This window comes from Saccharopolyspora rectivirgula DSM 43747, from assembly GCF_000497205.1.
Taxonomy (GTDB): Bacteria; Actinomycetota; Actinomycetes; order Mycobacteriales; family Pseudonocardiaceae; genus Saccharopolyspora; species Saccharopolyspora rectivirgula.
On record NZ_AYJW01000018.1, the window covers coordinates 1 to 57,671 of the forward strand.

At 68.9% G+C, this 57,671-nt stretch carries 48 protein-coding genes, 2 tRNA genes and 2 pseudogenes (1 of these 52 running past the window's edge); 30 read left to right on the top strand and 22 right to left on the bottom strand.

Annotation, left to right across the window (positions count from 1 at the left end):
* Positions 1-125: 125 nt before the first annotated feature.
* Complete coding sequence (locus SREC43747_RS0107150) at positions 126-2,045, bottom strand: acyl-CoA dehydrogenase family protein (protein WP_029720473.1); 1,920 nt, start codon at positions 2,043-2,045, stop codon at positions 126-128.
* Positions 2,046-2,202: 157 nt separating this feature from the next.
* Between SREC43747_RS0107150 and SREC43747_RS22215 the strand changes: the two are divergent.
* Together SREC43747_RS22215 and SREC43747_RS19650 are read left to right on the top strand one after the other, a co-directional pair.
* Positions 2,203-2,259, top strand: a pseudogene (locus tag SREC43747_RS22215) (hypothetical protein); the annotation flags it as partial.
* A 41-nt stretch (positions 2,260-2,300) separates the two neighbouring features.
* Positions 2,301-3,263, top strand: coding sequence for a MerR family transcriptional regulator (locus SREC43747_RS19650; protein WP_306413770.1), 963 nt, complete (start codon positions 2,301-2,303; stop codon positions 3,261-3,263).
* Between the two features lie 54 nt (positions 3,264-3,317).
* On the opposite strand, the gene leuS is transcribed toward SREC43747_RS19650, so the two are convergent.
* Both leuS and SREC43747_RS0107165 read right to left on the bottom strand, forming a co-directional pair.
* On the bottom strand, positions 3,318-6,206 hold the full coding sequence (gene leuS, locus SREC43747_RS0107160) for a leucine--tRNA ligase (protein WP_029720474.1): 2,889 nt from the start codon (positions 6,204-6,206) through the stop codon (positions 3,318-3,320).
* A 196-nt stretch (positions 6,207-6,402) separates the two neighbouring features.
* Positions 6,403-7,479 (bottom strand): esterase-like activity of phytase family protein, encoded by a 1,077-nt coding sequence (locus tag SREC43747_RS0107165; protein WP_029720475.1) that lies wholly within the window; start codon positions 7,477-7,479, stop codon positions 6,403-6,405.
* A 67-nt stretch (positions 7,480-7,546) separates the two neighbouring features.
* Here SREC43747_RS0107165 and SREC43747_RS0107170 point away from each other — a divergent pair, with 67 nt between their 5' ends.
* A complete protein-coding gene (locus SREC43747_RS0107170) occupies positions 7,547-7,963 on the top strand; it encodes an SdpI family protein (protein ID WP_029720476.1) in 417 nt (138 codons plus the stop codon).
* 66 nt (positions 7,964-8,029) lie between these two features.
* Here the strand turns inward: SREC43747_RS0107170 and SREC43747_RS0107175 are convergent, their stop codons facing one another.
* Together SREC43747_RS0107175 and SREC43747_RS0107180 are read right to left on the bottom strand one after the other, a co-directional pair.
* Positions 8,030-8,605, bottom strand: a complete 576-nt coding sequence (locus tag SREC43747_RS0107175) for a YqgE/AlgH family protein (protein ID WP_029720477.1) — start codon at positions 8,603-8,605, stop codon at positions 8,030-8,032.
* Positions 8,606-8,785: 180 nt separating this feature from the next.
* Positions 8,786-10,288 (bottom strand): CCA tRNA nucleotidyltransferase, encoded by a 1,503-nt coding sequence (locus tag SREC43747_RS0107180; protein WP_029720479.1) that lies wholly within the window; start codon positions 10,286-10,288, stop codon positions 8,786-8,788.
* Positions 10,289-10,389: 101 nt separating this feature from the next.
* Between SREC43747_RS0107180 and SREC43747_RS0107185 the strand changes: the two genes are divergently transcribed.
* The 9 genes from SREC43747_RS0107185 (at position 10,390) to SREC43747_RS0107225 (ending at position 21,064) form a co-directional block, all read left to right on the top strand.
* On the top strand, positions 10,390-10,941 hold the full coding sequence (locus SREC43747_RS0107185; protein WP_029720481.1) for an NUDIX hydrolase: 552 nt from the start codon (positions 10,390-10,392) through the stop codon (positions 10,939-10,941).
* Positions 10,938-13,154, top strand: a complete 2,217-nt coding sequence (locus SREC43747_RS0107190; RefSeq protein ID WP_152528344.1) for a DUF6049 family protein — start codon at positions 10,938-10,940, stop codon at positions 13,152-13,154. The genes SREC43747_RS0107185 and SREC43747_RS0107190 overlap by 4 nt, the downstream gene beginning before the upstream one ends.
* Positions 13,155-13,223: 69 nt before the next feature.
* Complete coding sequence (gene murJ, locus SREC43747_RS0107195; protein ID WP_236623070.1) at positions 13,224-15,047, top strand: murein biosynthesis integral membrane protein MurJ; 1,824 nt, start codon at positions 13,224-13,226, stop codon at positions 15,045-15,047.
* A 98-nt stretch (positions 15,048-15,145) separates the two neighbouring features.
* Positions 15,146-16,693 carry a protein kinase family protein gene (locus SREC43747_RS0107200; RefSeq protein WP_029720484.1) on the top strand — a complete coding sequence of 516 codons (1,548 nt, stop codon included), beginning with the start codon at positions 15,146-15,148 and terminating at the stop codon, positions 16,691-16,693.
* 74 nt (positions 16,694-16,767) lie between these two features.
* The gene (sigM, locus tag SREC43747_RS0107205) at positions 16,768-17,376 is read left to right on the top strand and encodes an RNA polymerase sigma factor SigM (RefSeq protein ID WP_029720485.1); all 609 of its coding nucleotides are present in this window, start codon (positions 16,768-16,770) and stop codon (positions 17,374-17,376) included.
* Positions 17,373-18,134, top strand: coding sequence for an RsmA family anti-sigma factor (locus SREC43747_RS0107210; RefSeq protein WP_029720486.1), 762 nt, complete (start codon positions 17,373-17,375; stop codon positions 18,132-18,134). The genes sigM and SREC43747_RS0107210 overlap by 4 nt, the downstream gene beginning before the upstream one ends.
* Positions 18,135-18,279: 145 nt before the next feature.
* A complete protein-coding gene (gene trxB / locus SREC43747_RS0107215; RefSeq protein ID WP_029720487.1) occupies positions 18,280-19,272 on the top strand; it encodes a thioredoxin-disulfide reductase in 993 nt (330 codons plus the stop codon).
* A gap of 23 nt (positions 19,273-19,295) precedes the next feature.
* Positions 19,296-19,628: a thioredoxin gene (gene trxA, locus SREC43747_RS0107220; protein ID WP_228689023.1), complete on the top strand. Its 333-nt coding sequence runs from the start codon at positions 19,296-19,298 to the stop codon at positions 19,626-19,628.
* Between the two features lie 287 nt (positions 19,629-19,915).
* The gene (locus SREC43747_RS0107225) at positions 19,916-21,064 is read left to right on the top strand and encodes an N-acetylmuramoyl-L-alanine amidase (RefSeq protein ID WP_029720489.1); all 1,149 of its coding nucleotides are present in this window, start codon (positions 19,916-19,918) and stop codon (positions 21,062-21,064) included.
* A 7-nt stretch (positions 21,065-21,071) separates the two neighbouring features.
* Here the strand turns inward: SREC43747_RS0107225 and SREC43747_RS0107230 are convergent, their stop codons facing one another.
* The gene (locus tag SREC43747_RS0107230) at positions 21,072-21,692 is read right to left on the bottom strand and encodes a GNAT family N-acetyltransferase (protein ID WP_029720490.1); all 621 of its coding nucleotides are present in this window, start codon (positions 21,690-21,692) and stop codon (positions 21,072-21,074) included.
* A 263-nt stretch (positions 21,693-21,955) separates the two neighbouring features.
* Here SREC43747_RS0107230 and SREC43747_RS0107235 point away from each other — a divergent pair, with 263 nt between their 5' ends.
* Complete coding sequence (locus SREC43747_RS0107235) at positions 21,956-23,290, top strand: aminotransferase-like domain-containing protein (RefSeq protein ID WP_029720492.1); 1,335 nt, start codon at positions 21,956-21,958, stop codon at positions 23,288-23,290.
* A gap of 83 nt (positions 23,291-23,373) precedes the next feature.
* Positions 23,374-24,324, top strand: coding sequence for a D-alanine--D-alanine ligase family protein (locus SREC43747_RS0107240; protein ID WP_029720493.1), 951 nt, complete (start codon positions 23,374-23,376; stop codon positions 24,322-24,324).
* An 88-nt stretch (positions 24,325-24,412) separates the two neighbouring features.
* Here SREC43747_RS0107240 and SREC43747_RS0107245 read toward each other — a convergent pair whose 3' ends face one another.
* From SREC43747_RS0107245 to rpmH, 8 genes are all read right to left on the bottom strand, one after another.
* Positions 24,413-25,390, bottom strand: a complete 978-nt coding sequence (locus tag SREC43747_RS0107245; protein ID WP_081722458.1) for a ParB/RepB/Spo0J family partition protein — start codon at positions 25,388-25,390, stop codon at positions 24,413-24,415.
* On the bottom strand, positions 25,387-26,322 hold the full coding sequence (locus SREC43747_RS0107250) for a ParA family protein (RefSeq protein WP_051387800.1): 936 nt from the start codon (positions 26,320-26,322) through the stop codon (positions 25,387-25,389). Before SREC43747_RS0107250 ends, SREC43747_RS0107245 begins: the two co-directional genes overlap by 4 nt.
* A 62-nt stretch (positions 26,323-26,384) precedes the next feature.
* Positions 26,385-27,092 (bottom strand): 16S rRNA (guanine(527)-N(7))-methyltransferase RsmG, encoded by a 708-nt coding sequence (gene rsmG / locus SREC43747_RS0107255; RefSeq protein ID WP_037331522.1) that lies wholly within the window; start codon positions 27,090-27,092, stop codon positions 26,385-26,387.
* A gap of 290 nt (positions 27,093-27,382) precedes the next feature.
* Positions 27,383-27,910: a Jag family protein gene (locus SREC43747_RS0107260; protein ID WP_408005206.1), complete on the bottom strand. Its 528-nt coding sequence runs from the start codon at positions 27,908-27,910 to the stop codon at positions 27,383-27,385.
* A gap of 43 nt (positions 27,911-27,953) precedes the next feature.
* A complete protein-coding gene (gene yidC / locus SREC43747_RS0107265; RefSeq protein ID WP_029720498.1) occupies positions 27,954-28,865 on the bottom strand; it encodes a membrane protein insertase YidC in 912 nt (303 codons plus the stop codon).
* 3 nt (positions 28,866-28,868) lie between these two features.
* Positions 28,869-29,168 carry a membrane protein insertion efficiency factor YidD gene (yidD, locus tag SREC43747_RS0107270; protein WP_029720499.1) on the bottom strand — a complete coding sequence of 100 codons (300 nt, stop codon included), beginning with the start codon at positions 29,166-29,168 and terminating at the stop codon, positions 28,869-28,871.
* A gap of 3 nt (positions 29,169-29,171) precedes the next feature.
* Complete coding sequence (rnpA, locus tag SREC43747_RS20525) at positions 29,172-29,612, bottom strand: ribonuclease P protein component (protein WP_081722459.1); 441 nt, start codon at positions 29,610-29,612, stop codon at positions 29,172-29,174.
* Between the two features lie 9 nt (positions 29,613-29,621).
* Positions 29,622-29,765: a 50S ribosomal protein L34 gene (gene rpmH / locus SREC43747_RS20530; protein WP_081722460.1), complete on the bottom strand. Its 144-nt coding sequence runs from the start codon at positions 29,763-29,765 to the stop codon at positions 29,622-29,624.
* A gap of 551 nt (positions 29,766-30,316) precedes the next feature.
* Here rpmH and dnaA point away from each other — a divergent pair.
* The 12 genes and pseudogenes from dnaA to SREC43747_RS0107335 all read left to right on the top strand — a co-directional run bounded on the left by dnaA (position 30,317) and on the right by SREC43747_RS0107335 (position 45,143).
* A complete protein-coding gene (gene dnaA, locus SREC43747_RS0107280) occupies positions 30,317-32,065 on the top strand; it encodes a chromosomal replication initiator protein DnaA (protein WP_029720502.1) in 1,749 nt (582 codons plus the stop codon).
* 1,160 nt (positions 32,066-33,225) lie between these two features.
* Positions 33,226-34,350: a DNA polymerase III subunit beta gene (gene dnaN, locus SREC43747_RS0107285; protein WP_029720503.1), complete on the top strand. Its 1,125-nt coding sequence runs from the start codon at positions 33,226-33,228 to the stop codon at positions 34,348-34,350.
* 176 nt (positions 34,351-34,526) lie between these two features.
* A complete protein-coding gene (gnd, locus tag SREC43747_RS0107290; protein WP_029720504.1) occupies positions 34,527-35,414 on the top strand; it encodes a phosphogluconate dehydrogenase (NAD(+)-dependent, decarboxylating) in 888 nt (295 codons plus the stop codon).
* Positions 35,415-35,474: 60 nt separating this feature from the next.
* On the top strand, positions 35,475-36,650 hold the full coding sequence (recF, locus tag SREC43747_RS0107295; RefSeq protein ID WP_029720505.1) for a DNA replication/repair protein RecF: 1,176 nt from the start codon (positions 35,475-35,477) through the stop codon (positions 36,648-36,650).
* Between the two features lie 94 nt (positions 36,651-36,744).
* On the top strand, positions 36,745-37,296 hold the full coding sequence (locus tag SREC43747_RS0107300; RefSeq protein WP_081722461.1) for a DciA family protein: 552 nt from the start codon (positions 36,745-36,747) through the stop codon (positions 37,294-37,296).
* Positions 37,297-37,656: 360 nt separating this feature from the next.
* Entirely contained in the window at positions 37,657-39,627 is a 1,971-nt protein-coding gene (gyrB, locus tag SREC43747_RS0107305; RefSeq protein WP_029720507.1) for a DNA topoisomerase (ATP-hydrolyzing) subunit B, read from the top strand.
* A 45-nt stretch (positions 39,628-39,672) separates the two neighbouring features.
* Positions 39,673-42,168: a DNA gyrase subunit A gene (gene gyrA, locus SREC43747_RS0107310; RefSeq protein ID WP_029720508.1), complete on the top strand. Its 2,496-nt coding sequence runs from the start codon at positions 39,673-39,675 to the stop codon at positions 42,166-42,168.
* Between the two features lie 54 nt (positions 42,169-42,222).
* Positions 42,223-42,975: a DUF3566 domain-containing protein gene (locus SREC43747_RS0107315; RefSeq protein ID WP_029720509.1), complete on the top strand. Its 753-nt coding sequence runs from the start codon at positions 42,223-42,225 to the stop codon at positions 42,973-42,975.
* 151 nt (positions 42,976-43,126) lie between these two features.
* Positions 43,127-43,200 (top strand) — tRNA-Ile (locus tag SREC43747_RS0107320).
* 55 nt (positions 43,201-43,255) lie between these two features.
* A pseudogene (locus SREC43747_RS21895) lies at positions 43,256-43,363 on the top strand (DLW-39 family protein); the annotation flags it as partial.
* Positions 43,364-43,475: 112 nt separating this feature from the next.
* Positions 43,476-43,548 (top strand) — tRNA-Ala (locus SREC43747_RS0107330).
* Between the two features lie 353 nt (positions 43,549-43,901).
* Positions 43,902-45,143 carry an MFS transporter gene (locus SREC43747_RS0107335; RefSeq protein WP_037331526.1) on the top strand — a complete coding sequence of 414 codons (1,242 nt, stop codon included), beginning with the start codon at positions 43,902-43,904 and terminating at the stop codon, positions 45,141-45,143.
* Positions 45,144-45,407: 264 nt separating this feature from the next.
* On the opposite strand, the gene SREC43747_RS0107340 is transcribed toward SREC43747_RS0107335, so the two are convergent.
* The gene (locus SREC43747_RS0107340; RefSeq protein WP_051387805.1) at positions 45,408-45,995 is read right to left on the bottom strand and encodes a hypothetical protein; all 588 of its coding nucleotides are present in this window, start codon (positions 45,993-45,995) and stop codon (positions 45,408-45,410) included.
* A gap of 135 nt (positions 45,996-46,130) precedes the next feature.
* Here SREC43747_RS0107340 and SREC43747_RS0107345 point away from each other — a divergent pair, with 135 nt between their 5' ends.
* Positions 46,131-46,679 (top strand): peptidylprolyl isomerase, encoded by a 549-nt coding sequence (locus tag SREC43747_RS0107345; RefSeq protein ID WP_029720513.1) that lies wholly within the window; start codon positions 46,131-46,133, stop codon positions 46,677-46,679.
* Between the two features lie 24 nt (positions 46,680-46,703).
* Entirely contained in the window at positions 46,704-47,633 is a 930-nt protein-coding gene (locus tag SREC43747_RS0107350; RefSeq protein WP_029720514.1) for a rhomboid family intramembrane serine protease, read from the top strand.
* Here SREC43747_RS0107350 and SREC43747_RS0107355 read toward each other — a convergent pair.
* Both SREC43747_RS0107355 and crgA read right to left on the bottom strand, forming a co-directional pair.
* Positions 47,630-48,037, bottom strand: a complete 408-nt coding sequence (locus SREC43747_RS0107355; RefSeq protein WP_029720516.1) for a PH domain-containing protein — start codon at positions 48,035-48,037, stop codon at positions 47,630-47,632. The two genes, SREC43747_RS0107350 and SREC43747_RS0107355, sit on opposite strands and share 4 nt — an antisense overlap.
* Before the next feature lie 509 nt (positions 48,038-48,546).
* Positions 48,547-48,810, bottom strand: coding sequence for a cell division protein CrgA (gene crgA, locus SREC43747_RS0107360; protein WP_029720517.1), 264 nt, complete (start codon positions 48,808-48,810; stop codon positions 48,547-48,549).
* 175 nt (positions 48,811-48,985) lie between these two features.
* Here crgA and SREC43747_RS0107365 point away from each other — a divergent pair, with 175 nt between their 5' ends.
* Both SREC43747_RS0107365 and SREC43747_RS0107370 read left to right on the top strand, forming a co-directional pair.
* Positions 48,986-49,798, top strand: a complete 813-nt coding sequence (locus tag SREC43747_RS0107365) for a class E sortase (RefSeq protein ID WP_029720518.1) — start codon at positions 48,986-48,988, stop codon at positions 49,796-49,798.
* A 22-nt stretch (positions 49,799-49,820) separates the two neighbouring features.
* Complete coding sequence (locus SREC43747_RS0107370) at positions 49,821-50,462, top strand: aminodeoxychorismate/anthranilate synthase component II (protein WP_029720519.1); 642 nt, start codon at positions 49,821-49,823, stop codon at positions 50,460-50,462.
* A gap of 75 nt (positions 50,463-50,537) precedes the next feature.
* On the opposite strand, the gene pknB is transcribed toward SREC43747_RS0107370, so the two are convergent.
* The 5 genes in view from pknB to SREC43747_RS0107395 are tightly spaced (at most 37 nt apart) and all read right to left on the bottom strand, a layout consistent with a single transcriptional unit that may run on beyond the window.
* A complete protein-coding gene (gene pknB, locus SREC43747_RS0107375) occupies positions 50,538-52,505 on the bottom strand; it encodes a Stk1 family PASTA domain-containing Ser/Thr kinase (protein WP_029720520.1) in 1,968 nt (655 codons plus the stop codon).
* Positions 52,506-52,542: 37 nt separating this feature from the next.
* Complete coding sequence (locus tag SREC43747_RS21900; protein WP_081722463.1) at positions 52,543-53,883, bottom strand: serine/threonine-protein kinase; 1,341 nt, start codon at positions 53,881-53,883, stop codon at positions 52,543-52,545.
* Positions 53,884-53,886: 3 nt separating this feature from the next.
* Positions 53,887-55,341, bottom strand: a complete 1,455-nt coding sequence (locus SREC43747_RS0107385) for a peptidoglycan D,D-transpeptidase FtsI family protein (RefSeq protein ID WP_029720522.1) — start codon at positions 55,339-55,341, stop codon at positions 53,887-53,889.
* Positions 55,338-56,759 carry an FtsW/RodA/SpoVE family cell cycle protein gene (locus tag SREC43747_RS0107390; protein ID WP_029720523.1) on the bottom strand — a complete coding sequence of 474 codons (1,422 nt, stop codon included), beginning with the start codon at positions 56,757-56,759 and terminating at the stop codon, positions 55,338-55,340. Before SREC43747_RS0107390 ends, SREC43747_RS0107385 begins: the two co-directional genes overlap by 4 nt.
* Positions 56,759-57,671: the 3' portion of a PP2C family protein-serine/threonine phosphatase gene (locus SREC43747_RS0107395; RefSeq protein WP_029720524.1), read on the bottom strand. It continues 527 nt past the right edge of the window; 913 of the gene's 1,440 nt are visible here — the last part of the coding sequence; the start codon falls outside the window, past its right edge — the gene reads right to left on this strand; its stop codon occupies positions 56,759-56,761. The genes SREC43747_RS0107390 and SREC43747_RS0107395 overlap by 1 nt, the downstream gene beginning before the upstream one ends.

Genomic DNA, 57,671 nt, shown 5'->3' on the forward strand with positions numbered 1-57,671 from the left:
CGGTGCTGACCGTGCTGTACTCGATGCTCACCGGCGAGGAAGCGGTGTCGGCGCTGAAGGTCCTGTTCCTGGCCATGATCATCGGCGGGGTGGTCGGGCTCCGCGCCGTCCACTGAACCCCGCCGCTAGCGGGCCGCGGAGTACCCGCGCTGCTCCTCCTGCCGGCGCTGCTCCGCCCCGGTGGCGATCGGCGCGGTCAGCCACTGCTCGGGGATCCCGAAGGCGTCCACCAGCGCCACCGCGTCCGGGGCCAGCTGCTGGCACAGCTGGTTGACCGCTTGCTGGATCGCCTTCGACCGCCGCGGGGTGATCCGCTCGTGCTCCAGGAACCAGCCCCGGTCGGCGTGGATCGCGGACAGCGCGTACAGGTCGCAGAGCCGGTTCAGCACCGCGGCGACCTCGGGGTTCGAGCACTGCTCGATCGCGGTCGCGAACGCCCCCAGCACCACGCGTTCGACGTGCACCCACCCGGCCCGCAGCACGTGGTCCTGCGCGTTGTTGAACGTCTCGAACGGATCGCCGCCCTTCCGGCGCAGTCGCCGGACCAGCCCGTCCAGGACGTGCCGCTCCCGGTCGTCGAACAGCCGCAGCTGCCAGGACCGGTCGAAGATGTCGTCCGCCTTGGGCGAGCGGTCGATGATCCGCTGCACCAGCGCCCGGGCCGGGGTGCGCTCGAACACCGTCTCCACCACCTGGTCGGCGAGGAACTTCACCACGCCCAGCGGCCCCAGGTCGTCGAACTCGTCCCGGTAGTTGGTCAGCAGCCCCTTGGCGACCAGCTGCACCAGGACCGTGTTGTCCCCTTCGAAGGTGGTGAACACGTCGGTGTCCGCCTTCAGCTGGGCCAGCTGGTTCTCCGCGAGGTACCCGGCGCCGCCGCAGGCCTCGCGGCAGGTCTGGATGGTGCTGGTGGCGTGCCAGGTGGTCATCGCCTTCAACCCGGCCGCGAGGGATTCCAGCTCCCGCTGCTCGGTCTCCTCCCCGGTCCGGTCGTGCAGCGCGGAGACCAGCTGTTCCTGGGCGAAGTGCAGCGCGTAGGTCTTGGCCAGCGCCGGCAGCAGCTTCCGCTGGTGGGCGAGGTAGTCCAGCAGCCGGACTTCGTGCTCGCCGTCCGGGTGCTCGAACTGGCGGCGGGCGTCGGCGTAGCGCAGCGCGATCTGCAGGGCGAGCTTCGCGGCACCGCCGGCGGCACCGGAAACCGCGATGCGGCCGCGGACCAGCGTGCCGAGCATGGTGAAGAACCGGCGGTTGCGGTTGGCGATCGGGCTGCGGTAGGTGCCGTCCGGGTCCACGTCACCGTAGCGGTTCAGCAGCGCTTCCCGCGGGACGCGCACCCGGTCGAACTTGATCCGCCCGTTGTCGACACCGTTCAGCCCGGCCTTCCGGCCGCAGTCGCTGATCTCCACGCCGGGGAGCGGATTTCCGCCCTCGTCCCGGATCGGCACGACGAACGCGTGGACGCCGTGGTTCTCGCCCTTGCTGATCAGCTGGGCGAAGACCACCGCCATCCGGCCGTGCCGCGCGGCGTTGCCGATGTAGTCCTTCACCGCCGCTTCGATCGGCGTGTGGATGACGAACTCTTCGCTCTGCGGGTCGTAGGTGGCGGTGGTCCGCAGCCGCTGCACGTCCGAGCCGTGCCCGGTTTCGGTCATCGCGAAGCAGCCGGGCAGCTCCAGGGTCATGATGTCCCGCAGGTACCGCTGGTGGTGCCGCTCGGTGCCCAGGGCGGTGATCGCACCGCCGAACAGCCCCCACTGCACGCCGGCCTTGACCATCAGCGAGAGGTTGCCCGGCAGCATTTCCAGGGACACCACGGCCGCCCCGATGTCGTCCTTCCCGCCGCACTCGGCGGGGAAGCCGAGCTCGGCCACCCCGGTCCCGGCCAGCTGCCGCAGCTGCTCCAGCACCCGGTCCCGGTGGGCGTCGGTGTCCAAGTGGTCGGCCGGCGACAGGTCCAGCTCGGCCAGGACCTTCCGAACCTGGCCGCGAGCGCGGGCCCAGCGCCCGTCCAGCACGGCGGCTAGCTCACCTGCGTCGAATCCCATCACGGCCTCCACTTGGTCGAATTGGTTACTCCCAGCGTAGTTACCGGTGAGTAACGTCGCCATGTGAGCTACCTCCCGGAGAACGGTTGACCTTCACCTTGGGGAAAGCGGCACGGTCGTGCCATCCGGGCGGAACGCCCGGAACGAGGAGGTAGCCATGGACGGACTGAGCATAGGGGAGTTCGCACGAGCCTCCGGCCTCACACCCAAAGCCCTCCGGCTCTACGGCGAACTCGGGTTGCTGCCCCAGCCCACGTGGACCCGCGCACGGGATACCGGACCTACGTCCGCGAACAGCTGGAAGCAGCACAACTGGTCGCGCGACTGCGCGCACTCGGCATGCCGCTGGCCCGGATCCGAGTGGTCATCGACCTGCCACCACTGGCCGCCGCCGCGGAGATCACCTCCTACTGGCGGCAGGTCGAAGCCGAAACCGCAGCCCGCAAGGAACTCGTCACCGCACTCGCCAACGAACTGTCCAGAAAGGATTTCACCATGACCGGCACACCGGAATGGCAACTGCGCTGCGCCGCCCGCACCGAACGCGGACTGGTCCGGAAGAGCAACGACGACTCGGTGTTCGCGGGCACGCGGCTGTTCGCGGTCGCCGACGGCTTCGGCACCGAAGGTGCAGAAGGATCCGCCAGCGCCGCCGCGATCGAAGCCATCCAACCGCTCGACAGCGCCACCCCGAACGGCGACCTGCTGCGCGAGCTCAGCGACGCGGCCACCGACGCGCGGAACGCGGTGCTCGACTACTCCGCCACCGCGCACAACGACGTGAGCACCACCCTGACGGCCATGCTGTGGTCCGGCTCCGGGTTCGCCCTGGCCCACGTCGGCGACTCGCGCGCCTACCTGCTGCGCGGCAGCGAACTCACCCAGATCACCCACGACCACACCTTCGTCCAGTCCCTCGTGGACGAAGGCCGGCTCACCCCGGAAGAAGCCGCGACCCACCCGCAACGCGCCGAACTGCTGCGCGCGCTGCACCGCAACAGCAGCTCGGACCCGGACGTGCACCTCCGCGAAGCCCTCGCGGGAGACCGGTACCTGCTGTCCACGGACGGGCTGCACAGCGTGCTCGACGAGCAGGAGCTGCGCGAAGTCCTCGAAACCGCGGCCACCCCGCAGGAAGCGGTGGACGAACTCGTCCAGCGGGTCCACAAGGCCGGGGCCCCCGACAACCTCTCCTGCGTGGTCATCGACGCCGCCTGAGAAACGACGAAGCCGCCCCGCGCCGTCGCAGGGCGGCTTCCCCCGTCGAACTCGTCAGACGACCACGTTCACCAGGCGACCGGGCACCACGATCACCTTGCGCGGCTCCTTGCCCTCCAGCAGAGCGGCGATCTTCTCGTCGGCCAGCGCGGCCTTCTCCAGCTCCGCCCTGTCGGCCGACGCCGGAACCACCATCCGGGACCGGACCTTGCCGTTGACCTGGATCGGGTACTCCTGGGTGTCCTCCACCAGGTACTTCTCGTCGGCCTCCGGGAACGGGCCGTGCACCAGGCTCTCCTCGTGGCCCAGCCGCGACCACAGCTCCTCGGCCAGGTGCGGCACCAGCGGCGCGACCATCAGCACCAGCGGCTCGACCAGCGCCCGCGGCGTGGCCGGCGCCGACGAGTAGTTCTTGGTGATCCGGTTGTTCAGCTCGATCAGCTTGGCCACCGCGGTGTTGAACCGCAGCTCCGAGTAGTCCTCCCGGACCCCGGCGATCGTCTTGTGCAGGGCCCGCAGCATCTCCTCGTCCGGCTGCTCGTCGCTGACCCGGACCTCACCGGTCTCCTCGTCGACGACGTTGCGCCACAACCGCTGCAGGAAGCGGTGCGAACCGACGACGTCCTTGGTGACCCACGGCCGGGAGGTGTCCAGCGGCCCCATCGACATCTCGTAGAGCCGCAGCGTGTCCACGCCGTAGGTGTCGGCCATCTCGTCCGGGGACACGACGTTCTTCAGGCTCTTGCCCATCTTGCCGTATTCCTGCCGGACTTCCTGGCCCTGGTAGTAGAACTTGCCGTCGCGCTCCTCCACCTCCTCGGCGGGGACGTAGACCCCGCGGGAGTCGGTGTAGGCGTAGGCCTGGATGTAGCCCTGGTTGTACAGCCGCCGGTACGGCTCCTCCGAGGACAGGTAGCCCAGGTCGTAGAGCACCTTGTGCCAGAACCGGGAGTACAGCAGGTGCAGCACCGCGTGCTCCACACCGCCGACGTACAGGTCCACCCCGCCCGGGTCGTCAGCACCGTGCTCCGCGGGCCGCTTGCCCATCCAGTACTGCTCGTTGTCCGGGTCGACGAACCGCTCGTCGTTGTCCGGGTCGATGTAGCGCAGCTGGTACCAGCAGGAACCGGCCCACTGCGGCATCACGTTGGTGTCCCGGGTGTAGACCTTGGGCCCGTCGCCCAGGTCCAGCTCGACCTTCAGCCAGTCCTCGGCCTTGGCCAGCGGCGGCTGGGGCTCGCTGTCGGCGTCCCACGGGTCGAAGGTGCGCGGCGAGTAGTCCGCGACCTCCGGCAGCACCACCGGCAGCTGGTCCTCCGGCAGGGCGATCGGGTTGCCGTCCTCGTCGTAGACGATCGGGAACGGCTCGCCCCAGTACCGCTGGCGGGCGAACAGCCAGTCCCGCAGCTTGTACTGCACGGTGCCCTTGCCGTGGCCGTTCTCCTCCAGCCAGCGGATCATGGTCCGCTTGGCCTCCTCCAGGCCCAGCCCGTTGAGGTCCAGGCCCAGCTCGGGGTTCGCCGAGTTGATCCGCGGGCCGTCACCGGTGTAGGCACCGCCTTCGAAGTCCTCCGGCGGCTGCACCGTGCGGACCACCGGCAGCCCGAACACCTGCGAGAAGTCGAAGTCGCGCTGGTCCTCGGACGGCACCGCCATGATCGCGCCGGTGCCGTAGCCCATCAGCACGTAGTCGGCCAGGAACACCGGGATCTGCTTCCCGGTGACCGGGTTGACCGCCCACGAACCGGTGAACACACCGGTCTTCTCCCGGTTCTCCTGGCGGTCCAGTTCGGACTTCATCGAAGCCTGCCGGCGGTACTGGGCCACCGCCTCGGCCGGCGTGGCAGCGCCGTTGGTCCAGCGCTCGTCCACCCCTTCCGGCCACGCGTCCGCGGTCAGCTCGTCGACCAGCGGGTGCTCGGGGGCCAGCACCATGAACGTGGCGCCGAACAGGGTGTCCGGACGGGTGGTGAACACCTCGATGCGCTGGTCGGAGCCGGCCACCGAGAACAGCACGTTCGCGCCGTAGGACCGGCCGATCCAGTTGCGCTGCATCGACTTGACCTTCTCCGGCCAGTCCAGCCGGTCCAGGTCGTCCACCAACCGGTCGGCGTAGGCGGTGATCCGCATCATCCACTGCTTGAGGTTGCGGCGGAACACCGGGAAGTTGCCGCGCTCGGTCAGCCCCTCGGCGGTGACCTCCTCGTTGGCCACCACGGTGCCCAGGCCGGGCGCCCAGTTCACCGGGGCCTCGGACAGGTACGCCAGGCGGTACTCGTTGAGCACCTTGCGCTGCTCGCTGGTGGACAGCTCAGCCCACGGGCGGCCGTCCGGCGTCTCCCGCTCACCGGACTCGAACTGCTCGACCAGCTCCTCGATCGGCCGGGCCTTGCCCTTGCCGCCGTTGGCCTCCGGGTCGTACCAGGCGTTGAAGATCTTCAGGAAGATCCACTGGGTCCAGCGGTAGAACGGGATGTCCGTGGTGGCGATGCGACGGCGCTCGTCGTGCCCCAGCCCCAGGCGGCGGATCTGCTTGAGGAACCGCTCGATGTTCTCCTCGGTCGTGGTGCGCGGATGCGTGCCGGTCTGCATCGCGTACTGCTCGGCGGGCAGGCCGAACGCGTCGAAGCCCATGGTGTGCAGCACGTTGCGGCCCAGCATCCGGTGGTAGCGGGCGTAGACGTCGGTGCCGATGTAGCCCAGCGGGTGCCCGACGTGCAGGCCGGCGCCGGACGGGTAGGGGAACATGTCCTGCACGAACAGCTTGTCGTCCGGGCAGTCCCCCTTGAGCGAGCCAGCAGGGTTGGGCGCGTGGAAGGAGCCGAGTTCCTCCCAACGGCGCTGCCAACGTTGCTCGATCTCGGCCGCGAGTCCCGCGTTGTAGCGGTACTTCGGCACTTCTTCGGCACTGCCGGTGGTCGAGCCCTCTGCCTGGCCACTCATCGTTTTGCGTCCTTCCCTGCTCCTCAGAACGCGGCCTGTTCGCGAACGCGTACCTCCTCAGTGTGCCTCCCCGCCGCTGATGGCGGACACGAAGGGTCGCCGGACGCCCGGCGCCCCCGGGAAGCGGCTCCGGCCCCGGGAGCGCCGGGGGGGAGGGTGCGACCGGCCGATCGCGCGACCGGCCGGCACCGCGTCCTCAGACCGCCAGCACCACGATCTGGGTGACCTGGTCGGGCGCGAAGTTGTCGTCGCTGACCAGCACTAAGCTGCGCCTACCGTCCGGCAGCCGCGGCCCCCAGGTGATGCCCTCGATGTTGTCCACGGTGTCGAGCCCCAGCTCCCCCAGGTCCGCGAGCAGCCGCTTGCGGACCGGCTGCACCGGCGCCTGGTGCAGGCCGGAGACGTCGCGGACGTCGGTGGCGCCGCGGACGTCGGCTTCGTAGATCCGGATGGAATTGCCCACTCCGGTGACGAAGGAGCGCTCCACCACCAGGTAGCGGAACGGGTCCTGCCCGCTGGCGAGGATCGCGGAGATCCCGTTGTTGCTGAACCCGCCGGTCGGGGAGGTGGCGAACACCGGGTCGAGCGGATACGCGTACTGGGCCCGCACCTCGCCGGCGCGGTCCTGCACCGTGATCCGGGTCAGGGCGCCGTGCTCGGTGGTGGGGGACTCGCCGTCCTCCAGCAACGGCCCCTCCATCGCGGTGACCACGAGAGCACCGCCGGCGGTGAAGGTCAGGGCTTCCAGCGCCTCGTTGGCCTTCGGACCGGTGCTCGGGGTGACGTGCAGGTTCGGCGGCAGCGGCAGCTCGCCGACGTGGCCGCCGTCCGGCGCGGCGATCCGCACGGACGGGTCGATCAGCTGCCCCTCCCGGTCCCCTTCGCTGGTCCACCACAGGGCGCCGGTCTTGGGGTCCCACCGGATGTCCTCCGGGTCGAGCGAACGGGCCGGGTAGGTGCTCCCGTCCGGGCGGCGCAGGGGCGCGGTGCCGGTGAGCTCCACCTCCACCTCCCGGCCCAGCTCCAGCCGGGCGGTGTAGAACCGGGCGGGCTGCAGCTCGGACCGGTCGTCGCTGATCAGCACCCACTGGCCGGTGCGCGGGTCGAAGTCGATGCCGGACAGCCCGCCGACGGTGGTGCCCTCGAACGGCATGCCGTGCGGCAGGGCGGTCTGCCCGACGAGTTCCACCTCGGGGGTGGCCGCGGCCACCGGGGTGCTGGCCGTGGTCAGCAGCAGGGCCAGCAGGCCGGTGCAGAACGATCTCTTCCTCATGTGCCTCAGCACACCTCAGGCGGGTGTCGGCCGGGTAGCGGCCGGATGGAGTCTTAGGCTGGTGGTCGTGCTCGCTGTACAGCTGATCCTTTGCGCGCTGCTGGTCGTCCCCGGGGCGGCCCTGCTGCTGCTCGGCTGGCGCGGATTCCGCGGCCAGCTGCCCCGCAACCGCTACGTCGGGGTTCGCACCCCGGCCGCGATGCGCAGCGAAGAAGCCTTCGAACTGGCCAACCGCGTCGCTGCGCCGGCGATCCTGGCCGGTGGGGCGGTCGCGGTGCTCGCCGGTGCGTCGATGCCGATGCTGGCTTCCGGCTTCAGCGTGGCGATGGTGGCCGCGCTCGGGTTCGTCGGCGCGTTCGTGCTGATGACCGTGGGCGGGGTGATGGGCACCCGGGCCGCGGAAGCCATGCCGGCGCCCGCTCCCGCGGCAGGCGGCTGCGGTGGCTGCTCCTGCGCGTGCTGCGGTTCCATGCAGCAGCAGTGACCCACCCGGTTGTCCACAGCAGTTGTCCACAGGAGCTGTGGACAACTCGATCTCGCCGCGACTCGCTCAGTTGAGCTTGACGTCTCCCGGGTGCGTGGCCAGGAAGGCCAGCGGAGGTCCCTGCCGGCGCAACACCCGACCCCACAGGTCGTCCCCCGGACCGGCGATCACGTCGTCCGGCAGCGCCGGCACCACGACCCAGTCGCCCCGCTCGATCTCCCCGGCCAGCTGACCAGCGCCCCAACCGGCGTAACCGGCGAACACCCGGATGCCGCGGGCCTGCGGCAGGAGGCTGTCCGGGTCGCCGTCGAGGTCCACCAGGCCGACCGGGCCGCACACCGGCACCACTCCGGCCAGTTCGGCCGCCGGCACGCCCGCGCGCAGCGTCACCAGGCAGATCGCGGTGCGCTGCTCCACCGGTCCGCCCACGAACAGCGAGCCCGGCTCGGTGATGTGCATGCCCCACTTCGGGAGCACGTCCCCGACCGAGATCTCACTGGGCCGGTTCAGCACCACGCCCAGCGTGCCCTCCGGTCGGTGGTGGATGACGTACACCACGGTCCGCCGGAAATTCGGATCCATCAGCTGCGGGGCTGCCACCAGCAGCGTCCCCGGCTCTACTTCGGCGTCCGATCCCACCATCGCATGATCTCACTGGTCAGCCGACTGAATAGTGTTCCTGGCGAATGATTCCGGCCGGAAGCGGAGAAATCATCCGCCACTGGCAACACCGGACAGCACCACTCGCCGATCCCACCCAGCAATGCTGCTCACTATTATTAACGCCCGTTCATCAACGGCGGCTGACCAGAGAGAACGGGATCACTGCTGGTCCGGCACCTCGAGCCCCTGCTCCCGCGCCCAGCGGAACAGCTCCGCGACGGCCTCCTCGTGCTCCAGCGGGCCGCGGTCCAGCCGCACCTCCTTCAGGTGCCGCCACGCCTTGCCGACCAGCGGACCGGGCGGAATGCCCAGCAGCCGCATGATCTCGTTGCCGTCGAGGTCCGGGCGCACCCGGGCGAGGTCCTCCTCCTCGGCGATCCGGGCGATCCGCCGCTCCAGGTCGTCGTAAGCCCGCTGCAGCGCGTTGGCCTTGCGCTTGTTGCGCGTGGTGCAGTCGGCCCGCACCAGCTTGTGCAGCCGCTGCAGCAGGTGGCCGGCGTCGTTGACGTAGCGGCGCACCGCCGAGTCGGTCCACTGGCCCTCGCTGTAGCCGTGGAACCGCAGGTGCAGGTACACCAGGCCGGACACGTCCTGCACGACGTCCTTCGGGTAGCGCAGGGCGCGCAGCCGCTTGCGGGCCATCTTCGCCCCCACCACCTCGTGGTGGTGGAAGCTCACCCCGCCACCGGGCTCGAAGCGCCGGGTCGCCGGCTTGCCGATGTCGTGCAGCAGCGCGGCCAACCTCAGCACCAGGTCCGGTTCGCCGTCCGGGGAGTCCGCCTGCTCCAGGTCGATCGCCTGCTCCAGCACCTTCAGCGAGTGCCGGTAGACGTCCTTGTGCTGGTGGTGCTCGTCGATCTCCAGCTTCATCGCCGGCAGTTCCGGCAGGATGTGGTCGGCCAGGCCGGTGTCCACCAGCAGCTCGATGCCGCGCCGCGGGTGCTTGCCGCAGATCAGCTTGGACAGCTCGGTCTGCACCCGCTCGGGGGTGATCCGGTTGATCTCCGCGGCCATCTCCCGCATGGCGTCGACCACCCGGTCCGCCGCGGTGAAGCCGAGCTGGGAGACGAACCGGCAGGCCCGCAGCATCCGCAGCGGGTCGTCGGCGAACGAGTCCTCCGGCGCGCCCGGGGTGTCCAGCCGCCGGTCCACCAGGTCGGCCATGCCGCCGTGCAGGTCGATGAAGTTGCGCCCCGGCAGCTCGATGGCCATCGCGTTGACCGTGAAGTCCCGGCGGACCAGGTCACCTTCGATGGTGGAGCCGAAATCGACCTCGGGATTGCGGCTGACCCGGTCGTACTGCTCGGCCCGGAAGGTGGTGATCTCCACCGTGGTGCCGCGCTTGTAGGCGCCGAGGGTGCCGAACTGGATGCCGGTGTCCCAAATCGTCTCCGCCCAGCCGCCCAGCAGCCGGCGCACCTGCTCCGGGCGGGCGTCGGTGGTGAAGTCCAGGTCGTGCCCCAGGCGGCCGAGCAGGGCGTCCCGGACACTGCCGCCCACCAGGTACAGCCGGAACCCGGCCTTGGCGAACCGCTCCGCGAGCTCCTCGGCGACGGGGGCTACCCGCACCAACTCCACTACGGCGTTCTGCTGCGCCTGGCGCTCCCGGGTGCGGGTGTCTGGCGTCACTGCGGAGTTGCGCTGCGAAGGGGACACGAACATTGAGGGTATCGACCGTCGGCTCGGTTGCCGTGCCCGCCTCGAGTTGATCTCGTACAGCGTACGGCGCTGGAATTGGGGTTGATCGCATTACCATCGGCGACATGCCCCCGTCGCCCGGCCGCTCCGGCGGTGCTCAGCCGGGGCGTCGGAACCGACGCCGGCGGCGCAGGCTGCGGACTGTCAACGAAACCTCCGCCGGAGGGCTGGTGGTCGACAGCACCACCGGCCTCGCTGCCATCATCGGGAGGTTGGACCGCAAAGGACGCCTGCTGTGGTCCCTGCCGAAGGGCCACATCGAGGCCGGGGAAACTCCGGAACAGACCGCGGTGCGCGAAGTCGCCGAGGAAACCGGGATAACCGGCCAGGTCGTGGCGCCGATGGGGACGATCGACTACTGGTTCGTCGCAGGCAACCGACGCATCCACAAGACAGTGCACCACTTCCTGATGGAAGCGGTGAGCGGAGAGCTTTCAGACGAGGACGTGGAGGTCACCGAGGTGGCTTGGGTGCCGCTAGGTGAACTGGGCCGGATACTCGCTTACGCCGACGAGCGGCGACTGGTCCAACGCACTTTGCAGCAGCGCAACCGGCCCGGGCGGGCCGAGCAGTTCTGGATCCGGACGATCCGCAGCAACGGAACGGAGCCGGGGTGAGAGCACTACTCGCCGTGCTGGCGGCGGCGCTGCTGGCCACGCTGGTCGCCCTACCAGCCCCGCCAGCGCGAGCCCAGGACGGCACGCGGATCGAACTCGACGTAACGAACGTCACGCCCGGCGTCGTGCAGGGCAATTCCCCACCGGAAGTCGTCATCACCGGGGTGTTGACCAACACCACCGGGCAGACCATCACCGGCCTCGAAGGCCGGGTGCAACGCGGCAACCCCGTCACCACCGAACCGGACACCCAGCGCGCGATGCGGGGGAACACCCCGATCGTCACCACCCCGTACTTCCGCCCGATCGCCGACCGGCTCGCCCCCGGGCAGCAGCTACCGGTCGAACTGCGCATTCCGCTCGCCGGGCCCAATTCCCTCCAAATCACCGAACCAGGGATATACCCGCTGCTGGTCAACGTCAACGGCGCACCGGAGGGCGGCTCCCGGGCCCGGATCGCCGAGGAGCAGTTCCTGCTCCCGGTGCTGGCTCCCCCGGGCGGCGCCCCGGCCAAGCCGTCCAAGCCGACGCCGTTCAGCATGCTGGTGCCCATCGCCGACTACCCGCACCTGGAGCTGGAGGCCCTGCCCGGTTCCCGCGCGGTGCTCACCGACGACGAGCTGTCCGCCTCCATCGCCCCCGGCGGCCGGCTCTACGAACTGGTGCAAGGGGTGGCCGACAACGTCGGCTCGGGGTCGCCGATGGGCAACGCGATCTGCTTCGCCATCGACCCGGACCTGCTCATCACCGTCCGGGCCATGCGGGACGGCTACCTGGTGCGCCAACCGGACGGCTCCACGGTGGAAGGCATCGGCTCCGACGCGGCCGAGCTGTGGCTGAACAAGCTCCGGGACGCCACCAAGGGCCGCTGCGTCATCTCCCTGCCCTACGCCGACGCCGACGTGGTCGCCCTCCAGCACGCCGGCCTGCCCGACCTGGTGCAAGGCGCCATGGACGGGACCGCCCTGGTGCGGGACATCCTGGGCGTCGAACCGCGCCCCGCCCTCTGGCCCGCGGAAGGCGCCCTGGACGACGACACCGCCGCCAGCCTGCCGGAGAACATCGACACCGTGCTGGTCGATCCCGCGAGCACCAGCCACCCCGCGGGGTCCCTGCAGCCCGCCCGGGTGCGCGGGCAGGACCTGACCGCGGTGCCGCTCGACCCGCTGCTGACCGCCGCCGCCGACCCGCTGCACGCCACCGCGGGGGAGGTCGCCGAGCTGTCCCCGCCGAACAGCGGCAGCGCCGCGACGCAGAACGTGCTCGGCGCCCTGGCGTTCCGGGCCGGCCTCGGGCAACTGCCCGACTCCCCCTCGGTGCTCGCCCCGCCGCGGCGGTGGAACGTCAGCGGGGAGGAGCTCCGCGCGCTGTTCGACGGCGTCCGGCAGCTGGTCGACGCCGGCTACCTCGCCCCCACCTCGCTGCCCGCGGCCGACCAGGCAGGCCCCGCCGAGGTGGAGCTGACCTACCCGGCTTCCGCCGAGGCCAGCGAAGTGGTCAAACCCGTGCTCAAGGAGCTGGCGGCGCAGAACTTCAAGGTGGGCGACCTCTACCGGTCGTCCCGGCGCGACCGGGCGACCAACGTCGATCCCGGCCGGGTCACCACCCCGATGCGCAACGGGCTGCTGCACGCGGCCTCCAGCGCGTGGCGAGGCGCCCCGGACGGCGCCCGCCGCTGGATCCGCATCGGCACCACGGCCGTGGAAGGCGTGCTCAACCGGGTGCGGGTGGAGGAGTTCAGCGGGCAGATCACGCTCACCGCCAACAACAGCCCGATCCCGCTGACCGTGGTCAACGACCTGCCGATCACGGTGCGCCTGGTGCTCGACGTCTCCCGGGTGCCCGGGGTCGAGATCGACGAGTTCGGCGGTGACCTGCTGAGCATTCCGCCGAACAGCAAGCGCCAGTTCTGGTTGACGACCACGGTGCACCGGGCCGGGAAGTTCAACATCGACGTCACCGCACGCACCGAAGCGGGCACCCAGTTCGGCACCATGCGCCGGCTGCAGGTCCAGTCGAGCGCCTACGGCCAACTCATCCCGGTGCTCACCGGGGTGGCCGGCGGGTTGCTCGTCGTGCTGTCGGCGGCGCGGATCTACCGCGCCCGCAGGAAGCGGAACAGCGCCAGCGCGGACGCGCCCCCGGCCGAACCCGTCGAAGCGGCGGAGGCCACCTCGGCGCCCACCGCTGAAAGCGATCGGAAGTCCGGTTGAGATGCTGGGCCAGTCACTCATCGGACGACGAGGACGGCGCCTCGCAGGACGGCACGCGAAGGAAAGTCAGTGAACCAGAACAGGGACACCTCGGGCTCCAGCAATCCGGGGCAACGACCCCAGCCCCGTCCTGAAGAACCGACCGTGCCCATCCACCGCCCCCCGAACTCCGGGCCCCGCGGCTGGCACGCGGCTCCGACCGAGCCGATCCCGGCCGTGGTGCCGGAAGCGGGCATGGACCAGGCCGTCGAGCAGGCGACCGAGCAGACCCAGGTGATCCGCCCGGTCTCCCCGGGCAAGCCGTCCCTGCTGCGCGCCAGCGGGTCCATGGCGATTGCCACCCTCACCAGCCGCGTCACCGGCTTCCTGTGGAAGCTGATGCTGGCCGGAGCGGTGGGGTTCGGCATCGTCAACGACTCGTTCACCGTCGCCAACACCCTGCCGAACAGCATCTTCGAGCTGCTGCTCGGCGGTGTGCTGACCAGCGTCGTGGTGCCGGTGCTGGTCCGCGCCCAGAAGTCCGACGGCGACGGCGGCCAGGCGTTCATGCAGCAGCTGATCACCTTGGCCTGCGTCGTGCTCGGCGTGGGCACGGTGCTGGCGCTGGTCTGCACGCCGGTGCTGACGTGGATCTTCGTCACCGAGTCCGACGCGTCGAACCCGGCGCTGGTGAACGCGTTCGCCTACCTGCTGCTGCCGCAGATCTTCTTCTACGGCATCAGCGCGCTGGTGGGGGCGATCCTGCAGTCCAAGCAGGTCTTCTCCCCGCCGGCCTGGGCCCCGGTGCTCAACAACCTCGTCGTCATCGTCACCATCGGCATCTACGTGCTGCTGCCCGGGGAGCTGACGCTCGACCCGGTGCGGATGACCGACTCGCACGTGCTGACCCTGGGCATCGGCACCACGCTGGGCGTGGTGAGCCAGGCGCTGGTGCAGCTCCCCGCGCTGCGCCGCGCCGGGTTCCGGTTCAAGTGGCGCTGGGGTTGGGACCGGAGGCTGTCCGAGTTCGGCGGCCTGGCGCTGTGGATGCTCGGCTACGTCGCGGTCAGCCAGGTCGGTCTGGTGGCGCTGAGCCGGGTGGCCACCGGTGCCGACGCCGGTGCGTGGGCGACCTACAACTACGTGTGGATGCTGCTGCAGTTGCCGTACGGGGTGATCGGTTTTTCGATCATGACGGCGATCCTGCCGCGGATGAGCGCGGCGGCCGCCGACGGCGACTACAAGAAGCTGACCGAAGACCTCTCCCTGGGCAACCGACTGTCCACAGTGACCCTGCTGCCGATCAGCGGGATCATGACGGCGTTGGGCGTTCCGCTCGCGGTGGCGCTCTTCGCGCTGCGGGGTTCGGCCGACGACGCGGTGACCCTCGGCCTGGCGCTGGCCATCTCGTCGTTCGGCGTGCTGCCGTACGCGCTGACCATGATGCAGATGCGGACCTTCAACGCGCTCAAGGACGCCCGCACGCCGACGCTGATCATGGTCGTCATGACCGCGGCCAAGGTGCTGCTGGCGATCGCGGTGGCGTTGCTGCTGCCGGCCGAGGCCGTGGTCTACGGCATCACGTTCGTCAACTCCTTCAGCTTCGTGATCGGCTGGCTGGTGGGGGAGGCCTGGCTGCGGCACCGCATCGGTCCGCTCGGCAGCCGGCGTTTCCTTGCCACGCTCGGCAAAACGCTGGTCGCGACGATCGGCGCCGGGGTGGTCTCCTGGCTGGTGGCCCTGCTCGTCGACCAGCTCATCGCCGGACCGCTGGGCGCCGGAACGGCTTGGCTGCAACTGGTCTTCGGCGGATCGGCCGGCCTGGTCGCCGTCTTCGGCCTGATGCACCTGCTGCGCGTTCCCGAACTGCAGCCCGCGATCGGGCGGCTCACCGGTTTGCTGCGTCGTCGCTGACCCGGAAGTCACGTACCCTCGACATGGAAGTCTCCTTCCGTGGGGGAAGAGGGGAGCACGGCACCCTCCGGTGAGCCGGAAGGAGCGGGAGAGGGAAGGTGACCAGCAAATCCACGGAAATCGTGCCGGATCAGGATAGAAGCGGTAGCAGCGGGGCCCATGTGGACGGCCTGACCCCGGGTGCGGTGCTGGACCAAGGCCGCTACCGGTTGCTGGCCCAGGTCGGTTGGGACGCCCGCTGCAACGCGCAGCTGTGGCGGGCCAGGGACGGGGTGCTGGGCCGCGACGTCGCCCTGACGATCCTGGTCGGCGACCGCGCCGACGCCGAAGCCGCCGCGAACGCGCGCCGCACCCTGGAACGCGCGATGCACGCGAGCACCTTCAACCACGTCGGCGTCGCCAGGGTGCTCGACGTGGTCACCCAGTCCTCCGGCGATCCGGCCGGGGTGCTGGGCATCGTGATCGCCGAGTGGACCCACGGCACCGACCTGCTCGACCTGGTCGCCGAAGGCCCCTTGCCGCCGGGAACGGCCGCCCGGCTGCTGCAGCCGCTGGCCGCCGCGGTCGAGGCCGCGCACCACGCCGGGCTGATCCTCGGCGCGGACCACCCGCAGCGCATCCGGGTCACCCCGGACGGCGAGATCCGGATGGCCTTCCCCGGTCCGATCGCCAGCGCCACCTCCTCGGACGACGTGCGAGGACTGGGAGCGGTGCTGTACCTGTTGCTCACCGGTCGCTGGGCGCTGGAGGGCGGGCCGGAAGGCGCCACCCCGGCCCCGATCGGCCAGGACGGCTCGGTGGTCCCGCCGCGCACGCTGCGCCCCACGGTTCCCATGGAGCTGTCCACGGTCGCGGTGCGCGCGCTCGGGCACCCGGACTTCACCGGTGCCCTGGGCGGAGTTCGCACCGGGGCCGCCGTGCTGCGCGTGCTGGAGCAGCACGCGTCGCACGAGAACAACTCCGCGCCCGGCGCGGACAACAACGCGGTGTGGCGCCGGGAAGACCCGAAACCCGACAAGGTCACCCGCAAGAAGCTGATGATCAGCGTCGGCGTGCTGGTCATGGCGACGCTGCTCGTGGTCGGGTGGTTGGGCGCCAACCTGATCGGCATGTTCACCGCTTCCCGCCAGATCCCCGAAGACGGGGTGGTGGTCGACGACACCGCCAGCGGTCAGCCCAGCCAGCCGACCGGCCCCCCGGTGGACGTGGCGATCACCTCGGCTTCGCCGTTCAACACCAACGGAAGCCCGGACAACCCGAACAGCCTGCGCTACCTCTACGACGGGGACCCCTCCACCGACTGGTCCAGCTCCCGGTACAAGCAGCAGCTCGGCCCGGGTGGGATCAGCGACGGCACCGGTGCGGTGCTGACCTTCGACAAGGCGGTGCCGCTGCAGGAAGTCGTGATCAACTCGCCGAGCGCCGGCGCCACGGTCGAGATCCGCACGGTGGACGGCACCCCCAGCTTGGACAGCGGCACCGTGCTGGGCACGGCGACGCTGCAGTCCGGGGAGACCACGATCCCGTTGCAGACCGGTGAACCGGTGGACCGCATCCTGGTGGTGATCACCCAGCTGGTCCCCGAAGGGGGCGGCTACTCCGCGCAGATCAACGAGATCGAGGTGGTCGGCGCCGCGACCTCCTAGCCCGGGTCCGGCCCCGCGGGGCAGCTCGACCGGTGCGATCACCAGCCCGCACCGTGATCAGTAAAGTGCAGTCTGTGTCTGCCCCCGTCAGTTCGGACGTCGACCTCCTCGCGGCGCACAACAACGGAGATCCGCACGCGTTCGCCGAGCTGTTCCGCCGGCACAAGGACCGCTTGTGGGCGGTGGCGCTGCGCACGCTGCGGGATCGCGAGGAAGCAGCGGACGCACTGCAGGACGCCATGATCTCGGCTTTCCGCGGGGCCGCCAGCTTCCGGGCCGAATCGCAGGTGACGACCTGGCTGCACCGCATCGTGGTCAACGCGTGCCTGGACCGCGTGCGGCGGCAGCAAGCCCGCCCGACCGTTCCGCTGCCGGACAGCGGCCCGGGGGAACCGGCGGTCACCCGGGACGCGATCGACGAGCGGGAGACCCGGCTGGCGGTGCAGGACGCGCTCGCGCGGCTGCCCGCCGACCAGCGAACGGCCATCGTGCTGATCGACGTGCAGGGCTACTCGGTGGCCGAGGCCGCGCAGATGCTCGGGGTGGCCCCGGGAACGGTGAAGAGCAGATGCGCACGCGGTCGGCTGAAGCTGGCGAAACTTCTGAGACACCTGCGGAACCCGAGTGCAGATGCGAACGTCCCAAGCAACGAGAAGGAAACGTGGCGACGGGAGGGACGATGAGCGGCGGAACAGGGCGCGGGGACACGCCGCAGGGCCCACCGTGGTCCCTCGATCTGCTGGCCGACTACCACGCCGGGGTGCTGGACCAGCAGACCGCTGACGCGCTGCGCGCCGAGATCGAAGCCGACGCCGCCGCCCAGGACGTGCTGGCCGCGCTGGACGCCACTCGAGCTGAGCTGGCCGCGCTGCCCGCGGTGTCCGCTCCCGACGACGTCACGGCCCGGATCGAGGCCGCCCTGGCGCAGGAGGCCGCTGCGCGCTCGGCGGGGTCCGGCGGCGGGGCGGCCGACGTGGTGGACCTGGCGGCGGCTCGCCGGCGGCGCCGCCGGATCCTGCGGTGGGCGGGTGCGGTGGCGGCCGGGGTGGCCGCGGTGCTGGCCGTGGTGTTCTCCGCGGTGCTCCCGACCCGCAGCGCGGACCAGCAGGCGTCCCCACCAGCGGGCTCGACCAGCGCGCCGCAGCCCTTGGCGCTGACCGGCTCCGTGGCCAGCCTCACCCCCGAGCAGTTCGCCCAGGTGGTCCGCTCCGAGGAGTACGAGGTCCTGGACCACCCGGAAGACCTGCTGGCCTGCCTGCAGGCGAACGGGGTGAGCGCGAGCAAGCCCATCGGGGCCCGGGAGATCACGCTCGACGGCCAACGCGCCCTGCTGCTGGTGCTGCCCGGTGGCGAGATCGGCCAGTTCCGGTTGCTGGCGGTCGGCCCGGAGTGCGGCCCCGGCAATCCGGCGACCCTCTCCGACGCCACCTTCGGCGGCTGAGGCCGGGCCCCGCCTCCGCGTGACGCCCGGTGTGCCGCCACCCACGCACGCGGGGGCACGGGAACAGACCCGCCTAGGATCGCGTTGAGCCGAATGGCGTTCGCGCAGCAAGCGCGGCGGAGATGCGACGACGGGAAGGGGCGCGGTGACTGGCGACGTCCGCAACGTGATCATCGTCGGTTCCGGGCCGGCCGGTTACACCGCTGCGGTGTACACCGCCCGGGCCGAGCTGGAGCCACTGGTCTTCGAGGGCACGCAGTTCGGTGGTGAGCTGATGAACACCACCGAGGTGGAGAACTACCCGGGCTTCCGGGACGGCATCATGGGGCCCGAGCTGATGGAGCAGATGCGGGCCCAGGCCGAACGGTTCGGTGCTGAGCTGCGCACCGAGGACGTGGAGCGCCTCGACCTGTCCGGGGACGTGAAGACCGTGGTGGCCAACGGCCAGGAGTACCGGGCGAAGGCGGTCATCCTCGCCATGGGGGCCAAGGCCCGCTACCTCGGGGTTCCGGGGGAGGAGCGGCTGCTCGGCCACGGCGTTTCGTCTTGCGCCACCTGTGACGGGTTCTTCTTCCGCGATCACGACATCGCGGTGGTCGGTGGCGGCGATTCCGCGATGGAAGAAGCCACCTTCCTGACCCGTTTCGCCAAGTCGGTGACGATCATCCACCGCCGCGACGAGTTCCGCGCCTCCAAGATCATGTTGGAGCGGGCCCGGTCCAACCCCAAGATCAAGTGGCGCACCAACACCGTGGTCACCGAGGTCGAGGGCGAGAGCACGGTGAGCGGGCTGAAGCTGCGGGACACCGTGACCGGTGAGGAATCCAAGCTGGACGTCACCGGGTTGTTCGTCGCCATCGGCCACGACCCGCGGAGCGAGCTGGTCCGCGACCAGCTCGACGTCGACGACGAGGGCTACGTGCAGGTCAAGCACCCCACCACCAGCACCAGCATTCCGGGTGTGTTCGCAGCGGGGGACCTGGTTGACCGCACCTACCGGCAGGCGATCACCGCGGCCGGTTCCGGCTGCTCGGCTGCCATCGACGCGGAACGCTGGCTGGCCGAGCAGGAAGCGACCCAGGCCGCGGAGAAATCCGCTGATCTGGTTGGTGGCGGCTACGGCCCCACCGGTCAGTGACCCGAACCCGTAACCGAGGGAGATTGAGTATGGCCGGCAACACCGTGACAGTGGACTCGGAGAACTTCAAGAGCGTCGTCCTGGACAGCGACAAGCCGGTGCTGGTCGACTTCTGGGCGACCTGGTGCGGTCCGTGCAAGATGGTCGCACCGGTGCTCGAGGAGATCGCCGCCGAGCACCAGGACAAGATCACCGTCGCCAAGCTGGACATCGACCAGAACCCCGAGCTCGCTCGGGACTACCAGGTGATGTCGGTTCCGACGATGGTGCTGTTCGACAAGGGCAAGCCGGCGAAGCAGATCGTCGGCGCCAAGCCGAAGGCCGCCCTGGTGTCTGATTTGTCGGACTACCTGTGAAGTCGAACTCCATCTGAAGCAACCGAATAACGCGGTCCCGCCGTCTGGTCGATATGACGAGTGCGGCGGGACCAGTGTTTTCAGCCACCAGACCAGGCCTTCCGCTGGCCCCGTCGCCGCCGGTGGCATGTGTCGTGCCGCATCCCGAAGAGCCGGGAACGGGCGTACAAGGCACAATGACCAGGTAGGTGCGGCCTGTCGCCACTTGGCCACGAAAAGAGAAACCGGGAATACCCGACCATCTTCGCGCCGGCCCCTGACCGGCGCCTGAATCGAGCGAGGAGTGCATGCAGCTGCTCCACCGCGGTGACGTTGGTCCGGCCGTTGCCGAGATCAAGAACACGCTGTCTGCCCTGGGCTTGCTTCCGGTCAACGGACGCACCGGGCCCGCAGTCTTCGACGAAGCGGTGGAACAGGCGGTCCGGGCCTTCCAGCAGCAGCGCGGGTTGATCACCGACGGCATCGTCGGACCGGCCACCTACCGGGCGCTGACGGATGCGCGGTGGCGCCTGGGGGACCGCCCGTTGGCCTACATGGTGTCCAAGCCGCTCAGCGGGGACGACGTCTTCGCCCTGCAGGAACGGCTGCTGGAGCTGGGCTACGACGCCGGACGACCGGACGGCATCTTCGGCCGCCAGACCGAGCAGGCCCTGCGCAGCTTCCAGCGGGACTACGGGCTCAACCCCGACGGCATCTGCGGACCGGCCACCCTGCGCGCCCTCAAGCAGCTCACCCCCAAGGTGCGCGGCGGCCGACCGGTGTTCCTGCGGGAGCAGGAGAAGGTCCGCAAGGCGGGTCCCCGGCTGCGCGGCAAGCGCATCGTCATCGACCCCGGCCACGGCGGCAGCGACCGCGGAGCCACCGTGGGCGACGTCTGCGAGGCGGACCTCACCTGGGACCTCGCCCGCCGGTTGGAAGGCCGGATGGTGGCCACCGGGATGGAAACCCTGATCACCCGGGGCCCGAACGCCTGCCCGCCGGACGCCGAGCGGGCCGCCTTCGCCAACGAGGCCGGCGCCGACATGTTCCTGTCGCTGCACATCGACGCCAACCCCTCGCCGCTCGCGCAAGGGGTGGCCAGCTTCCACTTCGGCACCGGCAACGGCACCACCTCGAACGTCGGGGAAGCGCTGGCCGGGCTGCTGCAGCGGGAGATCGTCGCCCGCACCGGCATGCTCGACTGCCGGGTGCACCCCAAGACCTGGGAGGTGCTGCGCCTGACCAGGATGCCGGCGGTGCGCGTGGAGATCGGCTACCTGACCAACCCCGAGGACCGGGCCCGGCTGTTGGACCCCGCGTTCCGGGACGTGGTGGCCGAGGGCATGCTCATCGCCATCAAGCGGCTCTACCTGCTGGGCAAGGACGACCAGCCCACCGGCACCTTCACGTTCGACGACCTGCTGCGGCACGAGGTGGCCCGCGCCGAGGGGGCCTGAGCGGCCCTCAGCCGATGGCCGGCTCGATGGCCTTGATCGTCACCGAACTGAGCAGGCGCTCCAGCGCCGCCTCCACGTCCTCCTTCCAGGAGAGCGCGGTGCGCAGCTCCAGCCGCAACCGCGGCCACTTCGGGTGGTGCCGGACCGTTTTGAAGCCCACCCGCTGCAGGAAACCGGCGGGGATCACGCAACTGGTCTCCTCGCCCCGCAGATCGGCGAACGCCTCGATGGCCTTCACCCCGCGACGGGTGAGGTCCCGGGCCGCGTTCTGCACCAGCACCCGCCCCAGACCACCGTTCTCGAACTCCGGCATGACCCGGAGCGCGGTCAGCAGCACCGCATCCGAACTCACCGGTGCGGTCGGGAAAGCAGCGGCCCTGGGCACCGCGGCGGGCGGCGCGTACATGGCATATCCCGCCGGAACACCGTCCACGTAGATGATCCGGCCGCAGGACCCCCACTCCAGCAGCACACTGGACACCCAGGCTTCTTTTTCCAGTGCGGTCTCGCCGAACTCCTCGGCCTGCTCCCGGACGTGCGGCGCCAGCTCCCAATAGACGCACCGGCGGCACTTCGGGGGCAGGTGCTCGAGGTTGTCCAGCGTGATGCCGACAACACGTCGCGACACCTGACCTCCTGGAAACCGTGAAAGCCCCGCTTCGCCCTCGTACCGCGGAGACGCTGCCAGGATAGGCCCGCTCGGCCCGGACAGAAACCGCTGGAGGTCACCCAGCGCACATCGATCGGGTGAGATGAGTTACCGGATGGATCCCGAGGAGAGGCGCGCGTTACATGCGCGGGGTACTCGAGCGATACCGTCTATAGAATCGCTCGATCAAACGGTCACCGCACGGGACTGATCGAGCGCACCGCCGGACCCTGGAGCGCAGCATGTCGGATCACGGAAGCAAACAGCCCACCCCGGCCGAACCGCAGACCGAGGCCCGCAACTTGGACAGCTACCGGGCGCACTACGCACAGCGGACAGCCGGAATGACCGCTTCCGAGATCCGAGCGCTCTTCTCGGTGGCCAGCCGCCCGGAAGTGGTGTCCCTGGCCGGCGGCATGCCCAACATCGCGGCCTTGCCGCTGGAGTCCCTGGCCGCCGAGGTCTCCCGGCTGATCACCGTCGACGGCCAGACCGCCCTGCAGTACGGCTCCGCGCAAGGGATCCCGGAACTGCGGGAACAGATCTGCGAAGTCATGGCGCTGGAAGGGATTTCCGCGCACCCGGACGACGTGATGGTGACCTCCGGGTCCCAAATGGCCCTGGACATGGTCACCAGGATCTTCTGCGACCCCGGTGACGTGATCCTCGCCGAAGGCCCCTCGTACGTCGGCGCGCTCGGCTCGTTCAACGCCTACCAGGCCGAAGTGGTGCACGTGCCGATGGACGAGGAGGGTCTGCAACCGCAGGCGCTGCGGGAGGCCATCGCCGCGGTCACCGCGCAGGGCAAGCGGATCAAGCTCCTGTACACCATCCCGAACTTCCACAACCCCGGCGGGATCACGCTGGCCATCCCGCGGCGCAGCGAGATCCTGGAGATCTGCCGGGAGCACGGGATCCTGGTGGTGGAGGACAACCCCTACGGCCTGCTCGGCTTCGACGGCACGCAGTACCCGGCGCTGCGCAGCCTGGACGCCGACAACGTGGTGTACCTCGGCTCGTTCTCGAAGACCTTCGCCCCGGGCCTGCGGGTGGGCTGGGTGCTGGCCCCGCACGCGGTGCGGGAGAAGCTGGTGCTGACGGCCGAGTCCGCCACGCTCTGCCCGCCGACCTTGAACCAGATGGTCGTATCGCGCTACCTGAGCACCCACGATTGGCGCGGGCAGATCAAGATCTACCGCGAGCAGTACCGGGAACGCCGGGACGCGATGCTCAGCTCGCTCGAGCAGCACATGCCGGAGGGGTGTTCGTGGACGCGCCCCGACGGCGGTTTCTTCGTCTGGCTCACCGTTCCGGAAGGCATTGACACCAAGGCGATGCTGCCGCGCGCGGTGACCCGCCGGGTAGCTTACGTGTCCGGGACCGGTTTCTACACCAACGGGCACGGCAGCAAGCAGATGCGGTTGTCGTTCTGCTATCCCACTCCGGAGCGCATCCGGGAGGGGGTGCGGCGATTGGCCAACACGATGACCGAGGAGATGGAGCTGATCAAGACCTTCGGCACCGCTGGCCAACGCACGACCTCGGGTCCGCAGGCTCCGTCTCCGGACACCGCATAAGCTCCACAGAGCTCGACCAGAACAGGGTCCACTGTGCATGGTTATGTGCACAGTGGACCATTGACTTTCAGGAGTGTTTCGAAGTGTCGGATCGCTGGGTTGCGGTACTTGCTGGTGGACTTTCGCATGAGCGCGAGATCTCCTTGCGCTCCGGCCGCAGGTTGTCGGCCGCCCTGCGCTCCGTTGGCATGACCGTGACGGAGTGGGACGCCGACGCCCAGCTGCTGTCCCGGATCAAGCAGGACCGACCGGACGCGGTGGTCGTCGCGCTGCACGGCGGGGAGGGGGAGAACGGCGCGGTCCAGGCCGTTCTCGACATGGTCGGCGTGCCTTACGTGGGCCCCAGCCCGCACGCGTGCCGCCGCGCGTGGGACAAGCCCACCGCCAAGGCTGAAATGGCTCGCGCCGGACTGGCCACTCCGGACTGGGTCGCGCTGCCGCAGACCACTTTTCGGGAACTCGGTGCGCAAGCGGTGCTCGACGCGCTGGTGGCGAAGCTCGGTCTCCCGCTGATGCTGAAGCCGGACCAGGGCGGTTCCGCACTGGGCGCGCACGTCGTCCGCGATGCCGCGGAACTCCCCTCCGCCATGGTCGGCTCACTGTCCTATGGGGACACGGTGCTCGTCGAGCAGTTCGTCGAGGGGATGGAAGTGGCGGTGACCGTGATCGACGGCCCGGACGGCCCCGAAGCGCTGCCCGCCGTGCAGATCGAACCGGCTTCCGGTGTCTACGACTACACCGCCCGGTACACCGCCGGACTGACCAGCTACCGGACCCCCGCCGAGCTCTCCCCGGAAGCGGCCCGCGCCGCTGGGGAACTGGCGGTGTCCGCTCACCAGCTGCTCGGGCTGCGCGACGTCTCCCGCACCGACATGATCGTCGACCGGCACGGCACCCCGCACTTCTTGGAGGTGAACGTCTCGCCGGGCCTGACCGAGACCTCGCTGCTGCCGATGGCGGTGGAGGCCTCCGGTCGCTCGCTGGGCGAGGTGTTCGCCGGACTCGTCGAACGAGCCATCGAACGCTCGGCCTGAGTTCCACGTGAAACACGGGGCCGCTGGTGTCCAGCGGCCCCGTTTCGCCATTGCACGCAGATCGTCACCGTGACGAAAGAGCTGCGTGTCATTGATCGCCAAGATCGCGAACGTCTTCGTCCAAGATCAACTCTGCTAACCGTCGAAGGTCGTCCGCCGAACCGAAGTCGATCACGATCCGACCCTTCCGGCGGCTGCGCTCCACCTTCACCCGGGTGTCCAACCGGTCCGACAGCCGCTCGGCGAGCCAGTCGTACGAAGGAGCGTCTTCCTCGGTCTTCTTCCGCGCCGCCTTCTTCTTCGACTTGCCCGCCGACTTCTGCAGCGTCACCTCTTCCTCGGTGGCCCGCACCGAGAGGCCCTCCGCGACGATCCGCGCCGCCAGCTCCTCCTGGCTCTCCGGGTCGTCCAGGCTCAGCAAGGCCCGGGCGTGCCCGGCGGAGAGCACCCCGGCGGCGACCCTGCGCTGCACCGGTGTCGGCAACCGGAGCAGTCGGATGGTGTTGGTGATGACCGGACGGCTGCGGCCGATCCGATCGGCGAGCTCCTCCTGGGTGACCCCGAACTCCTCCAGCAGCTGCTGGTAGGCGGCAGCTTCCTCCAGGGGGTTCAGCTGCACGCGGTGGATGTTCTCCAGCAGGGCGTCCCGGAGCATCGAGTCGTCGGAGGTCTGGCGGACGATCGCCGGGATCTTCTCCAGGCCCGCGCGTTCAGCGGCCCGCCAGCGGCGCTCGCCCATGATGAGCTCGAACCGCTCATCATCGAGCTCGCGCACCACGATGGGCTGCATCAGACCGAACTCGCGGATGGAGTGCTCGAGCTCCCGCAGCGCCTCTTCGTCGAAGACCTGGCGCGGCTGCTTCGGGTTGGGGGAGATGGCAGAGACGGCGATCTCCCGGTAGACGGCACCGTTCACGGTGCCCCCTGTTTCACGTGAAACACCGCTGTCCGCCGGCTCCGTCCGCGGCTCCGCAGCTCGAGCCCCCGCACCTTCGGCGCCTGCGATCGGACCGCTCGGAATCAACGCGGCCAGTCCGCGTCCAAGCCCACCCCGGCGCTCCGTCATGCTGTTGTCCTTTCCACCCCGCGTTCCGCGATCTCCCGCGCCGCGTCCAAGTAACTCATCGATCCACGCGATCCCGGGTCGTAGGTCAACACGGTTTGCCCGAACCCAGGAGCCTCGGAAACCTTCACACTGCGCGGAATCACGGTGCGCAAGGTCAGGTCACCGAAGTGATTCCGCACTTCCTGAGCCACCTGATCGGCCAACTTGGTGCGCCCGTCGTACATCGTGAGCAGGATCGTGGAGAGGCGCAGCGACGGGTTGAGGTGAGCCTGGACCAATTCGATGTTCCGCAGCAGCTGCCCCAAGCCCTCCAGCGCGTAGTACTCGCACTGGATCGGGATCAGCACCTCGCGGGCGGCCACCAGAGCGTTCACCGTGAGCAGCCCGAGCGAGGGCGGGCAGTCGATGAAGATGTAGTCGGGCGCGACCTTCTCGACGGCCTCGGAGTTGAGCGCTTCCCGCAGCCGGCTCTCCCGGGCCACCATCGTCACCAGCTCGATCTCCGAGCCGGCCAGGTCGATCGTGGCGGGCACGCACCACAGGTTCTCGCTCTGGTTGCTGCGCACCGCCGCGTCCGCGATCGACATCTCGCCCAGCAGCACCTCGTACACCGAGGGGACGCCGGAACGGTGATCCACCCCGAGCGCGGTGCTGGCGTTGCCCTGCGGGTCCAGGTCGATCACCAGCACGTTGAGGCCGTGCAGGGCCAGCCCCGCCGCCAAGTTGACCGTGCTGGTCGTCTTGCCCACGCCGCCCTTCTGGTTCGCCACGGAGATGATCCGCCGCTGCCCGGGGCGGGGGAGCTGCAAGGTCTCCGGGTGGAGGACACGGGTGGCCCGCTGCGCTTCCTCCATGATCGGAGTCCAGCCGATGTCCTCCGACGAAACGTTCAGCGCTTGGTCATCGCTCGCACCACCGGCGGGGAAACGCATGGCTCCCACTCCACGGCCCCTCGTTTCACGTGAAACACGACCAGCTCCGCTTGCTTCCGGATTCACCGTCCACGATCCTTCCTCGTCCGACGCTTGCCGCCCCGGCGCCGCTTGACCGCGTCCTGGGCCGCGACTCGCTCGATCAGGACGACCGTTGTCGGAACAGACAGCACTTCACCGCCACACGAGATCACTTCGCCGCGACCGCCTCCGGCCGCTCGGATTGCCTTCTGGTCCCGGTCCAACTCCTCCTGCGCGCTCTGACCCTTCATCGCGAGCAGTTGGCCGCCCGAACGCAGCAGCGGAAGACACCACTTCGCCAACCGTTCCATCGGGGCCACTGCCCGAGCCGTGACGACGTCCTGCCCGGCGAGCTCGTCGCGCACCGGTCCTTCTTCGGCTCGACCACGCACGACCTCCACGTCGAGGCCGAGCTCGGTGACGGCTTCTTCCAGCCAAGCCACCCGCCGAGCCATCGGTTCCAGCAAGACCATCTCGATGTCAGGTCGAACGATCGCTAGCGGAATCCCCGGCAATCCTGCACCAGAGCCTACGTCCACAACGCGTGAATTCGGGGGAAGCAACTCCGCAACAACCGCAGAGTTCAGCAAGTGGCGTTCCCACAGCCGGTCCACCTCCCGGGGACCGATGAGACCGCGCTGGATCCCGTGCTCGCGCAACAGCTCGGCGAACTTCTCGGCCAGCTCCAGTCGGTCGCCGAACACCTGACGTGCTGCCTCTGGCGGCTTCAGCGTTTCCCCTTCGGTCACTGATCACTCCGGTGGCTGCGTTTCACGTGAAACAAGTTCATCTCATACCTGCCGATCGCACTGCGCCCACCACGCCGGAACGAGCACCCGGCACCTCGTCCACAGGCCCTCCGCGGCAGCGGAGCGTGCTCGGCGAGAACGACGCTGATCAACGCCTGCTACCCCCCTCAGTATCCCGGCACCAGCTCCGCACCGGACAGCGGCATGGGGCGGTCGATCCAGGGCTGAGAACAACACTGCCCCCGCCAGCCAACGGCTGACGGGGGCAGACCCGAACCGGAACCGGGGGATCAGTTGGTGCGGAACACCACCACGCGACGGTTCGGTTCTTCACCTTCGCTCTCGCTGTGCACACCCTCAATCGGTGCGACCGCGTCGTGGATGATCTTTCGCTCGAAAGGAGTCATCGGCTTCAACCTGGCGGGTTTGCCGGTCTTCAGCACGTTCTCCGCCGTCGACCGGCCGAGCTTGGACAGCTCCCGGCGGCGGCCCTCCCGCCAACCGGCGATGTCCAGCATCAGCCTGCTGCGCACCCCGGTTTCCTGCTGCACGGCCAGCCTGGTCAGCTCCTGCAGGGCTTCCAACACCTGGCCGCGGTTGCCCACCAGCTTGCCCAGGTCCTTCCCGCCGTCGATGCTGACCACGGCGCGGCCAGCCACTACATCCAGGTCGATGTCGCCGTCGTAGTCGAGCAGGTCGAGCAACCGCTCCAGGTAGTCACCCGCAATGTCACCTTCCCGAATAAGCAGCTCTTCGTTGTCGGAGACCGAGGAGGTCGCCGCGGCGGACCCCGTCGCCGCCTGACCCGAATCCTGCACGATTTCAGACACTGGATGTCTCCTCTCCAGGGTTCGCGGCAGGCTACCGGGAATCACCCGGCTTGTCCGCGCCGCGGTTGTGGTCTTCGATCACCCCGGGGACCTCGCCGGGTTGGTGTTCGATGTCGGAATCTTGCCCCGAAGTCGCGACCGAATCGACTACCGGAGCCGACGGGTCCTGCGCTTCCTCCGCGTCGATCTTGCGGTACACGACGTACTGCTGCCCCAACGTCCAGAAGTTGTTGGCGAGCCAGTAAATCAGAATCGCCACCGGGAGGAACGGGCCACCGACGATCGCGAACATCGGGAAGAGCCAGAGCGTCACCCGGTTCATGGCAGCTGCCTGCGGGTTCTGCGCCGCCTGCGAGCCTTGCCGGGCGACCGAATGCCGAGCGGTGAAGTGGGTGGCGATCGCAGCCGCGATCATCAGCGGCACCGCGACCAGCAACATCGAAGTGCGGTCGGTGCCGAACGCCGCCAGCACCTCCGCGGGCTGGGTCAGCGAGATGGACAGCTTCGCGCCGAACAGGTCCGCCTCCACGAAGGAAGCGACCTCCTCCGCGCCGAAGACGTAGTTCGACGTCGCCCCCGGCTTGAAACCGTTGAGCACGTGGAACAGCCCGATGAACACCGGCACCTGCACCAGCACCGGCAGACATCCGGCCAGCGGGTTGAAGCCGTGCTCGCTCTGGAGCTTCTGCATCTCCATGGCCAGCTTCTGCCGGTCGTCGCCGTGCTTCTCCTGCAGCTCCCGGACGAGCGGTGCGATCTTCTGCATCTTCTTCATCGACCGCACCTGGGTGACGAACGGCTTGAAGAGCAGCGCGCGCAGGGTGAAGACCAGGAAGATCACCGACAGCGCCCAGGCCAATCCGCTGGCGGGATCCAGGAAGGAACCGAAGACCTTGTGCCAGACCCAGAGGATCGCCGATACCGGGTAGTAAATGATGTCCACGGACTACTCCTTGGCCGGGGTCGGGGAGCTGTGCGCACCGCGCGGCGGCGGGACGGGATCGATCCCACCGGGGTGCCAGGGACCGCAGCGCAGCAGCCTGCGCACGGTCAGCCAGCTACCGCGGAGCGCACCGTGCACGGTCAGCGCTTCCACCGCGTAGGTGCTGCACGACGGGTAGAACCGGCAGGTCGGGGGCAGCAAGGGGGAGATCACCTTGCGATAGGCGTGCACGGGCAGCAGCAGCACCCGAGCGAACACGCCCGGCCGCCGGGTAGCTGGTGAGCTGCCGTGGTCCTGACCCATCGCTTAGCGCCCGTCGCCGGATTGTTCGGGGTAGAGGCGGAGCTTCCGCAGTGCACTGTCCAGGTCCGCACCGAGCTCCCGGCTCGACGCGTTCGCCGCCGGCGGCAGCGCGCGGACCACCACCAGTGTGCCAGCGGGCAGCGCTGGGATTCGGTCTCTCATCAGGTGACGAAGCCGACGAGTCGTCCGATGCCGCACCACAGCGTTGCCCACGGCCTTGCTCACGACAAAACCCACCCGGGTGGAACCCGTCGAATCCCGGGTGGGTGTCGAATGCGCTTTCGATAAAGCCCTGTGCTCAGCGCCTTCCCGTACCCGGCCGGTCTCCGGCGTACCAGGGCGCAGTGCGTGCACCACTAGGCGAGAGCGCCCAGCCCGGCGCCCCCGACGGATCACCAGGCGGAACTCCTGGCTCTTGGTCAGTCGGGATGCCGCGGGTAGCACGGTCCGCTATCAGGCGGTCAGACGCGCGCGACCCCTGCGGCGGCGCGCGGCCACGATGGCCCGGCCCGCCCGGGTGCGCATGCGCAGCCGGAATCCGTGCTTCCTCGCGCGGCGACGATTGTTCGGCTGGTAAGTGCGCTTACCCTTGCTCACGGTCGGATCTCCCGGTTACTTCAGGCACTATGGCCACAGTGGCCATGGTTCGGTCAGATGTCCGGCGTTCCCAAGCCACTACCACCGTGTCCGGTGGCCGAACGGCACGTGACGCCCGAATCAGGACGCGGCGACACGCCCGCTCGATAAGCGGGGGACTGTTCGAGGGTACGCAGACCGCGGAAAGCACTTGCAACCGGGGTCATCACTTTGCCACGAGCTGATCTTGCCCCCGCACGGTGGGGCACCGGCTTGTGGTGGTCAACAGCAGCTTGTTAGGTTTTCCCTCCTGCGATTCATCCAGTCTGCCGCCGGCCAACGGGTTGTCGCCGGGGCCATGACCTCGATCGCAGCGGTACAGCGGGGCCCACGAGGAGTGCCCGGCACCCCTGCCGTACCTTCATACACAAGTTGTGGACAACTCTGTGGACACCCATTCCAACACAGGTGTCCACGAGTCTGGCCCACCGTCCGCGCCTGTCCGCTATGGGGGGTCAGTGCGCAAGGCGCGGTGGGGGACCGCGCGCGAGCGAGGGGAGGGGAGCACAGCGGTGTCCGACCACCAAGCCGATCTGGGCAGGGTCTGGGAAGAGGTGGTTCAGGAGCTGTCCTCGGGCACGCTCTCGCCGCAGCAGCGCGCGTGGATGCGAGTCACCCGGCCGATCGGCCTGCTGGACGGAACGGCACTGCTGGCCGCCCCGAGCGACTTCGCCAAGGAAGCGATCGAACGCGCGCTGCGGGAACCGATCACCGAAGCCCTCTCCCGCCGGCTCGGCCGAGAGGTGTCCCTGGCGGTCAAGGTCGACACCGCGGTGCCGAGCCCGGCCAGCCGCCCGGTGCCCCCGGCCGAGGTCTGGACCCCGCCCCGCAGCAACGACAACAGCCTGGTCGACACCACCTACTTACCCCGCACCGGCTACCAGCGCCCGGACGAGTCGTTCACCCCGCACGACAACTTCGGCAACACGGCGCACACCGGGTCGATCCCGCCCGCCTCGCCCAGCGGTGGGGGGCGGCACGCCGCGCAGGAATCGGACTACGACCTTCCGACCACCGAGTTCAAGTGGCCCAACGGGGACATCCCAGCCCCGGTGGCCGACACCTCCGCCACCTCGGCCCCGGCCGCCGAAGGCGAAGAGGAAGCCGCCTCCGACAGCGGTGCCGAGACGTGGTCGGCGACCAACCGCGGCGGCCAAGCCGCTGATCCGCAGCAGGGGCAGCCGTTCACCGCGCCGAAGCACGCCCCGCCCACGTCCCAGACCCGGTTGAACGCCAAGTACACCTTCGACACCTTCGTCATCGGGTCGTCCAACCGGTTCGCGCACGCCGCCGCGGTGGCCGCCGCCGAAGCACCGGCCCGCGCCTACAACCCGCTGTTCATCTGGGGTGACTCCGGACTGGGCAAGACCCACCTGCTGCACGCGGTGGGGCACTACACCCAGCGGCTGTTCCCGGGCATGCGGGTGCGGTACGTGTCGACCGAGGAGTTCACCAACGACTTCATCAACTCGCTGCGCGACGACCGGCAGGTGGCCTTCCAGCGGCGCTACCGGGACGTCGACGTGCTGCTGGTGGACGACATCCAGTTCCTGGAGGGCAAGGAAGGGACCCAGGAGGAGTTCTTCCACACCTTCAACACGCTGCACAACTCCAACAAGCAGATCGTGGTCTCCTCCGACCGCCCGCCGAAGGGCTTGCGCACCCTGGAGGAGCGGCTGCGCACCCGGTTCGAGTGGGGGTTGATCACCGACATCCAGCCGCCGGAGCTGGAGACCCGGATCGCCATCCTGCGCAAGAAGGCCGCGCAGGACCGGTTGAACGCGCCGGCCGACGTGCTGGAGTTCATCGCGTCCCGGATCGAGCGCAACATCCGGGAGCTGGAGGGGGCGCTGATCCGCGTCACCGCGTTCGCCTCCTTGAACCGGCAGCCGGTGGATCTGCAGCTGGCCGAGATCGTGCTGCGCGACCTGATCCCGGACTCCCAGACGCCGGAGATCACGCCACCGACGATCATGGCGGTGACCGCGGAGTTCTTCGGGGTCACCATCGACGACCTGTGCGGCCCGGGCAAGACCAAGGCGCTGGCGCAGGCCCGGCAGATCGCCATGTACCTGTGCCGGGAGCTGACCGACTCGTCGCTGCCGAAGATCGGCCAGTACTTCGGCGGCCGGGACCACACCACGGTGATGTACGCGGACAAGAAGATCCGCAAGGAGATGGCGGAGCGCCGCCGGGTCTACGACCAGGTGCAGGAGCTGACCGCGCGGATCAAGCAGCGGTCCCGCACCCCGGGGGCCTAGTCGGGCACCGCCGGCACGCCCCGCTTCTTCGAGCAGCGGGGCCGCAGCGCTCCGCGGAGCGCACCCCCCTTCGGCTTCCCACTTCCCACCGCTGGTGAGCGGGGAGTGCTGTCCCCTCCACCCGGCAGGGAGCAGCGGTCACCTCTTCGTGCGCGGTTGTCGTCCCGCCTGAGCTGCTCGTGCTCCTGGAGCGCCGCCCCGTGCGGTTGACGCGGAAGCCGCGGTCGGGGAGTCCAGGACCGCTGGCACCGGTTCCCGGTCGGACGAGTCCTGCGAGCGGACCGGGCAGTCCGCGCAACGCACCGACCGGCCGGGGCCGTCGGAGGTAGCCCGAAAGTTTGATTTTTCCCTCGGAGAAGGGAGAAGCGCGGGTGTTCCCCGCGTGAACGGCCACCGGGAGCTCCCACCGGATCCGGCAAAACCCCAGGTCGCCGCCCACCACACCCCACCAATGAGAGTGACTTTGATCACATTGATCGGGTGGTTCGCCGGCTGTCCGGCCGCAGTTCTCCACAGGTTTCCGATGATCCGCTATCCCCAAGGTCGACCAGGGATTTCCTTTCGATCATCCACAGGGCATGCACAGCCATGGTCGACTTGCCCACAGGGAGCGGGGAGTTAACCACAGAAAATTCACAGCTTTACCCACAGGTCGGCCGCGCCCCGGGCTGCGGCGGCCAGGAGTTGGGTAAAAGTTGGGGACTGACTGTGGATGCGACTGTGGATAACTGTGGATAGCTGTGGACAACTCTGGGGGTGGCTCGAGTTATCCACCGTTCGGCCCAAATGATCCACCGGTAGATCACAGGTTCATCCACATCACGACGCGCCGTATGAGCTGCAGGAATTGCAGTTCTCCCCACAATCCACAGGACTTACTACTACTTCGCTCTTTTTCCCTGGAGGAAAAAAGAAAAGAGAAGTAGGCGCGGTGGAAAAGTGGATAACTCGCGCCGGAGCGCCTCGTTGCGGGAAGCTCGGCCCCGGATGCAGGCGGCGGGCGCCACGCTCTACCGTTGGAACTCCCCTCGATAGCCGCCCGCCGCGGCTGGTGCGGGACCTGTCTGCGCCACCGGCGCACCACCCCCGATCGCGAGGAGCGGCTTCGACGCCCAAAGCTGTCCGGCAGCCGAGCCATGGCTGATACCGAAAGGACACCCATGAAGATCCGCGTGGAACACGACGGCCTCGCCGACGCCGTCTCCTGGGTCGCGCGCAGTGTGCCGGCACGTCCGCCCGTCCCGGTGCTGGGCGGGGTACTGCTCGACGCGACCTCCGGTGACGCGCTGACGATCTCCGGGTTCGACTACGAGGTGTCAGCTCAGGTGACCGTGGACGCCGTCATCGAAACGCCCGGCAAGACGCTGGTCTCCGGCCGTTTGCTGGCCGACATCACCAAAGCCCTGCCGAACCGCCCCGTGGACATCACAGTGGACGGGGCCCGGGTGGCGATCACCTGCGGCAGTGCGAAGTTCAGCCTGCCCACCATGCCCGTCGAGGACTACCCGGAGCTGCCGGCCATGCCCGACCACGTCGGCTCGGTCCCGGGCGACCTGTTCAGCGAAGCGGTGGCGCAGGTGGCGGTGGCCGCGGGCAAGGACGAGACGTTGCCGATGCTCACCGGCATCCGCGTGGAGCTCAACGCCGACCAGCTGACCATGGTCGCCACCGACCGGTTCCGCTTGGCGATGCGGGAGTTCAGCTGGGAGCCGAGCAATTCCACTGTGGACAGCGCGGTGCTGGTGCCGGCGAAGTCCTTGGCGGATTCGGCGAAGACGCTCGGGTCCGGTGGCGGCAACGTCGAGATCTCGTTGGCTTCCGGGGACGGCCTGCTCGGCTTGGCCGGGAACAACCGGCGGAACACCACCCGGCTGCTCGACGCGGAATTCCCCAAGTACCGGCAACTGCTGCCGACCGAGAGCGCGGTCACCGCGCAGGTCGAGGTCGCCCCGCTGGTGGAGGCGATCCGCCGGGTCTCCCTGGTGGCCGAGCGCGGCACCCAGGTCCGGCTGGAGTTCACCGCCGGCCTGCTGCGGCTGACCGCCGGCGGCGATGACGAGGGGAGCGCGGAGGAGGAGCTGCCGGTCGAGCTGGCCGGTGAGGAGCTGACCATCGCGTTCAACCCGCACTACTTGCTCGACGGGTTGGGGGCGCTCAAGAGCAGCCACGCCAAGATGCTGTTCACCACGGCCAACCGGCCAGCGCTCATCAAGCCGGTCACGGAAGATGGAGAAGAGACGGGCGGGTACCTCTACCTGTTGATGCCGGTGCGCCTGCCGGGCTGAGTCACATCTGGAGGCTGCCCCGCAAGATCTGCGAAGACCGCTGGATAGGCTCAGGCCAGATCGATTCAGCTGGGGAGGGCCCGCACCCGGTCCGCCGGTGACCCCGGAGCGGGCCGGTCCGCGGCCGGCGATGCGCCGACCAACCAGTCGAAACACGACGCGCAGAGGAGATTCCGGTGCAACTCGGACTTGTCGGTCTTGGCCGAATGGGCTTCAACATGCGGGAGCGGCTGCGGGCCGCCGGCCACGACGTCGTTGGCTACGACCGGAATCAGGACGTCAGCGACGTCGCCTCGATCGCGGAGATGGTGGAGAAGCTCAACGCTCCTCGCATCGTCTGGATCATGGTTCCGCACGGCGAGCCGACCAAGCAGACCGTTCGGGAGCTGGCCGGGCTGCTGTCGGCGGGCGATCTGGTGATCGAGGGCGGAAACTCCAAGTACACCGACGACCAGGAGAACGCCGCGCTGCTGGCGGAGAACGGCATCAAGTACGTCGACGTCGGGGTTTCCGGCGGGGTGTGGGGCGCCAAGAACGGCTACGGCCTGATGGCCGGTGGTGACGCCGAGGACGTGGAGCGCGCCATGCCGATCTTCGACGCGCTGCGCCCGGAGGGTCCCCGCGAGGAGGGCTTCGTGCACGCCGGTCCGGTGGGGGCCGGTCACTACGCCAAGATGGTGCACAACGGCATCGAGTACGGCTTGATGCAGGCCTACGCCGAGGGCTTCGAGCTGCTGGCGGCTTCCGACGTGGTGACCGACGTGCCGGGCACCATCAAGGCGTGGAGCCGGGGCACCGTGGTCCGCTCCTGGCTGCTGGACCTGCTGGTCCGGGCGCTGGAGGAGGACCCGGAGCTGGAGCAGTTGCGCGGCTACGTCAACGACTCCGGGGAGGGTCGTTGGACGGTGGAGGAGGCCATCAACAACGCGGTGCCGGCTCCGGTGATCACCGCGGCGTTGTTCGCCCGGTTCGCTTCTCGCCAGGAGGACTCGCCCGCGATGAAGGCGGTGGCGGCGCTGCGCAACCAGTTCGGCGGGCACGCCGTGCAGAAGTCGGAGGACTGAGCGCGCGGCTGGCCCGGGCGGCGGCTCGGGCCAGCCGGGGACGGTTTAGGTTGGACTGCCGTGTACGTCCGCCATCTTCAGGTGACCGATTTCCGGTCCTGGCAGCACGTCGATCTGGCGTTGGAGCCGGGCACGACGGTGCTGGTCGGGGCGAACGGCCAGGGCAAGACCAATCTCGTCGAGGCGATCGGGTACGTGGCCACGTTGGGGTCGCACCGGGTCGCCAACGACGCGCCGCTGGTGCGCAGCGGCGCGGAGCGCGCGGTGGTCCGCGCCGCGGTGGTCAACCAGGGGCGCGAACTGCTGGTCGAGCTGGAGATCAAGCCGGGGAAGGCGAACCGGGCCCGGATCAACCGAGGTGCGGCCACCAGGCCGCGCGAGGTGCTGGGGATCCTGCGCACGGTGCTGTTCGCCCCGGAGGACTTGTCGATCGTGCGGGGGGATCCGGGGGAGCGCCGGCGGTTCTTGGACGACCTGCTGGTGGCGCGCTCACCGCGGTACGCGGCGGTCCGCTCGGACTACGACCGGGTGCTCAAGCAGCGCAGTGCGCTGTTGAAGACGGCGGGAGCGGCGCGCCGGGGCGGGGCCGATCCGGCGGAGCTGCGCACGTTGGAGGTGTGGGACGGGCACCTGGCCCGCTGCGGGGCGCAGTTGTTGGCCGGGCGGCTGGACCTGGTGGCCGCCATAGCTCCGCACGTGGCCGAGGCCTATGCGAGCGTGGTCGCTTCGGAGGGGGCTGGTGCTCCGGGCCGCCGGGCGGCGGATGTGCGGTACCGCAGCACGTTGGGGGAGCTGCTGCCGGCGGGGTACGGGGTTCCGCACGGTCAGCCGGCTGATGTCGAGCGGTTGGAGCAGGTGCTGCTGGCGGCGTTGCAGCGGGTGCGCGCGCAGGAGTTGGAGCGCGGCGTGTCGCTGGTCGGTCCGCACCGGGACGACCTGGAGCTGCTGCTCGGGGAGCTGCCGGCGAAGGGCTACGCCAGTCATGGCGAATCGTGGTCGTTCGCGCTGGCGTTGCGACTGGCGTCCTACCACTTGCTCGCCGAGGATGGCGCGGAGCCGGTGTTGATCCTGGACGACGTGTTCGCCGAGTTGGACGCCCGGCGGCGGGCGCGGTTGGCCGAGCTGGTGGTGGGCGCGGAGCAGGTGCTGGTGACGGCGGCCGTGCCGGAGGACGTGCCGAAGGAGCTGGACGGGGTTCGGTTCCAGGTGGGTGAAGGCGAGGTGCACCGTGTCTGATGACGATGAGCAATCGCCTCGTCCACGCGGAGTGACGAAAACGCGTCATTTCGGCTCCGATTTGCCCACAGTTGGGGATAACTCTGTGGATGATGTGGATAACTCAGTGCTATCGGCCCGGCGCATCGGGGGATCGGATGGCGCGGAGCTGCGCGGCCCGGACTTGGCCCGCGCCGCGTTGCGGGCGGCCCAGGAGCAGTCGGCCGGCCGTCGTCGCGGGCGCCCGGCCGGTGCCGGTGCGGGTGCGGTTCGCCGGCGCCGCCGCGGTTGGTCCGGACCGCGCCCGGACGAGCGGGATCCGCAGCCGCTGGGCCGGTTGCTGGGCCGGATCGCCAAGGAGCGCGGTTGGGGGGACCGGCTGGCGGGTGGCCAGGTCTTCGCCGACTGGCCGCGCCTGGTGGGGCCGGAGGTGGCGCAGCACACCAAGCCGGTTTCGCTGAAGGACGGGGTCCTGGTGGTGCAGGCGGAGTCGACGGCTTGGGCCACTCAACTGCGGTTGTTGCAGCGCCAGCTGGTGCAGCGGATCGGGGACGGCGTCGGTCAGGGGCTGGTCCGGCGGATCAAGGTGCAGGGGCCGGCGGCGCCGAGCTGGCGGCACGGGCCGCGGCACGTTTCCGGGTACGGTCCGCGGGACACCTACGGCTAGCGGATGGGCGGCCCGATCGGCGGGGTGCGCACCGGGAGCGGGCCAGTCGCCGCGGAGATCTGCTCGAGATGCCTCGCGGCTCTTCGATGGTGGATTGATTTGAGTTCTCGGCTCTGTGAGCAATTCAGGGGTGTCCTTGCCCCACTTCTGTCCTGGGGGACCAGTAGAATCGGCTGCGGGATGCGGCTGAAGCGTTCGAACAAGCAATCGTGCAACCGCCCTTAGCCGCACCACCAGGGGTGAGCCCGCCGAGCGGAGAGTTCTGTCGCAGAAGACGCGCAGTGCAGTGCGGCGGCGTGTGCGCTCAGCACGACCAGCCCCCCAGGTAAGCACAGTCGGCTCAAGGAGATATCGAGGCCCGTGGCATCGAAGAAGAGCGAGTACAACGCTTCATCCATCACTGTTCTTGAGGGCCTTGAGGCCGTCCGGAAACGTCCGGGCATGTACATCGGATCCACCGGGGAGAAGGGTCTGCACCACCTGGTTTGGGAGGTGGTGGACAACTCGGTCGACGAAGCGATGGCCGGTTACGCCTCCAAGGTGGAAGTGACCCTGCTGGCCGACGGCGGTGTGCGGGTGGCGGACGACGGCCGCGGCATTCCGGTGGACATGCACCCGGTGGAGAAGAAACCGACGCTGGAAGTCGTGCTCACCGTGCTGCACGCGGGCGGCAAGTTCGGCGGCGGAAGCTACGCGGTTTCCGGTGGTCTGCACGGCGTCGGCGTGTCGGTCGTGAACGCGCTGTCGGTGGCGTTGGAAGCGGAGATCTACCGGGACGGCTACGTCTGGCGCCAGCGCTACGAGGATTCCAAGCCGGTGCACGACCTGCAGAAGGGGGAGCGCACCAAGAAGACCGGCACGGTCATCACCTTCTGGCCGGACCCGAAGGTGTTCGAGGTGACCGAGTTCAACGCCGAGGTGGTCGCCCGCCGCCTGCAGGAGATGGCGTTCCTGAACAAGGGCCTGACCATCGTGCTGCGGGACGAGCGGGAGCTGCCCGGCGAGACCGCGGAGGGCGAGGAGAGCGCCGAGGTCCGGCCGCGGGAGCGGGTCTTCAACTACCCGGGCGGCTTGGAGGACTTCGTCCGCCACATCAACGCCACCAAGGAGCCGATCCACAAGAAGGTGGTGTCGTTCAGCGCGAAGGGCGAAGGCCACGAGCTGGAGATCGCGATGCAGTGGAACTCCGGCTACCAGCAGTCGGTCTACACCTTCGCGAACACGATCAACACGCACGAGGGCGGCACGCACGAGGAAGGTTTCCGCGCGGCGCTGACCCGGGTGGTCAACGCCTACGCCAAGGAGAAGAAGCTCCTCAAGGACAAGGACGGCAACCTCACCGGTGACGACGTCCGGGAGGGGCTCGTCGCGATCATCTCGGTCAAGGTCGCCGAGCCGCAGTTCGAGGGCCAGACCAAGACGAAGCTGGGCAACACCGAGGTCAAGTCGTTCGTGCAGACCACCTGTTTCGAGTGGCTGTCCGACTGGTTCGAGCGCAACCCCAGCGACGCCCGGGTGATCATCAACAAGGCGGTCTCCTCGGCGCAGGCCCGGATGGCGGCCCGCCGGGCGAAGGAGCTGGTGCGCCGCAAGAGCGCGATGGACATCGGTGGTCTTCCGGGCAAGCTGAAGGACTGCCAGTCCAGCAACCCGGAGGAGTGCGAGCTCTACATCGTCGAGGGCGACTCCGCGGGTGGTTCGGCCAAGGAGGGCCGGGAGTCCCGGTTCCAGGCGATCCTGCCGATCCGGGGCAAGATCATCAACGTGGAGAAGGCGAGGATCGACAAGGTCCTCAAGAACGCCGAGGTCCAGTCGATCATCACCGCGCTGGGAACCGGCATCCACGACGAGTTCGACCTGTCCAAGCTCCGGTACCACAAGGTCGTGCTCATGGCCGACGCGGACGTGGACGGCCAGCACATCCGGACGCTGCTGTTGACGCTGCTGTTCCGCTTCATGCGCCCGCTGATCGAGGCCGGGCACGTGTACCTGGCGCAGCCGCCGCTCTACAAGATCAAGTGGCCGCGTTCGGAACCGGAGTACGCCTACAGCGACCGGGAGCGGGACGCCCTGCTGCAGCGCGGTGCCGCCGAGGGCCGCAAGTTGCCCAAGGAGGAGGGCATCCAGCGCTACAAGGGTCTCGGCGAGATGAACCCCGCCGAGCTGTGGGAGACCACCATGAACCCGGAGACCCGCCTGCTGCTGCAGGTGACGTTGGAGGACGCGGCGGCCGCGGACGAGCTGTTCAGCGTGCTGATGGGGGAGGACGTGGAAGCGCGGCGCACGTTCATCACCCGAAACGCCAGGGGTGTTCGGTTCCTGGACGTCTGATCCCGGCGCAACTCCCGATCCCGATCTAGCTGAAGAAGGACGAGAATGACCGAAATCCTGCCCCCGGAACACGGCCGCGTCGAGCCGGTCGACCTCCAGCAGGAGATGCAGAACTCGTACATCGATTACGCGATGAGCGTGATCGTGTCGCGTGCGCTGCCGGATGTCCGGGACGGACTGAAGCCGGTGCACCGGCGGGTGCTGTACGCGATGTACGACTCCGGGTACCGGCCGGACCGCGGGTACGTGAAGTGCTCGCGCGTCGTCGGTGACGTGATGGGCAATTACCACCCGCACGGCGACTCGGCGATCTACGACACGCTGGTGCGGTTGGCGCAGCCGTGGTCGATGCGGCACCCGCTGGTGGACGGCCAGGGCAACTTCGGTTCCCCGGGCAACGACCCGGCCGCGGCCATGCGGTACACCGAGGCCCGGTTGCAGCCGTTGGCGATGCACATGCTCGCCGACATCGAAGAGGACACCGTCGACTTCTCCGACAACTACGACGGCCGCACCCAGGAACCGGACGTGCTGCCGTCCCGCTTCCCGAACCTGCTGGTCAACGGCGGTGGCGGGATCGCGGTCGGGATGGCCACCAACATCCCGCCGCACAACCTGCGGGAAGTCGCCGACGGCGTGGTGTGGGCGCTGGAGCACCCCGAGGCCTCCGACGAGGAGCTGCTGGAAGCGCTGCTGGAGCGCATCAAGGGACCGGACTTCCCCACCCGCGGGCTGATCCTGGGCGCCAACTCGATCGCCGACGCCTACCGCACCGGCCGGGGTTCGATCCGGATGCGGGCCGTGGTGTCGATCGAGGAGGACAACAAGGGCCGCAACTGCTTGGTGATCACCGAGCTGCCGTACCAGGTCAACCCGGACAACCTCATCGAGAACATCGCCGCGCTGCACCGCGAGGGCAAGATCAGCGGGATCGCCGACATCGCGGACGAGACGAACAACCGGCGCGGCATGCGGATCGTCATCACCCTCAAGCGGGATGCGATCCCGAAGGTGGTGCTGAACAACCTCTACAAGCACACCCAGCTGCAGACGACGTTCGGCATGAACATGCTGGCCCTGGTGGACGGGGTGCCGCGCACCCTGCGCCTGGACCAGATCATCCGGTACTACGTCAAGCACCAGCTCGAGGTCATCGTCCGCCGGACCCGTTTCCGGTTGCGCAAGGCCGAGGAGCGGGCGCACGTGCTGCGCGGCTTGGCCCGGGCGCTGGACCACCTGGACGAGGTGATCAGCCTGATCCGCCGTTCGCCCACTGTGGACGAAGCGCGGACCGGTCTGATCGAGCTGCTCGGGGTGGACGAGATCCAGGCGAACGCGATCCTCGAGATGCAGCTGCGCCGCCTGGCCGCGCTGGAGCGGCAGAAGATCCTCGACCAGCTCGCCGAGATCGAGCGGGAGATCGCCGATCTGAAGGACATCCTGGAGAAGCCGGAGCGGCAGCGCCGGATCGTCCGGGACGAGCTGATGGAGATCGTCGACAAGTACGGCGACGACCGGCGCACCAAGATCGTCCCGTACGAGGGCGAGGTCTCGATGGAGGACCTCATCGCCGACGAGGACGTGGTCGTCACCATCACCCGCACCGGTTACGCCAAGCGGACCCGCACCGACCTGTACCGGGCGCAGAAGCGGGGCGGCAAGGGCGTGCAGGGGGCGCAGCTGAAGCAGGACGACATCGTGTCGCACTTCTTCGTCTGCTCCACCCACGACTGGATCCTGTTCTTCACCAACAAGGGGCGGGTCTACCGGGCGAAGGCCTACGAGCTGCCGGAGGCCAGCCGGGCGGCGCGCGGCCAGCACGTGGCGAACCTGCTGGCGTTCCAGCCGGACGAGCACATCGCCCAGGTCATGCAGATCAAGGACTACACGGCTGCTCCCTACTTGGTGCTGGCGACCAAGAAGGGTTTGGTCAAGAAGTCCCGTCTGACCGATTTCGACTCGAACCGTTCGGGTGGACTTATCGGCATCAACCTCAAGGACAACGACGAACTGGTCGGTGCTGTGCTTTGCTCAGCGGATGACGACCTGCTGCTCGTTTCCTCGGAGGGGCAGTCGATCCGGTTCCACGCGAGCGATGACGTGCTGCGCCCGATGGGGCGGGCCACGTCCGGCGTCCTCGGCATGCGCTTCAACGAGGGCGACGAGCTGTTGGCGATGGGTGTCGTCCGGCCGGACCGGTACGTGCTGGTGGCCACGGGCGGCGGCTACGCCAAGCGGACGGCGATCGACGACTACCCGGTCCAGGGCCGTGGCGGCAAGGGCGTGCTGACCATTCAGCACGACCGGAAACGTGGCAGGCTGGTTGGCGCGCTCATCGTGAACGAAGACGATGAGCTGTACGCGATCACCTCCACGGGCGGGGTTATCCGGACCAGTGCCAAGGAGGTGCGCAAGGCCGGTAGGCAGACGAAGGGAGTTCGTCTGATGAACCTGGACGAGGGCACTTCCCTGGTGGCTGTCGCCCGGAGCGCGGACGAGGCCGCGGATCCGGACACCGCGGGGCCGGAAACGCAGAAGTGATGCCCGTGGGAGATCTCGTAGACACCGCCTCCGATGATCAACGAAGGATCGCCCGTGACAGCTTCCGAGAAACCGGAGCACCCGGAACCGCAGGAAAGGCCGGCTGGGGGCTCGGGTAGCACGCAGACAGTGGATGACAACGGGACCGCTGCCTCCTCCTCCGCCGAGGCGGAGCAGGAGGACCGGTCCGAGCCCGCTGAGGGCGGTGCGGACACGCCGCCTTGGCAGCGGGCGGCCGCTGCCACGCCGGGGTCGGACGGTGAGAACGGCTCCGGCGGCGGCGGTGGTGCGGACATCGAGGACACCCAGACGATCCCGAAGCACATCCAGGACCAGGACACGGTGCGCACCGAGTTGCCCAAGACCGAGCAGCCGGCTCGCACGACCGTGTCGTTCAGCAGCGGCCGGCCCGGGGTGACCACGAGCGTTCGGCGTCCCAGCCGGGGGCCGCGCCGGGCCACCTTGCAGATCAGGCGGGTGGATCCCTGGTCCGTGCTGAAGCTGGCGCTGGTGCTGAGCGTGGCCGGCTTCTTCGTCTGGATGATCGCCGTCGCGGTGCTCTACGGGGTGCTGGACGGCATGGGCGTGTGGGAGCAGCTCAACGGCACCATCACCGAGTTGACCCAACCGGACGACGCCGCGGCCGAGCCGCTGATCAGCGCTGGTCGGGTGTTCGGGGTGGCGTCGATCATCGGTGCGATCAACATCGTGCTGATCACCGCGCTGGCCACGGTGTCCGCGTTCATCTACAACGTGGCGGCTGACTTCGCCGGTGGGGTCGAGATCACCCTGTCCGAGCGGGACTGACTTCGCCGCGCAAGACCCGGCGCCGGCTTCGGCCGGTGGCCGGGTCTTGCGCTGAGCGGGGGTGTTCGCCCAGCTCAGCGGCTTAATCGAAAAAATGGCCCCCCGGTTTCAGCAAGGGGTGGGGCGTCAGGTAATGTTTATGTCGCAACAGGGGCCTATAGCTCAGACGGTTAGAGCGCTTCGCTGATAACGAAGAGGTCGAAGGTTCAAGTCCTTCTAGGCCCACTAACGGCAAGCCAAGGCACCACGGAATCAAAGCCGTGCTAGGAGGCGACGGAAAGTGAAGAAGCTGCTTGCACTCGCCGCGGTCGCTGGCGTTGTTCTGCTCGTCATCCGGCGCAACCGTGCTGCCAAGGCAGAAGCCGACCTGTGGCGTGAGGCCACCGCGGAGGCCTGATTCCAGGCCGACTCCCGGGCTGCTTTCACTGCTCGGCGGTTCCGCGTAGAAGTCTTGTGAGCTGGCGTCGCCGGGAAGTTCTTTCTGGTCTTCAACGTCGTCCGGGGACGTAGCTCAATTGGCAGAGCACCGCCTTTGCAAGGCGGGGGTTAGGGGTTCGATTCCCCTCGTCTCCACGGTTTCAACGGGGCTGATGCGTTTTCGCGTCAGCCCCGTTTTGTTGTCTTCGACCGCTCGTCGCGCGTGGTCTGCTGCCGGTGCGGGCGCACCACCGCTCGGCCTCTGCTCCGCGGCTGGGCGGGAGCGCTCCTCCCATCGAGGGCTCGGCCCCGGGGTGTCGAGGCCGCTCGGGCGGCCGTGGCCCGCGGGAATTCCGGTGAGCGCGGCAGGCGGGCCCCGGTGGTCGTCCCGTTCGCAGGCGGAAATCCGCGACAACGGATTTTCCGACCAGCAGAAGAAAATGTGTTGCTAATCACCTCTAAGCCGGCAACATGCGCCCAATGCTTTGGCAGCGGACTTGGAGGGTGACATGTCGAATCCCGGCCGGCACCGCGGATGGGTGCTGCCGCTGTGCTGGACAGCGGTCCTTCTCGAAGGCTTCGACATGGTCGTGCTGGGCACGGTGCTGCCGGTGCTGCTGGAGGACCAGCAGTGGGGGCTCACCCCGGCCAGTGCTTCCGCCGTGTCGACCACCGGCTTGATCGGGATGGCGATCGGTTCGCTGGCGATCGGCACGATCACGGACGTCATCGGCCGGCGCAAGACGCTGATCTTCGCCGTCATCAGCTTTTCGGTGCTGACCGCGCTGTGCGCGGTCGCCCCCAACGCCTTCGCCTTCGGGCTGCTGCGCTTCCTGGCCGGTCTGGGGCTCGGCGGGTGCTTGCCGACCGCGCTGGCCCTGGTGACCGAGTACGCGCGCGCCGGCAAGAACGGCAGCGCCACCACGCTGATCATGACCGGCTACCACTTCGGCGCGGTGCTGACCGCGGTGCTCGGCATCCTGGTGCTGCCGGTGCTGGGGTGGGAAGCGATGTTCGTGTTCGGCGCCCTGCCCGCCGTGGTGCTGGTCCCGCTCATGGTGCGCTACCTGCCGGAGTCGGAGTCGTTCCGGCGGGAGGCCGAGCAGCGCCAGCGCCGAGGCGGGGGAGTGGACGCGATCGCTTCCCTGTTCCGCGACGGGTTCGCCCGGTCCACCGTCGCCTTCTGGGTGGCCTCGTTCATGGGGCTGCTGCTGGTGTACGGGTTGAACACCTGGCTGCCGCAGATCATGCGGGAGGCCGGTTATCCGCTGGGGGCCGCGTTGGGGCTGCTGCTGACGCTCAACATCGGCGCGGTGGCCGGTTTGCTGCTCGCCGGTGCGGTGGCCGACCGGGTCGGGCCCCGCGCGGCGACCATCGGTTGGTTCGCGGTGGCAGCGGTGTTCCTGGCCGCGCTGAGCATCCGGTTGCCCGAAATCGGGCTGCACGTCGCGGTTTTCGTGGCGGGCTGCTTCGTGTTCAGCTCCCAGGTGCTCGTCTACGCCTACATCGGCCGCGTCTTCCCGGCGGCCAACCGGGCGACCGCGTTGGGGTGGGCTTCCGGGGTCGGCCGGCTCGGCGCCATCTGCGGTCCGCTGCTGGGCGGGGCGCTGCTCTCCCTGGACCTGGCCTATCCGTGGGGCTTCTACGCGTTCGCGCTGGTCGGTGTGCTGGGGGCGCTCAGCGTGGCGGCGGCCCGCCGGCCGGTGGAGGACGTGGCCGAATCGGCGCGGCTGCACTCGGTGGGGAGCTGACCGGCGTCCCGGGGGTAGGTCCCCGGGCGCGGTGGACTCGTGGTCCGGTTCCGGTGGCTCGTCCAGCGCTCGCCGTGGCCCTGGGAGGGGTTGTTGTGCGGTGCCCGGTTGGTGGCGGCACGGATCGGCTGGTGCGGGACGGCCACCGGAACCGAAGCTGTGGCTCACGAGGAGGTGGTTCCGGGGCGCGGTGCGCTCGCGCACCCGCTGTCGCGCGGCAGGGTGACTACACGATCCGGTGGTGTCCGGACCGGTCGTGCTCGGTCAGCTGGTCTTGTGCTGACCGGCTGCCGCTTTTCGGGTGTCCGAGTTGTCGTTCTGCGCCGGCTGCACCTTGTGCGGCTCGGGGCGGTGGAAGTCCTCGCTGGCGTTGGCCACCGGCAGTTCTTCCGGACGCCGGGACAGGACGAACGTGGCCGCGGCTGCCGCGATGCTGCCCAGGACCAGCAGCACCCAGGGCCACTTGCGCCGCTTCTTCGGCTGCAGGTTCGGGTTGAGCTGGGCGGCCAGCTCCTTGCGCTTGGCCAGTTCCTTGCGGGCGGCTGCGGTGTTCTTGGCCAGCTGCTTGCGCGACTTGGCGATCTTCTTCTCCCACCGCTTGCGGGCCTTGCGGGTGAGCCCGGCCAGCTCCTGGGGCGATTTCCCGGTCACCTGGGCGAGCACTTCCGGCAGCTGCTCGGTGGAGATGCCGCGGTTGGCCAATTCCTGCTCCGCGCGCATCGCGGCCTGCTTGGACAGCATCCGGCCGAGCTCACCGGCCCGCGCGGCGTTCTCCCGGGCGTTGCGCACCCCGACGCCGACCAGCCGGCCGATGCGTTCCCCGGTCCGGGCCATCGTCTCCACTTCGTCCATGTGTGCCTCCTAATCGGGTATTTCGGACGCCCTCGCGCCTCGAGCACTTTCCGGGTTCGCGCGCTCACGGACGGCGATCAGCCCTCATACTGACCCAGACACCGCTTTCCCGCTCTTCGATGGCAGGATGGTTGAGTGGCTGAAGACAACGGATCGCTCGTTGGGACGAAGGTGACCGCGACTCTGCACACCTCGCAGGGCGACATCCGGATCAACCTTTTCCCCGACAAGGCGCCCAAGACAGTTGCCAACTTCGTGGGCCTCGCGGAAGGCACGAAGGAGTACAACGCCCCCAACGCGCGGGGTGAGCGCTCTGGGCCGTTCTACGACGGTGTGATCTTCCACCGGGTCATCGACGGGTTCATGATCCAGACCGGTGACCCGACCGGAACCGGTCGTGGCGGCCCCGGTTACGAGTTCGCTGACGAGTTCCACCCGGAACTGCAGTTCAACAAGCCGTACCTGGTGGCGATGGCCAACGCCGGGCCGAACACCAACGGCTCGCAGTTCTTCATCACCGTGGCGCCCACGACTTGGCTGAACTACAAGCACACGATTTTCGGTGAGGTCGCCGACCAGCAGTCCAGGGACGTGGTGGACGCGATCTCGCAGACCCCGACCGGGCAGGCCGACCGTCCGGTGCACGACATCGTCATCGAGAAGGTCACGATCGAGCGGTCCTGACCCGGACGACAAGGCAGGTCTCGAGTGACTGTTCCGCCCGGAGCCTCACCGGGGACCGAGGGGTCGTCGGCGCAGTTACCCTCCTGCGCCCGGCACCCGGACCGGCCGACGGGGCTGCGCTGCGTCCGCTGCGAGCGGCCGGCTTGCCCGGAGTGCTTGCGCGAAGCCCCGGTGGGCTACCAGTGCGTGGACTGCGTCGCGCAGGGGCGGGCCAGCGTCCGGCGACCGGTGACGGTCGCCGGGGCGCGGCTGGCCGACAAGCCGCTGCTGGTGCCGCTGCTGATCGCCGTGAACGTGGTGGTCTTCGCGATCACGGCGGTGCAGTCGGGCGGCGCGAACAGCAACTACACGGCGACGCTGTTCAGCGAGATGGCGCTGTGGCCGATGCTGGCCGCCGGTGGGCAGTGGTGGCGGCTGATCACCTCCGGCTTCCTGCACCTGGGCCTGGTCCACCTGGCGATGAACATGATCGCGCTGTGGGTGATCGGCCGGGACCTGGAGCTGCTGCTCGGCCGGCTGCGGTTCGCGCTCGTGTACCTGCTGTCCCTGCTGGGCGGCAGCGCCGCGGTGTTCCTGTTCGGGGAGCCGCTGCAGCCCGTGGCCGGTGCCTCCGGTGCGGTGTACGGCCTGATGGGCGGGATCGCGATCGCCGCCTTGCGGCTCAAGGTGAGCCTGCGGCCGGTGCTGACCGTCATCGCGCTCAACCTCGTGGTCAGCGTGCTGATCCCGGGGATCTCGCTGCTCGGGCACCTGGGCGGGCTCGTCCTGGGAGTGGCGTCGACCGCGGCGCTGGTCTACGCCCCCCGGCAGCGGCGGAACCTGTACCAGGCGGGTGGCCTGCTGCTGCTGTTCGTCGTGCTGGTGGCGGTGCTGATCACCCGGGATGCGCAGATGGGCAACATCGTGTGCTTCGGCTCCGGGTGGGACACCAGGTGCGGCCGGCTGCCCGGTTAGGGGCGCAGTTGCGCCAGCCGGTCGGCCACGTCCTGCGGTTCCGCTCCGAGGTCGGTTCGGGTGAGCACGACCAGGTGCTCACCGGTGTCCAGTTCCAGCAGGTGGATGGAGCGCCCGAACCTCCGGGTGGTGTTCACCCGGATCGCCACCGCGGGCCAGGGCAGTTGCTGCCGGCCGAACAGCTTGCGCACGGTCAGGCCGTCGGCGTCGGCCCGCAGTCGTGGGCGGCAGATGGTGCCGTAGGCGGAGAACGCGGCCAGCACCAGGACGACGACACCGATGAAGAACCGGTCGAGCGCGGTGTCGCTGGCCAACCACCAGGCCACCGCGGCCGCGGTCAACAGCCAAGTGGCTGTTAGTAACCCGACCGGAGTAGCCCACGCCTGAGCTTCGCTGTTATCCACACCTCTAAGTGTGACCTAGAACGTCCCTACTGCCGAGTTATCCACAGGTTTATCCCCAGTGGGGATAACTTACACACATGTTCTTACACAGGTGTTCTTACGCCGACGTAATTCATCTGGAGTAACCGCTGCTCCGGTCGTCTGCCGCGGTCGGCTCGTTGCGACGTGCTGCAGCTCCAGCGACCGGCGGGGTTGAGCGGGGGCGAGCACCGCCCAGCAACAAGATCATCGCGCAACGCGGCCGCTCGGCCAAGAGATCAACGCCGAAAACGCGCAAGATGACCCGGAATGATCAATCCGGTTCCACCCGACCGGGAACAAGCACCGGCAGCTGCGCCCGCGGCAGCCGGTGCGGCCGAGCGCGCCGGAAGCGGTGCGCCGAGGTCGATGCACACCCACCTCGGCGGGGGACGCTCGCGCGGCAACACCCGCTCCACCGGGCGGCGGCGCACCGCCCCGCTGCGGTGGGGAACAGCTGCAGCGAGGAGTTCAGCAGCGGAGGAGCCGGGTCACCGCCAGCGCATGGTCATCAGCAGGCCGACGATGATGAAGGCGAACCCCACGGCGAAGTTCCAAGCACCCAGTTCGAGCATGAACGGGATCTTGTCGCCGGCGAGGTAGTTGACCACCAGCCACAGCAGGCCGATCAGCATCAGGCCGAGCATCACCGCGACGTAGAGCGGGTGCGACGGGCCCATCGACTTCGGTTTGACCGGGGTGCGGCGGTCCACCGGGGCAGTAGCGGCCTTCTTCCGGACCTTCGACTTCGGCATGGGTTTGGATCCTCGCCTGTGCTGCGGGTACGCGCCAACCTGCGCCGTGTGCCCGGAGCCGCGGCTGCGGCGAAACCATCGGCGTCACGGCTCGTTTTCCTGTTACCACGTTAACGCAACCACGTGGCGGATCAGACCCAGCAACTCGCACTCAGGTGTGAGCGGAGGAACACCGATGGGGGATGAAGGCCTGTACGCAGCGCCGCCACCACCTACCGGCCGTCCCGGGCTCCGCACCGCGGTCCGGGTCGTGGGAGCGTTCTGCGTGGTGTCCGGGCTGGCCCTGCTCTCCTGGGTGTTCTACGCCGGCTACGCCACCAACTGGGTGAGCGGGCGCAAGCAGGCCGAAGCCGAAGCGCAGCTGGTGCAGCGGTGGGACGAACCGGAACCGCGGCCCAGCGACTTCCAACCGGGTGAGGGCATCGCGAAGCTCCACATCCCGGACCTGGGCGCCGAGCTGGTCGTGCTGGAAGGAACCGATGCGGACACGCTGGCGGCCGGCCCCGGGCACTACCCGGCGACCGCACTGCCCGGTCAGCCGGGCAACTTCGCGGTGGCCGGGCACCGGAACGGGTACGGCGCACCGTTCAACGAGCTCGACGAACTCACCCCGTGCGCCCCGCTGATCGTGGAAACCGCCACCCACTGGTACGTCTACCGGGTGCTGCCGCTGGCCGACTCGGACACGTCCGGGGACGACCCGAAGTGCGCGCCGCAGCTGCCCGCCCCCTACGACGAGGTCGTGGGCGTGCGGACGGTGTCCCCGGACCAGGCCGCCGTGCTCAACCCGGTCCCCGGCGAACCGGAGCAGGTGCTCCCCGCCGACCAGCAGTTGCCGCTGATCACGCTCACCACCTGCCACCCGGAGTGGTCCGCCCGGCAACGGCTGATCGTGCACGGGCTGCTCACCAAGCAGTACCAGAAGCTGCCGGACCAGCCCGGGCTGCGTCCGCCAGAACTCACGGAAAACGCCGTGCCCGAACGTTGAAAACAGCGCGTACGCTGGGCGAGTGCGTGTTCTGGTGGTCGACAACTACGACAGCTTCGTCTACAACCTGGTGCAGTACCTGGCGCAGCTCGGCGCGGAGTGCTCGGTTCGGCGCAACGACGTCGTGACCGACGAAGAGGTGACCGAGGCCGACGGGGTGCTGTTCAGCCCCGGGCCCGGAACCCCGCAGCGGGCGGGCCGCACCATGGAGCTCATCGAGCGCTGCGCCGGCGAGCGCAAACCCGTGCTCGGGGTGTGCTTGGGGCACCAGGCGATCGGCGCGGTCTTCGGCGGCACGGTCGAGCGAGCCCCCGAGCTCCTGCACGGCAAGGTCAGCGAGATCCACCACGACGGTTCCGGGGTGTTCGCCGGTCTGCCGAACCCGTTCATCGCCACCCGGTACCACTCGCTGATCGTCCGGGCCGACAGCGTTCCCGAGGAGTTCGAGGTCACCGCCCGCACCGAGAGCGGCATCGTGATGGGCATGCGGCACCGCGAGCTGCCGGTCGAAGGGGTCCAGTTCCACCCCGAGTCGGTGCTCACCGACGGCGGGCACCGGATGCTGGCCAACTGGATGGCCGACGCCGGGCACCCGGTTCCCGAGCACCTGGTGGCCGAACTGGAGACCGGCATGCGCCGGGTGGCCGCCGCGGCGCACCGCTGAACCGGTCGGAAAGCACCCCGAGAAGCAGAACCGGGCGGACGCCGAAGGCATCCGCCCGGATCAACGCGGCACCGCTCAGCCGAACGGCGGGAAGATCCCACCGCCCGGGGTGGTGCTCGGGGAGTCCTCGTCCTCCCCGACGTAGATGGTCACGGGCTGGTTCTTGCCCAGCGACTGGCCCGGGCTCGGGTCGGAGCCGATGACCTTCCCCTCCTCGTCGGAGTCGGAGGTGCTCCGCGAAACCTGCCGCAGCTCACCGCTCCAGCCCATGTCGCGCAGTTCCTCCAGGGCCTCCTCCGGGCTCATCTCCCGCAGGTCCGGCATGGTCAACTGCTCGCCCTTGGACACCATCAGGGTCACCGTGGTGCCGGGCCGGGCCTTGCTGCCCGGAGCCGGATCCTGGTTGACGACCGTGCCGCCGGGCTGATCGGAGTCGACCTCCTGCTTCTGCACCTTGAAGCCAGCGCCCACCAGGAAGGCCTCGGCGGTCTCGAACGGCTGCCCCCGCAGGTCCGGGATCTGCACGTTCTCCGACTTCTTGCCGATGACCACGTCGATGGCCGTGCCCTTGTCGATCGTGCTGTCGCGGTTGCTCCACTCGATGATCTTGTCGACGAGCTGCTCGTTCTCCGTCTCCTGGTATTCGATGGAGCCCAGGCTCAACCCCGCCTTGTTCAGCTGCTCCCAGGCCTCCTGGATGCTCAGCCCGTACAGGTCGGGCACCTGGGTCTGCTCGGGGCCGGTGCCGATGCACAGCTTCAACTGCCGCTGGTTCTCCGGGACCAGCGTGTTCGCCTCCGGCTCCTGGTTCACCACTCGGTTGACCTGCTCCTGGTTGGAGGGGCACTGGACGATCACCGGGTTCCAGCCGTTGGAGTTGGCGAAGGCGACCGCGTCGGCCTGCACCCGGCCCCGCAGGTTCGGCACCCGGATCTGCTCCGGTTCCTGCTGGGCCATCAGGAAGGTGGTGAGCCAGGCGGCCAGGGCGAACACCGCCACGCAAGCCACCGTCACTAACGCGATGAGCAGGTTCTTGCGCCGCTTGCCGCCGCGCGCGGGGGCCTGCTCGTACGCCGTTTCCTCGCCGTCCTCCTCCGGTTCCACCCGGTGGTGCCGGCCGGTTTGGACCATCTCGGTGCTCGACGTCTCCTCGAGCATCGCGGTCCGCTCCTCGTCCGACATGATCATCGGTGCCTTCGGCCGCTGCCCGGACAGCACCCGCACCAGGTCCGCCCGCATCTCGGAGGCCGACTGGTAGCGGTTGGCCGGGTTCTTGCTGAGCGCCTTGAGCACCACGGCGTCCAGCGAGGCCGGCACGGTCGGGTTGACGTCCGAGGGTTTGCGCGGCTCCTCCCGCACGTGCTGGTAGGCGACCGCCACTGGCGAATCACCGGTGAACGGCGGTTCTCCGGTCAGCAGCTCGAACAGCACGCAGCCCGCCGCGTAGACGTCGCTGCGGGCGTCCACGGACTCGCCGCGGGCCTGCTCCGGGGAGAGGTACTGGGCGGTGCCGATGACCGCCGCGGTCTGGGTGACCGCGGCCTGCTGGCCGTCCAGCGCGCGGGCGATGCCGAAGTCCATCACCTTCACCGCGCCGGAGGTGGTGATCATGATGTTCGCCGGCTTGACGTCCCGGTGCACGATGCCGTGCCGGTGGCTGAAGTCCAGCGCCGCCGAAGCGTCGGCCATGACTTCCATCGCCCGGCGGGGCGGCAGCGGGCCCTCGGTCTTGACGATGTCGCGCAGCGTCCGGCCGTCGACGTACTCCATGACGATGTACGGCAGCGGCCCGTTCTCCGACTCGGTTTCCCCGGTGTCGTAGACGGCGACGATCGCCGGATGGTTCAGTGCAGCGGCGTTCTGGGCTTCCCTGCGGAAGCGGAGCTGGAACGTCGGGTCCCGGGCGAGGTCGGCCCGCAAGATCTTGACCGCCACGTCCCGCCCCAGCCGCGTGTCCCGGCCGCGGTGCACTTCCGACATACCGCCATAGCCGAGTGTTTCACCGATCTCGTAGCGGTTGGAGAGAAGTCGCGGTGAACTCATCGAAGCGTCGTTCCGATCCTTGTCAACGATCGTCCCATCATGCTGCCCCGCCGTTTCCGGACAGCGGTTCCAGGGCGGCGTACGTGGTTCCCCCGACCTCGGGCTCCCCCAGCCTGGTGTCGACTCCTGGCAGAGGGGCATGCCGTAGCGCAGTCTGGCCTAAACCGGGCGAAGGGTCCAGGGTGAGCTCGGTCGGATGACCGCTCCGGTCCAGTCCCTGGTTCTGGACCGTCCAGAAGATCAGCGCTCCGGCCACCACCAGCAGTACAACAGCCAGCACGGTCGAGAGCACCCAGACGACGGCTCGGTTGTTGCGCTGCTGCGGTGCTTGCGGCTGCGGTGGCAGCTGCTGCGGTGGTGACTGCGGGGTGAGCATTCCCGGCGGATACGTGTTGGCGGCCATGGGTGGCGGCTGATTCGCCGGTGCCTGCGGCTGGTTCGCCGGTGCCTGCGGCGGCACTCCCAGAACCGGTATCGCCGGTTGGGACTGCAGCTGCCGCTGCACCGGCATCCCCGCCAGCCTGGCGGGAGGCGGGGGTGGATGGCCGGCTCGCACAGCGGCGACGGCGTTGGCGAATTCCCCGCCGTCGGCGTAGCGCCGGCGGGGGTCCTTCACCAAGGTCGCTTCGATCAGCGTCCGCACACCCGGGGGAACGTCGGGCGGCAGCGGTGGCGCCACGTCCCGGATGTGCATCATGGCCACGGTCACGGCGTTGTCCGACAGGAACGGCCGGTGGCCCATCAGGCACTCGTAGCCTACGACCGCCAGGGAGTACACATCGCTGGCAGGGCTGGATTCTTCGCCCAGCGCCTGTTCCGGCGCGATGTAGTGGGCCGTGCCCATCACCATCCCCGACCGGGTCACCGGTGCCGCGTCGGCGGCCTTGGCCAGGCCGAAGTCGGTGATCTTCACCGTCCCGTCCGGGGTGATGAGGATGTTCCCGGGCTTGACGTCCCGGTGCACCAGGCCGCGTTCGTGAGCTGCCTGCAGCGCCCGGCCGGCCTGCTCCAGCATGTCGAGCGTGTGGTCGGTGTTGATCCGTCCTTCCCGGGCCAGGATCGCCGCCAGCGGCTCACCTTCGACCAGCTCCATCACCAGGTAGGCGGTGTCGTCCGGACCGTCCGGCGTGGAAGCGGTCTCGCCGTAGTCGTGGACCGCGGCGATCCCCGGGTGGTTCAGCGACGCGGTGGTCCTGGCCTCGGTGCGGAAGCGGTGCAGGAACTCGGCGTTCCCGGAGAGCTCGGCCTTGAGCACCTTCACCGCGACCGTGCGATCTAACCGGACGTCGACGGCTTGCCACACCTCGCCCATGCCGCCCACGGCGATCCGCCGGTCCAACCGGTAGCGCTCGGCGAGCAACTGGCCGGAGGTAAGCACGGATCAGCCACCTCCCTGCAGACCCGCCCGGATGACCTCCCGGCCGATCGGGGCGGCGATGGAGCCGCCGGTGGCTTCCGCACCCTCGTCACCGCCGTTCTCCACGATCACGGCGACCGCGATCTGCGGGTTCTCGGCCGGGGCGAACGCCACGTACCAGCCGTGCGGTTTGTCCTCCGGGTCACCGTGCTGTGCGGTACCGGTCTTGGACGCGATGTCGATGCCGGAGATCTTGCCGGAGCCCTTGGTGTAGCGCTCCGACTGGATCATCATGTCCCGGATGGCCTGGGCGATCTTGGGGTCGACCGCCTGGCCGAGGGATTCCGGTTTGAAGGTGTCCAGCTCCGACATGTCCGGTGCCCGCGTGGCCTTGACCAGCTGGGGCTTCATCAGCTCGCCGTCGTTGGCGATGGCCGCTGCGATCATCGCGTTCTGCAGCGGGGTGACCCGCACGTCGCGCTGGCCGATGCCCGACTGGTACAGGGCGGCGGCGTCCGGCATCGGGCCGAGGTCGGAGTGCGCCACGCTCATCGGGATCTGCAGGTCCTTGCCGAACCCGAACCGGGCCGCGGTTTCCCGCAGCTTGTCCGGCCCGACCTCCCCGGCGATCTCGGCGAAGGCCGTGTTGCAGGAGTGGGCCAGGGCCTCGATGAGGGTGTTGCCGGCGCACTGCTTGCCGCCGTAGTTCGGCAGCTGGGTCCGGGTGTTGGGCAGGGTGATCGACGCGGCGTCCTCCACCTTGCTGTCGGAGGTGTAGCCGTTCTCCAGCGCGGCCGCGGTGGTGATCAGCTTGAAGGTGGAGCCGGGCGGGTAGGTCTCCGAAACCGCCCGGTTGGACAGCGGTCGGCTGTCGTCGTTCTCCAGCTCCTGCCAGGCCTCGGCGACCGCGTTGTTGTCGTGCGCGGTGAGCACGTTCGGGTCGTAGGAGGGCGCGTTGACCATGGCCAGGATTTCGCCGGTGGACGGGTTCAGCGCCACCACCGAGCCCTGGAACCCCTTGCTGGTGAGCTGCTCGTAGGCGACCTGCTGGATCGCCGGGTCGATGGTCAGCTCGACGTTGCCGCCCCGCGGCTTCTCCCCGGTGATGATGTCCGCCAGGTGGTCGAACGCGAGGCTGTCGTCGGTGCCGTTGAGGATGTCGTCCTCGGCCCGCTCGATGCCGTTGGAGCCGTAGTAGAACGAGTAGAACCCGGTCACCGGCGCGAACATCGGGCCGTTCGGGTACTTGCGCTGGTACTTCAGGATCTCGCTGTCGGCGGGCACCGAGTGCGCCAGGGACTGCCCGCCGGCGATGATCTGGCCCCGCTCCCGGGAGTACTTGTCGTAGAGCGTCCGCTGGTTGCCGGCGGCCTTCCGGTACTCGTCGGCCTTGATGACCTGGATGTAGGTCGCGTTGCCCATCAGCAGCACGACCATCGCCATCATGACCAGCGCGACTCGGCGCAGCGGCTTGTTCATCGGGGACGCTCCACCAGTTCGGTATGTGCCTCCGCGATCGGGGCCTGCTTCGGTTTCGGCTTCGGCGGTTCCTGCGGGCGGCGGGCCGCGTCGGACACCCGCAGCAGCATCGCGATCAGGATGTAGTTGGCCAGCAGGGAGGAACCGCCGTAGGCCATGAACGGCGCGGTCAGACCGGTCATCGGGATGAGCCCGGTGACGCCCCCGGCCACCACGAACAGCTGCAGCGCGATGGTGAACGACAGACCGCCGGCGAACAGCTTGCCGAAGGAGTCGCGGACCGCCAGCGCGGTGCGCAGCCCGCGGGTCATCAGCAGCAGGTACAGCATGAACAGGGCCATCAGGCCGACCAGGCCGAGTTCTTCACCGATCGCGGAGATGATGAAGTCACTGGCCGCCCACGGGGTCAGGTCCGGTCGACCGTTGCCCAGCCCGGTGCCTGGGATCCCGCCGTAGGTCATCCCGAACAGCCCGGTCCGCAGCTGGTAGCCCGGGTCGTTGGGCAGTTCCGCCAGCGGGTCCAACCAGGTGTTGACCCGGACCTGGACGTGGCTGAACAGGTTGAACGCCAGGACGCAGCCGACCGCGAACATCGACAGGCCGAGGAAGACCCACACCGCCCGCTCGGTGGCGATGTAGATCATCACCAGCACGATGCCGAAGAACAGCAGCGAGGTGCCCAGGTCCTTCTCCAGCACCACGATGCCGATGGACAGGAACCAGGCGAGGAGCACCGGACCCAGGTCCCGGGCGCGGGGGAAGTCGACGCCCAGGAAGCGCTTCCCGGCGGCGGTGAACAGCTCCCGCTTGGACACCAGGAAGGACGCGAAGAAGATCATCAGCAGGATCTTGGCGAATTCGCCGGGCTGGATTGACATCCCGCCGATGGAGATCCACAGTTTGGCACCGTTGATCTCGGAAATGGAGCTGGGCAGCAACCCGGGCAGGGCGAGCAGGATCAACCCGGCGAAACCGCAGGTGTAGCCGTAGCGGGCGAGCACCCGGTGGTCCTTGAGGAAGGCCAGGACCAGCACGAACATCAGCACACCGACGGTGGAGAAGAAGATCTGCTTGCCGGTGAACGGCGAGCCCGTCACCTCCGCCAGGTCCAGGCGGTGCAGCATCACCAGCCCGAGCCCGTTGACCAGGGACACGAGCGGCAGGATCAGCGGGTCGGCGTACGGGGCGAACTTCCGCACCGCGAGGTGGGCGCCGCCGAACAGCGCCAAGAACGCCAGCCCGTAGTACAGCAGTTGCCGGGTGACGGTCTGCTCTTGATTGATCTCCACGATCATGATCGCCCCGGTGACGATCACCGCGGAGAACACCAGCATGAACAGCTCAGTACCCCGCCGCGTGCGCACGTTCGGCGTGCTGGCGGAGCCGCTGGCTGGGCCGGTCGTGACCGGTGTTGCCATCAGCTCACCATCCGGCAGGTAACGCCTGGTTTCTGTTCTTTGGTCTGCAGCGGGGTCGCGTCCGTGCTCGAGGGCTCCGGCGGCGGAGGCTGCTCGGGCGGGGGCGGCACCGCTTGCGTCGGAGTGCCGGGCGGCACGGACTGACCTTCCGGCGGCACCGGCGGGTGCGCCGGGGGCTGGCTCGGCTGCGGGGTCGGCTCGGGCTTCTCGCACTCGGGGAGCAGCGCGTTCATCCGCAGCCGGCGCATGGCTTCCCGGGCCTCCTGCAGCCCGTTGACCTCCAGGGCGCCGCTGCGCACGTCGGGCCGCTGGGCTTCCACCAGGTCCTGCAGCTTGATGGGTTCGCAGTCCGGTGCGGAACCCTCCGGGCAGGAGGTCTCCACCTGCCAGTTCATGGAGAAGCCGAGCACGTTGCCCGGAACACCTTGGTAGATCACCACTTCATCGGCCTCGTTGACCCCGATGAAGTACCGGTTGAGCACCCACCAACGCCCAACCAGTACGGTTCCACCAAGCAGGATGAGCACACCGCACATCACCATCAGCAGGCCGAGCCAACGGCGTTTGCGGCGCGGCTCCACCGGTGGTGAGGTGGGTTCAGGTCGCTGCTGCTGCGGCGGCCGCGGCAACATCGCGGAAGCTCGAGCAGCAGACGAGTCCGGCTGCGGGTGCTCATCGCCATTTCCCGCCGCACCCCCGACGATGGGGGCGTCGTCGCCGAATTCGACGTCGACGACGTCGGCGACGATGACTGTGACGTTGTCCGGTCCGCCGCCCTTGAGCGCCAGCTCGATCATCCGGTCCGCGCACTGCTGCGGGTCCGGGATCCGGAGCGCTTCGGCGATCGTCTCGGTGCTGACCGGGCCGGTCAGGCCGTCGGAGCACAGCAGGTAGCGGTCGCCAGCGCGGCAC

Bases quoted from the DNA above. Each gene is read 5' to 3' on its own strand.
- SREC43747_RS0107150 (WP_029720473.1), bottom strand. From the start codon at position 2,045: ATGGGATTCGACGCAGGTGAGCTAGCCGCCGTGCTGGACGGGCGCTGG.
- leuS (WP_029720474.1), bottom strand. From the start codon at position 6,206: ATGAGTGGCCAGGCAGAGGGCTCGACCACCGGCAGTGCCGAAGAAGTG.
- SREC43747_RS0107165 (WP_029720475.1), bottom strand. From the start codon at position 7,479: ATGAGGAAGAGATCGTTCTGCACCGGCCTGCTGGCCCTGCTGCTGACC.
- SREC43747_RS0107175 (WP_029720477.1), bottom strand. From the start codon at position 8,605: ATGGTGGGATCGGACGCCGAAGTAGAGCCGGGGACGCTGCTGGTGGCA.
- SREC43747_RS0107180 (WP_029720479.1), bottom strand. From the start codon at position 10,288: ATGTTCGTGTCCCCTTCGCAGCGCAACTCCGCAGTGACGCCAGACACC.
- SREC43747_RS0107185 (WP_029720481.1), top strand. From the start codon at position 10,390: ATGCCCCCGTCGCCCGGCCGCTCCGGCGGTGCTCAGCCGGGGCGTCGG.
- SREC43747_RS0107210 (WP_029720486.1), top strand. From the start codon at position 17,373: ATGAGCGGCGGAACAGGGCGCGGGGACACGCCGCAGGGCCCACCGTGG.
- SREC43747_RS0107225 (WP_029720489.1), top strand. From the start codon at position 19,916: ATGCAGCTGCTCCACCGCGGTGACGTTGGTCCGGCCGTTGCCGAGATC.
- SREC43747_RS0107235 (WP_029720492.1), top strand. From the start codon at position 21,956: ATGTCGGATCACGGAAGCAAACAGCCCACCCCGGCCGAACCGCAGACC.
- SREC43747_RS0107245 (WP_081722458.1), bottom strand. From the start codon at position 25,390: ATGACGGAGCGCCGGGGTGGGCTTGGACGCGGACTGGCCGCGTTGATT.
- SREC43747_RS0107250 (WP_051387800.1), bottom strand. From the start codon at position 26,322: ATGCGTTTCCCCGCCGGTGGTGCGAGCGATGACCAAGCGCTGAACGTT.
- yidD (WP_029720499.1), bottom strand. From the start codon at position 29,168: ATGGGTCAGGACCACGGCAGCTCACCAGCTACCCGGCGGCCGGGCGTG.
- dnaN (WP_029720503.1), top strand. From the start codon at position 33,226: ATGAAGATCCGCGTGGAACACGACGGCCTCGCCGACGCCGTCTCCTGG.
- gyrA (WP_029720508.1), top strand. From the start codon at position 39,673: ATGACCGAAATCCTGCCCCCGGAACACGGCCGCGTCGAGCCGGTCGAC.
- SREC43747_RS0107335 (WP_037331526.1), top strand. From the start codon at position 43,902: ATGTCGAATCCCGGCCGGCACCGCGGATGGGTGCTGCCGCTGTGCTGG.
- SREC43747_RS0107340 (WP_051387805.1), bottom strand. From the start codon at position 45,995: ATGGACGAAGTGGAGACGATGGCCCGGACCGGGGAACGCATCGGCCGG.
- crgA (WP_029720517.1), bottom strand. From the start codon at position 48,810: ATGCCGAAGTCGAAGGTCCGGAAGAAGGCCGCTACTGCCCCGGTGGAC.
- SREC43747_RS0107365 (WP_029720518.1), top strand. From the start codon at position 48,986: ATGGGGGATGAAGGCCTGTACGCAGCGCCGCCACCACCTACCGGCCGT.
- pknB (WP_029720520.1), bottom strand. From the start codon at position 52,505: ATGAGTTCACCGCGACTTCTCTCCAACCGCTACGAGATCGGTGAAACA.
- SREC43747_RS0107385 (WP_029720522.1), bottom strand. From the start codon at position 55,341: ATGAACAAGCCGCTGCGCCGAGTCGCGCTGGTCATGATGGCGATGGTC.
- SREC43747_RS0107390 (WP_029720523.1), bottom strand. From the start codon at position 56,759: ATGGCAACACCGGTCACGACCGGCCCAGCCAGCGGCTCCGCCAGCACG.